Origin of the sequence: Cupriavidus nantongensis (assembly GCF_001598055.1) — a bacterium.
In the GTDB taxonomy this organism is placed as follows: Bacteria; Pseudomonadota; Gammaproteobacteria; order Burkholderiales; family Burkholderiaceae; genus Cupriavidus; species Cupriavidus nantongensis.
In genome coordinates this window covers 911,823-969,493 of sequence record NZ_CP014845.1, presented here as the reverse complement: position 1 = coordinate 969,493, position 57,671 = coordinate 911,823, and the positions used below count along the sequence as shown (strand labels likewise).

Genomic DNA, 57,671 nt, shown 5'->3' with positions numbered 1-57,671 from the left:
CAAGCTGGGTTTCAGCCAGTCGTACACGTACTTCACCTGGCGCAACACCAAGTGGGAGCTGACCGAGTACCTGACCGAACTGACCCAGAGCCCGCTGCGCGAATTCTTCCGGCCGCACTTCTTCGTCAACACGCCCGACATCAACCCCTACTTCCTGCATCACGGCGGGCGCCCCGCGTTCCTGATCCGCGCGGCGCTGGCGACGCTGCTGTCCGGGCTGTGGGGCATGTACAGCGGCTTCGAGCTGTGCGAGAGCGCGCCCTTCGTGCTCGACGGCAAGGTGCGCGAGGAATACCTGGACTCCGAGAAATACCAGCTGCGCGTGCGCGACTGGCAGCAGCCCGGCAATATCGTCGCCGAGATCTCGCGCCTCAACGAGATCCGTGCCGGCCACCCGGCGCTGCAGAACCACCTCGGGCTGCGCTTCTACCATGCCGGCAGCGACGCGGTGCTGTGGTTCGCGCGCTTCGTGCCGGGCACCGACTACCTGTTCGGTGACGACGTGCTGCTGGTGGCGATCAACCTCGACCCGCGCACCGCGCACGATGCCGATATCGAAATCCCGCTGTGGGAATGGGGCCTGCCCGACCAGGCCGGCCTGGCGGTGCAGGAGCTGATGCGCGGCCAGCGCTTCGAGCTGCGCGGCAAGCACCAGCGCATCCGGCTCGACCCGGCGCAGCTGCCGTTCGCGGTCTGGCACGTGCAGCCGCTGGAGCGTCCCGCGCCCCGCCCACCTGCTGCGCCGGTCTCCAGCGACCCGCACGGCGCCTGACAGGCATACGTGGAGACACGGATGAAACGCCTTACCGAAACCGCCAGCGCCGCGCTGCTCAACGCCGATCCGCTCTGGTACAAGGACGCGGTCATCTACCAGCTGCACATCAAGTCCTTTTTCGACGCCAATGGCGATGGCGTGGGCGACTTCGCCGGGCTGCTCGGCAAGCTCGACTATCTGGTCAACCTGGGCGTCGACACGGTATGGCTGCTGCCGTTCTATCCGTCGCCGCGCCGCGATGACGGCTACGACATCGCCGACTACCGCAACGTCCACCCCGACTACGGCACGCTCGCCGACGCGCGGCGCTTTATCGCCGCCGCGCACGCGCGCGGTCTGCGCGTGATCACCGAGCTGGTGATCAACCATACCTCCGACCAGCACCCGTGGTTCCAGCGCGCGCGCAAGGCCAAGCCCGGCTCGGCGGCGCGCCGCTACTACGTGTGGTCGGACCATGACCAGGCCTACGCCGGCACGCGCATCATCTTCTGCGATACCGAAAAGTCCAACTGGAGCTGGGATCCGGTGGCGGGCGCGTATTTCTGGCACCGCTTCTACTCGCACCAGCCGGACCTGAACTTCGACAATCCGCAGGTGCTCAACGAAGTGCTGTCGGTGATGCGCTTCTGGCTCGACATGGGCGTCGACGGCCTGCGCCTGGATGCGGTCCCCTACCTGGTCGAGCGAGAAGGCACCAGCAACGAGAACCTGCCCGAGACCCACGCCGTGATCCGCAGCATCCGCTCGCACCTGGACCAGCACTTCCCCGGCCGCATGCTGCTGGCCGAAGCCAATATGTGGCCGGAAGACGCGCAGCAGTACTTCGGCCTGACCGGGCCCGAGCCGGAGGGCGACGAATGCCACATGGCGTTCCACTTCCCGCTGATGCCGCGCATGTACATGGCCATCGCGCGCGAGGACCGCTTCCCGATCACCGACATCATGCGCCAGACGCCGGAGGTGCCGCCCAACTGCCAGTGGGCGATCTTCCTGCGCAACCATGACGAGCTGACGCTGGAGATGGTGACCAGCAGCGAACGCGACTACCTGTGGGAGGTCTACGCCACCGACCGGCGCGCGCGCATCAACCTGGGCATCCGCCGCCGCCTGGCGCCGCTGATGGAACGCGACCGCCGCCGCATCGAGCTGATGAACAGCCTGCTGTTCTCGATGCCGGGCACGCCGGTGATCTACTACGGCGACGAGATCGGCATGGGCGACAACATCCATCTGGGCGACCGTGACGGCGTGCGCACGCCGATGCAGTGGTCGCCCGACCGCAACGGCGGCTTCTCGCATGCCGATCCCGAGCGCCTGGTGCTGCCGCCGCTGCAGGGCCCGCTGTACGGCTACGAGGCGGTCAATGTCGAGGCCCAGGCGCGCGACCCGCATTCGCTGCTGAACTGGATGCGGCGCATGCTGGCGCTGCGGCGCAAGCACCGCGCCTTCGGCCGCGGCACGCTGCGCTTCCTGTTTCCCGGCAACCGCAAGATCCTGGCGTACCTGCGCGAGTTCGAAGGCGAGCACATCCTGTGCGTCGCCAACCTGTCGCGCGCGCCGCAGGCGGTGGAGCTCGACCTGTCGGCGTTCAACGGCCGCGTGCCGGTGGAGATGATGGGCGCGACGCCGTTCCCGGCGATCGGCACGCTGACCTACCTGCTGACGCTGCCGCCCTATGGCTTCTACTGGTTCGTACTCAGCGACGAGGCGCAGCCGCCGTCGTGGCACGTGGAGGCGCCCGAACAAATGCCCGACCAGATCACCCTTGTGATGCAGAACACGGGCCGGCCCGAGCTGACCGAAGCCTCGCGCCGGCTGATGGCCAGCGAGGTGCTGCCGCACTACATCGGCCGGCGCCGCTGGTTCGGCGCCAAGCACGAGCGCATCGAGCGCGTCGCGCTGGCCTACCTGTTGCCGTTTGCGCGCGGCAGCGGCGGCGAGGACATCTACCTGGGCGAGGTCGAGGTGGGCCTGCCCGGGCGCACCGAGCGCTACCAGCTGCCGGTGGGCATCCTGTGGGACCGCGAAAGCGCCGACGGCGTCTCGCAGCTGGCGCACGGGCTGTCGATGGCGCGCGTGCGCCAGGGCAGCCGCGTCGGGCTCGCCACCGACGGCTTCGTGGTCGAGCCGTTCGCGCGCGAGGTGGTGCGCGCGCTGCGCAACGGCCTGCAGATGCACGCCGGGCACGACCTGATCCAGTTCCGCGCCGAGCCCGGGCTGGCCGCGCTGGAACTGGAGCGCGACCCGATCGAGTACATGTCGGCCGAGCAGTCCAACAGCTCGCTGTCGTACAACAACACCGCCGTGCTCAAGCTGGTGCGCCGGCTGTCGGGCGGCATCCACCCCGAAGCCGAGATGACGCGCTACCTGACCGCGCAGGGCTATGCCCACGCCGCGGCGTTGCTGGGCGAGGTGGTGCGCACCGGCCCGGACGGCGTGCCGCATACCATGATGCTGCTGCAGGGCTATATCCTGAACCAGGGCAACGGCTGGGACTGGACGCTGGATTACCTGGGCCGCGCCATCGACGATGCGCTGCCGTCGCAGGACAGCGAGGACGAGTTCGCCGAGGCCTTGAACGGCTACGCCGCGCTGGCCGGCACGCTGGGGCGCCGGCTGGCCGAGCTGCACGCGGTGCTGGCGCGCCCCACCGACGACGACGCGTTCACGCCGCTGCCGGCCAGCGACGACGATGCGCGCGCCTGGGCCGAGCAAGCGATGGAGGCGCTGCAGCGCGCGCTGAGCCGCCTGCAGGCGCGGCCCGCGGCAGAGGCCGCAACCCCGGCCTTCGAGGACGATGTGCAAACCCTGATGGCGGCGCGCGATGCGCTGCCCGGGCTGGTCGACAAGCTCGCCGCCGCGGCGCCCGGCAGCCTGCAGACCCGCATCCACGGCGACTTCCACCTGGGCCAGGTGCTGATCGCGCAGAACGACACCTACCTGGTCGACTTCGAAGGCGAGCCCGGCCTGCCGCTGGACTGGCGCCGGCGCAAGACCTCGCCGCTGCGCGACGTGGCGGGGCTGCTGCGCTCGCTCGACTATGCCGCGGCCACGGTCGGCACCGACCGCCGCGAACGCACCCACAGCGAGCTGCCGCCGCAGCTGGCCGAACGCCGCGCGGTGCTGCTGGAGCGCTTCCGCACCACCGCCAACGAGGCCTTCCTGAACTGCTACCGCCAGCACATGGAGGCCGCGCCCGTGCCGTGGGTGGCGCCCGACCAGCTGCAGCCGCTGCTCGACCTGTTCCTGCTGGAGCGCGCGGCGTATGAAGTCGAATACGAAGCCGCCAACCGGGTCGCGTGGATCGACCTGCCGGCCAGCGGGCTGGCGCGCCTGCTGCGCAAGCTGGCGCCGCAGGGAGAGCAGCCATGAGCCCCCCCGCCAGCACCGGCAGCACCGGTGCCACCCCGCGCGCTGGCAAGCAGGCGGCACTGCTGCCCGGCCATGAACTCGACGCCCTGCTGGGCGGCCGCCATCCCGATCCGTTCGGCGTGCTCGGACCGCATCCGGATGGCGACGCCACGCTGGTGCGCGCCTGCCTGCCCGGGGCCGCGTCGGTGCAGCTGGCCGATGCCGGCGGCGCGCCGCTGGCGGAGATGGAGCGGCTGCATGGCGGCGGCGTGTTCGCCGCGCGCTTGCCACGCGGGACCGGCAACGGCGCGGCGGCCTACCGGCTGCGCGTGCAATGGTCCGACGGCACCGAACAGTGCAGCGCCGACCCCTACGCCTTCGGCCTGCTGCTGGGCGAGCTGGACCTGCACCTTATCGCCGAGGGCCGGCACTTCGAGCTGGGCGCGTGCCTGGGCGCGCAATGCCAGCGCGTGGACGGCATCGACGGCGTGCGCTTCGCGGTGTGGGCGCCGAACGCGCGGCGGGTCTCGGTGATCGGCGACTTCAACGGCTGGCACCCGGCGCGGCATCCGATGCGGCTGCGCCATCCCAGCGGGATCTGGGAGCTGTTCGTCCCTGCCGCGCTGGGCGCGCAGCCAGGCAGCCGCTACAAGTACGACCTGCTCGACCCGCACGGCACCGAGCTGCCCGACAAGGCCGACCCGCTGGCGCTGGCCGCGGAGCCGCCGCCCGCCACCGCCTCGGTCGTGACCGGTCCCGGCCAGGGCGCGCCGCCGTTCACCTGGCACGATGACGACTGGATGGCCCGCCGCCAGCAGCGCGACCCGTACCGCACGCCGATGTCGGTGTATGAAGTCCACGTGCTGTCGTGGCTGCGCGCGACCAACGACACGCAGCACGGCTGGAATATTCTGGCCGAGCGGCTGGTGCCCTACGTGCAGGAACTCGGCTTCACCCATATCGAGCTGCTGCCCATCACCGAGCACCCGTTCGGCGGCTCGTGGGGCTACCAGCCGCTGTCGCTGTACGCGCCCACCGCGCGGCTGGGACCGCCGCAGGCCTTTGCCGCCTTTATCGACCGCTGCCACCAGGCCGGTATCGGCGTGATCCTGGACTGGGTGCCGGCGCACTTCCCCACCGATCCGCACGGGCTGGCGCAGTTCGACGGCACCGCGCTGTACGAGCACCAGGACCCGCGCGAAGGCTTCCACCAGGACTGGAACACGCTGATCTACAACCTTGGCCGCAACGAAGTGCGCGGCTTCCTGCTGGCCGGCGCGCTGCACTGGCTCGAACACTTCCACGCCGACGGCCTGCGCGTCGACGCGGTCGCTTCGATGCTCTACCGCGACTACAGCCGCGAGCCCGGCCAGTGGGTGCCGAACCGTTTCGGCGGCCGCGAGAACCTCGAAGCGGTGGACTTCCTGCGCGAACTCAACGCGGTGGTCCATCAACGCTGCCCGGGCGCGCTGACCATCGCCGAAGAGTCGACCGCGTGGCCCGGCGTGACCGCCAGCGTGGCCAGCGGCGGGCTCGGCTTCGACTTCAAGTGGAACATGGGCTGGATGCACGACACCCTGAAGTATCTTGGCCACGAGCCGGTCCACCGCGCCTGGCACCACCAGAACATGACCTTCGGCCTGGTCTACGCGTGGTCGGAGGCCTTCGTGCTGCCGCTGTCGCACGACGAGGTGGTGCACGGCAAGGGCTCGATGATCGGCAAGGTGCCGGGCGACGACTGGCAGCGCTTTGCCGGCCTGCGCGCCTATTACGGCTTTATGTGGGCGCATCCCGGCAAGAAGCTGCTGTTCATGGGCGGTGAGCTGGCGCAGTGGCACGAATGGAACCACGACGCCGAGCTCGACTGGCCGCTGCTGGACCAGCCCATGCACCGCGGCATGCACACGCTGGTGCGCGACCTGAACCGGCTCTACCGCGAGCTGCCCGCGCTGCATGCGCTCGACCACAGTCCCGAAGGCTTCCAGTGGGTAGTCGGCGACGACAACCACAACAGCGTGTTCGCGTGGCTGCGCCGCGCGGGGGCCGACAGCCGCGAGGTGGTGCTGGCGGTGGCCAACATGACGCCGGTGCCGCGCCACGGCTACCGTGTCGGCGTCCCGTTTGCCGGCACGTGGCGGGAATGCCTGAATACCGATGCCGCGGTCTATGGCGGCAGCAATGTCGGCAACGGCGGCGCCGTGACGGCCATCGACGTGCCTTCGCACGGGCAGCCGGCTTCGCTGGCACTGACGCTGCCGCCGCTGGCCACGCTGGTGCTGCGCTTCGACCAGGCTGACGGCAGCGAAGGCGCCGCGACATGACGCGCCAGTTCGCTGACCGGCTGCTGCCCGGCAAGCCGTTTCCGCTAGGCGCCCACTGGGACGGGCTGGGGGTCAATTTCGCGGTGTTCTCGGCGCACGCGTCGCGCATCGACCTGTGCCTGTTCTCCGACAACGGCCGCAAGGAACTGGCGCGGCTGCCGCTGCCGGAATGCACCGACGAGATCTGGCACGGCTACCTGCCCAACGCGGCGCTGGGCACGCTGTACGGCTATCGCGCCCACGGCCCTTACGATCCCGGCCACGGACACCGTTTCAACCCGCACAAGCTGCTGCTGGACCCGTATGCGCGCCAGCTGAGCGGCCCGGTGCGCTGGTCCGACGCGCTGTTCGGCTACCGTCTGCAAAGCGCGCGCGCCGACCTGACGCCGGACCGCCGCGACAGCGCGCCGACCATGCCCAAGGCGGTGGTGGTGGACGAAAGCTTCCACTGGGGCGACGATCGGCCGCCGGCCGTGCCCTGGCCCGCCACCGTGATCTACGAGGCCCACCTGCGCGGCCTGTCGATGTTGCGCGACGACCTGCTGCCCAACCTGCGCGGCAGCTTCGCCGCGCTGTGCGACCCGCGCTTTATCGACCACCTGGTGCAGCTGGGCGTGACCACCATCGAGCTGCTGCCGGTGCATGCCATCCTGCAGGACCGCTTCCTGCTGGAGCGCGGACTGCGCAATTACTGGGGCTACAACACGCTGTCGTACTTCGCCCCCGAGCCGGCCTACCTCGGCACCGGGCAGTTGCAGGAATGCAAGGTGGCCATGCGGCGCCTGCATGCCGCCGGCATCGAAGTGATCCTGGACGTGGTCTACAACCACACCTGCGAAGGCAACGAGCTGGGGCCGACGGTGTCCTGGCGCGGACTCGACAACGCCAGCTACTACCGGCTGATGCCCGGCGACGAGCGCCACTACATCAACGACACCGGCTGCGGCAACACGCTCAACCTGTCGCACCCGCGCGTGCTGCAGATGGTGCTGGATTCGCTGCGCTACTGGGTGCATTGCTACCACGTCGACGGCTTCCGCTTCGACCTGGGCAGCACGCTGGGACGCGAAGGCAACGGCTTCGATGCGGGCTCGGGCTTCTTCGACGCGCTGATGCAGGACCCGGTGCTGAGCCGCGTCAAGCTGATCTCCGAGCCCTGGGACCTGGGCCCGGGCGGCTACCAGCTGGGCAACCATCCGCCCGGCTTTGCCGAGTGGAACGACAAGTTCCGCGACGTCAGCCGCCGCTTCTGGCGCGGCGACGCCGGGCACCGCGGCGAGATGGCGGCACGGCTGGCGGCCTCGGCCGACCTGTTCGACCGCCGCCACCGGCGCCCGTGGGCCAGCATCAACTTCATCACCGCGCACGACGGCTTCACCCTGGCCGACCTGGTCAGCTACAGCGCCAAGCACAACGAGGCCAACGGCGAAGACAACCGCGACGGCACCGACGACAACGCCAGCACCAACTGGAGCCCGGACGGCAGCGTCGAAGGTCCCACCGACGACCCCGACATCCTGCAGCGCCGCGGCCGCGTGGCGCAGGCGCTGATGGCCACGCTGCTGCTGGCGCAAGGCACGCCGATGCTGACCGCCGGCGACGAATGGGGCCGCAGCCAGGCCGGCAACAACAACGCCTACTGCCAGGACAACGAGCTGTCGTGGCTGGACTGGTCGCAGGCCAAGGCGCCCGGCGCGCAGCCGATGCAGCAGATGGTGCGCCGGCTGCTGGCGCTGCGGCGCAGGCTCCATGCGCTCAGCGGCGACCGCTTTGCCCACGGGCGCGAAGAACCCGCGCCGGGCATTGCCGACATCGCCTGGTTCGATACCGATGGCAAGCCCCCGACGCCGGAGGAATGGGCCGATCCGGAGATCCGCACGCTGGCGCTGCGGCGCGCGGCCGCGCCGCCGCAGCCGGAACGCCCGACGCTGGGCTCGCTGGCGCGGGACGCGCCGGGGGATGCGCCGGGGGTTGCGCACGCCGTGCAGGTGACCCTGCTGCTGCTCAACGCCGGCGACAGCGATGCCACCTTCCAGCTGCCCGAGCCGGCGCTGCCGTGGACCCTGCTGTTCGACAGCAGCCGGCCCGAGGCCGGCGACGCCGAGCTGGCCGGGACACAGGTAGGCGAATCCCAGCCGGTTGCCGCCCATTCGCTGGTGCTGCTGGCCGCGCAGGCGCCCACGCCGCAGGAGGACCACGCATGAGCCGCGCGGGCACGCCCTCGCCGCTGCAGGCGCTGGCGCTGCGCGCCGGCCTGCAGCCGCACTGGACCGATGCCTGGGACCAGCCGCGCGAGGTCGGCGACGCGGCCCTGCGGCGCGTGCTGGAAGGACTGGGCCTGCCGTGCGGCAGCCCCGGCCAGTGCGCCGCCTCGCACGCATGGCTGGCCGCCGACGATGCGGCGCATGCGCTGCCGCCGCTGCTGACCGCGGAGCGCGGCCAGCCGGTCGCGGTGCCGTGGCCGCATACCGTGCCGCGGCGGGCCTACCGGGTGACGCTTGAGGACGGCGCGATCATCGCGGGCACCGCGGTGCGCGGCGCAGGTGCCGACGCCGCGCTGATGCAATTGCCCGCGATCGACGTCTGCGGCTACCACCGGCTAGACCTCGGCAATGCCCAGGCCACGCTGGCGGTGGCGCCGCGGCGCTGCTACGGCGTCGCCGACGCGCTGCGCCATGCCGGCCGCGACCAGAATGGCGAAGGCGCGCGCACGCCGCCGTGGGGCCTGGCGGTGCAGCTCTACAGCCTGCGCCGCGGCGCACCCTGCGGCATGGGCGACCTGACCGCGCTGGCCGAAGCCTGCACCAGCGCCGCGCGCGCCGGCGCCGACGCCATCGCCATTAACCCGCTGCACGCGCCCTTCGCCGCGCTGCCCGAGCGCTACAGCCCGTATGCGCCGTCCAGCCGGCTGTTCCTGAACCCGCTCTATGCCGACCCTGCCGCGGTGTTCGGCCAGGCCGCGGTCGACGCCGCCATCGCGGGCCTGGGCGCGGCCGACACGCTGCAGGCGCTCGACGCCCGCGGCGAGATCGACTGGACCGCGCTGGCGCCGCTGCGCTACGCCATCCTGCGCTGGCTGTGGCAGCGCCGCGAGACGCTGCTGCCACGCGCGGCGCTGGACGACTTTGCCGCCTTTCGCGCGCGCGGCGGCACGGCGCTGCATGCACATGCCTGCTATGAGGCAATCCAGGCCCAACGGCTCGGCGACAGCGCCAACGGCAACAACCAGCAGGCCGCGCCGGACTGGCGCTGCTGGCCGGTCACGCTGCGCTCCCCGGCCGATGCCGCGGTGGCCGCCTTCGCGCAGGCTCACGCCGACGACGTGGCCTTCCACGCCTTCCTGCAATGGCTGGCCGACCACGGCCTGGCGCGCGCGCAGCGCGCCGCTCGGGACGCCGGCATGGCCATCGGCATCATCCGCGACCTTGCGGTCGGCGCCGACCCGGGCGGCAGCCAGGCCTGGACGCGCCAGCCCGAAACCCTGGCCGGCTTCCATGCCGGCGCGCCGCCCGACCTGTACAACCCGCTCGGGCAGGACTGGGGGGTGGCGGTGTTCTCGCCGCGGGGGCTGCGCCGGCACGGCTATGCGGCGTTCCTGGAGATGGTGCGCGCCAACCTGTCGCACGCCGGCGGACTGCGCATCGACCACGTGCTGGGCCTGGCGCGCATGTGGCTGGTGCCGGCCGGCGCGCCCGCCAGCGACGGCGCTTACCTGCGCTATCCGCTGCAGGATTTGCTGCGGCTGGTGGCGCTGGAGTCGTGGCGGCATCGCGCCATCATCATCGGCGAGAACCTCGGCACGGTGCCGCCGGAGCTGAATGCGGCGTTGTCGGCGCGCGGCGTGCTGGGCATCGACGTGCTTTGGTTCCAGCGCGCACAGGACAAGGCATCCGAAGATGCCGGCGCCCCGGGCGGCCATCAGGCCGAGGCAGCCGCTTTCCTGCCTCCGCAAGACTGGCCCGCGGATGCCGTCGCCACCACCACCACGCACGACCTGCCCACCGTCGCCGGCTGGTGGGCGGGCCAGGACCTGGCGTGGCGCGACCGGCTGCAGTTGCTGGCGCCCGGCGAAACCCTGGCGCAGGCCCAGGCCGGCCGCGCGCGCGAGCGCGTGGCGCTGTGGCAGGCGCTGTGCGAGGCCGGGCTGTGCAGTGGCGCCGTGCCCGGCCCGCAACATGCGCCGCTGGACGCGGTGCTGGCCTGGCTGGGCACCGCACGCACCGCGCTGCGGCTGCTGCCGGTGGAAGACCTGCTGGGCCTGGCCGAGCAGCCCAACCTGCCGGGTACCACCAGCGGCCATCCTAACTGGCAGCGCCGGCTCGAACCCGAGGTGCGTGCGTGGTTCGGCACCCCGGCGCTGCGCGCGCGCGCCGGCGCCTGGCGTGGCATCCGCCCCGGCGCACGCCATCCGCCGGCGCAGCGATGAGGGCTACAAGCCCCACCGCATCCACCAATGTGCTGTGCCCGAAACCGCCGTCCGCATCGATCGTGCAACCGCCTTTCGATCCGCTAAGCTTGACCCACCCCCATGCGCAGGAGCCCCGCCATGAACGAAGCCATCCGGCCCGAGCATGCCGATGACACCCGCACCGCCCTGTCCGGCGCCAGCCTGCGCCAGGCCTTTCTCGACCACCTGTTCCATACCCAGGGCAAGCTGCCCGGCCACGCCAGCCAGAACGACCTCTACCAGGCCGCCGCGCATACCGTGCGCGACCGCCTGGTGCAGCGCTGGATCAGCACGGCGGAGGCCTACCTGGGCCAGCCGTCGCGCACGGTGGCGTACCTGTCCGCCGAGTTCCTGATGGGCCCTCACCTGGGCAACAACCTGATCAACCTGGGCATCTTCGAGGAGGTCTGCGAGGCCATGGAGGCGGCCGGACTCGACCTCGCACGGATCCTCGACCAGGAAGTCGAGCCGGGCCTCGGCAACGGCGGCCTGGGCCGGCTGGCGGCGTGCTTCATGGATTCGCTGGCGACGCTGGAGATTCCCGCGCTGGGCTATGGCATCCGCTACGAGTACGGCATCTTCCAGCAGACCATCATGGACGGCATGCAGGTCGAGAAGACCGATACCTGGCTGCGCAACGGCAACCCGTGGGAAATCCAGCGTTCCGAATGGGCGGTGCAGGTGCGCCTGGGCGGGCACACCGAGCACTACACCGACGACCGCGGCCACTACCGCGTGCGCTGGGTGCCGGCCAAGACCGTGGTGGGCGTGCCGTTCGATTCGCCGATCCTGGGCTACCGCGTCAACACCGTGAACACGCTGCGGCTGTGGCGCGCCGACGCGACCGAGGCGTTCGACTTCCACACCTTCAACCGCGGCGACTACCTTGGCGCCGTCAGCAAGAAGGTGACCTCCGAGAACCTGACCAAGGTGCTCTACCCCAACGACGAAACCACGCAGGGCAAGGAGTTGCGGCTCGAGCAGCAGTATTTCTTCGTCGCCTGCTCGCTGCAGGACATGCTGCGGCTGCTCGCGGTCGACGGCATCCCGGTGACGCGCTTCCACGAGAAGTTCGCGGTGCAGCTCAATGACACCCACCCCGCCGTCGGCATTGCCGAACTGATGCGGCTGCTGGTCGACGAGCATGACCTGCCCTGGAACGAGGCCTGGCACATCACGCAGAACGCTTTTGCCTATACCAACCACACGCTGCTGCCGGAGGCGCTGGAGCAATGGCCGCTGCCGCTGTTCGGGCGGGTGCTGCCGCGCCACCTCGAGATCATCCTGGAGATCAACGCGCGCTTCCTGGACGAGGTGCGGATCCGCTTCTACGGCGACGAATCGCGGCTGGCGCGGCTGTCGCTGATCGACGAGCATGGCCAGCGCCATGTGCGCATGGCCAACCTGGCATGCGTGGGCAGCCATGCCATCAACGGCGTGGCCGAGCTGCACTCGCGCCTGATGCGCGAGGACGTGCTGAAGGACTTCTACGAGATGTGGCCCGAGAAATTCACCAGCATCACGAACGGCGTGACGCCGCGGCGCTGGCTGGCGCTGTCCAACCCGCGCCTGACCCGGCTGGTATCGGACGCGATCGGCGATGGCTGGATCTCGGACCTCGAGCAGCTGCGCGCGCTGGAGCCGCATGCCGACGACGCCGGCTTTCGCGACGCCTGGCAGCAGGCGCGGCGGGCCAACAAGACCGACCTGGCGCAGCTGGTGCGCGACACCACCGGGGTGGTGGTCGACCCGTCATCCATGTTCGACGTGATGGTCAAGCGCATCCACGAATACAAGCGCCAGCACCTGGCGGTGCTGCATGTGATTGCGCTGTACCACCGCATCAAGTCCGACCCCGGCGCGCAGGTCCAGCCGCGCACCTTCCTGTTTGGCGGCAAGGCCGCGCCCGGGTACGCCTATGCCAAGCTGATGATCCGCTTCATCACCTCGGTGGCCGACGTGGTCAACCGCGACCCGCAGGTGCGCGACCGGCTCAAGGTGGTGTTCCTGCCCAACTTCAACGTCACCTACGGCCAGCGCATCTACCCGGCTGCGGACCTGGCCGAGCAGATCTCGCTGGCGGGCAAGGAAGCCTCGGGCACCGGCAATATGAAGTTCGCGATGAACGGCGCGCTGAATATCGGCACCATGGACGGCGCCAATATCGAACTGCGCGAAGCGGTGGGCCATGACAACTTCTTCCCGTTCGGCCTGACCGCGCCCGAGGTCTATGCGCTGCGCGACAGCGGCTATGACCCGGCCGCGTATTACCACAGCAACCCGCAGCTGCGCGCCGTGATCGACCTGGTGCAGCAGGGCTTCTTCTCGCGCGGCGAGCCAGGCCTGTTCCGCCCGCTGTTCGAGCCGCAGCAGGGGCACGACCCCTACCTGCTGATGGCGGACTTCGCCTCCTATATCGATTGCCAGCAGAAGGTCTCGGCCGCGTATGCCGACCAGGCGCGCTGGCAGCGCATGTCGGTGCTGTCGTGCGCGCGCTCGGGGCGCTTTTCGTCGGACCGGGCCATCCGCGAATACTGCGAGCGCATCTGGCATGTCGCGCCGGTGCCGGTGCGGCTGCTGCACCGCGCCAGCGGCGAGCCGTGGCAGGTGGAGGCCGGCGCCAACGGATCGCGCGCCGCCTGAGGCGCGCAACTGTTGCCTGCGCCGGGGCATGGGCGCAAGGCGCAGGGTAGTTTCTACAATGCCACAGGTAACAAAGCCCGCTCCGCGCGGCGCTGCGGGCTTGCCGGCGGCGCCGCGAATGCGCCGTTCTGCTGGCATGGAGTTCGCATTGCGCAAGGATCCGATTTCCCCCGATTTCCACAGAAGGCAGGAGCCGAATTTGAACGCCGACCCCTTTCTCCTCGCCCCCGGCACCCGCTCCGCCGTGCCACCGCTGGCGCCGTTCGACTGCTTCGCCGCGCCTTCGGCATCCGCCTTCAGCTCCCCCGACGAACCCGCGCAGGACTACCTGTTCGGGCCGGCCTGGCTGCCTGACGGACGGGTCCGCTTCCGGCTGTGGGCACCCGACGCCGCCGAGCAGGGCCAGGCAGTGCGCGTCGAGATCGCCGGGCTGGGCCCGGTGCCGATGGCGTGCGGCCCCAATGGCTGGTTCGAGGCGATCGTGGCGGGCTGCGCGGGCGCGCGCTACTGGTTCCGGCTCGACGACGGCAGCACGGTGCCGGACCCCGCCTCGCGCTGGCAGGCCGACGATGTCCACAGCCCCAGCATCGTGCCGGCGCGGGATGCCGCCAGCGCGTTTGCGTGGACCTGCCCGGACTGGCGCGGCCGCCCCTGGCACGAAGCCATCGTCTATGAAATGCACGTCGGCCTGTGCGGCGGCTACGCGGGCGCCGCGCAGCAACTGCCGCGCCTCGCTGCGCTGGGCTTTACCGCGGTCGAGCTGATGCCGGTCGCCGAGTTCCCCGGCACGCGCAACTGGGGCTATGACGGCGTGCTGCCGTTTGCGCCGGAGTCCGGCTACGGCACGCCCGACGACCTGCGCGCACTGGTCGACCGCGCCCACCAGCTCGGCATGATGGTGCTGCTGGACGTGGTCTACAACCACTTCGGTCCGGAGGGCAACTACCTGCACCGCTATGCCAGCGCGTTCTTCCGTGCGGACCGACAGACTCCATGGGGGCCGGCGATCGATTTCCGCCGGCCGCAGGTGCGGCGCTTCTTTACCGAGAACGCGCGCTACTGGCTCGAGCAGTTCCGCTTCGACGGCCTGCGCCTGGACGCGGTGCATGCGATCGAGGACGAAGGCTGGCTCGCAGCGCTGCCGGGCGAACTGCGCACCGCGCTGGCCGGTGGCGAGGGCCCGCGTCGCCATCTGCACCTGGTGCTGGAGAACGACAACAACGACGCCGCGCTGCTGGCCGCGGGCTATGACGCGCAGTGGAACGACGACGCCCACCACGCGCTGCACGTGCTGCTGACCGGCGAGGACGATGGCTACTACCGCGACTACAGCGCGGCGCCGGACACGGGCGATGGCGGCAATGGCGACGGCATGCCGGCCGCCCGCGGCGCGCCTGCGCTGCGCCACCTCGCGCGCGTGCTGGGCGAAGGCTTTGCCTACCAGGGCGAGCGCTCGACGTTCCGCTCGGCCGCGCTGCCCGCCGCGGCGGACGGCGTGCGGCGCGGCCAGCCCAGCGCGCACCTGCCGCCCACGGCCTTTGTCTGCTTCCTGCAGAACCACGACCAGACCGGCAACCGCGCGCTCGGCGAACGGCTGGCGCAACTGGCCGACCGCGACGCGCTGCGCGCGGCCATCGCCCTGCAGCTGCTGTGCCCGCAAGTGCCGCTGGTGTTCATGGGCGAGGAAACCGGCAGCGCGCAGCCGTTCCTGTATTTCACCAGCCATCCGCCCGAGCTGGCCCGCGCCGTGCGCGACGGGCGCCGGCGCGAGTTCGCCGCGACCGCTGCGTTCAGCGACGACGCCCGCGCGGCGGCCATCCCCGATCCCAACGACCCGGCCACCTTCGAAGCCTCGCGCCCGCGTTTCGACGATGACGGCGACTGGACGCCGTACTACCGCGAACTGCTCGCCGTGCGGCGGCGCGAGCTGCTGCACCGGCTGGCCGGCTGCCAGAGCGCCGGCGTCGACGTGCTGGGGCCGGCGGCGCTGTGCGCGCGCTGGCGGCTGATGGACGGCGTCGAGCTGAGCCTGTGGCTCAACCTGGGCGACGAAGCCGTGCCGTGCACGCGGCCGTGCAACGACCGCAGCACCGCGCTGCATGAGAGCAGCGCGGGCGCGGCCGCGGCCCTGTCGGCCGGGCTGCTGCCGCAGCGCGCGTGCGTGGCCACCGTGTGCGAGCCCGCCGCGGCGCGCGCGCGATGATGCCTGACGGCGCGCCGCAAGCGCTGCCGCGCGCAACCGCCCGGCTGCAGCTGCACCCCGGCTTCACCTTTGCCGATGCCGCCGCCGTGGTCGGCTACTACGCCGCGCTGGGTGTCAGCCACCTTTACCTTTCGCCCATCTGCGGCGCGCGGCCCGGCTCCACCCATGGCTATGACGTCACCGACTTCACCGCGGTGCGCGACGAGCTGGGCGGCGAACCCGGCCTGAAAGCGCTGGCCGCAAGCGCCCGCGATGCCGGCCTCGGCCTGATCGTCGACATCGTACCCAACCATATGGCCGCCGACCCCACCCACAACGCCTGGTGGCGCGACGTGCTGGCGCATGGCCGCGGCAGCCCTTACGCCGCCACTTTCGACATCGACTGGACCCCGCGCGACACGGCGCTGCACGGCAAGGTGCTGCTGCCGATGCTGGGGCAGTCGTACTGGGACACCGTGGTCGCCGGCGAACTGCACTGGGTCCCGGCCAGCGGCGATGCTCCCGCGCACCTGCGCTATTTCGACCATACGCTGCCGCTGGCCCCGGGCAGCGTCGACGCCGAAGCCGAGCGCGACGGCCCGGCCTGGTACGACGCCACGCGTGCCGAGGGCCGCAGCCGGCTCCATGCCCTGCTGGAACGCCAGCACTACCGGCTGGCCTGGTGGCGCACCGCCGCCGCCGCGCAGAACTGGCGCCGCTTCTTCGAGATCAGCGATCTGGTCGGCGTGCGCGAGGAAGACGAGCGGGTGTTCGATGCGGTCCATGCGCTGGTGCTGCGGCTGCTGCGCGAAGGCTGGATCGACGGCGTGCGCGTCGACCATGTCGACGGGCTGGCCGATCCCGCCGGCTATTGCCGCCGGCTGCGCGCCGAACTGGACCGCCATGCCGCGGCGCGCCCGGCCACGCTGCGGCTGCAGCGTCCGTGGCTGGTGGTCGAGAAGATCCTGGGCCCGCGCGAGCGCCTGGCGCCGGACTGGCAGGTGCATGGCACCACCGGCTATGACTTTATGGACGAAATCGCCGCGGTGCTGCATGACGGCGACGGCGAGGCGCGGCTGGACGCGCTGTGGGCCTCGGTCAGCGGCGATGCGCGCGGCTTTCCCGCGCAGGTCGAGGCCGCGCGGCGCCTGGTGCTGGAGCGGCACCTGGTGACGGAATTCGAAGGCGCCGCCGCCTGCCTGCGCGACTGCGCCGAGCAGGAGCCCGGCACGCGCGACCTGACCCGCGCCGCGCTGCGGCGCGCGCTGGCCGCGCTGATGGCCGCGGTGCCGGTGTATCGCAGTTATTTCGACGCGCGCCCCGCCGAGCGCGATGCGGCCGCGGCGCATGCCGATGACGCCATGCTCGAACAGGCGATGCGCACCGCGCGCGCCGGCCTGGCGCCCGACGAAGCGGTGGCGCTGGCCTTTATCGGCGGCTGCCTGCGCACCGCCGCACCGGCCGACAGCGAGACCGGCGCGCTGCGCCGCCGGCTGCAGCAGCTTATGCCCGCCCTGGCGGCCAAGGCCGGCGAGGACACCGCGTTCTACCGCTACGGCCGGCTGCTGTCGCGCAATGAAGTCGGCAGCGACCCGGGCCGGCTGGCGATGCCGCCCGCGCAATTCCACGCCCGCATGGCGGCGCGGCGGCTGGCCTGCCCTTACGCGATGCTGGCGACCGCCACCCACGACCACAAGCGCGGCGAAGACGCGCGCATGCGCCTGGCAGTGCTGAGCGAGGTGCCGGGCGCGTGGGCCGATGCCGTGGCCGCGTGGGAGGCGGCGTCGGCACCGCTGCTGGCGACCTTGCCGCAGCCACCCGACCCCGGCGACCGGCTGATGCTGTACCAGACCCTGGTCGGCGCCTGGCCGATGGAAGACCTGGACCTTGCCGACGACGCCGGCGCTGCGCAGCCCTTGCTGGAGCGCGTGGGCGCGTGGCAGCGCAAGGCCATCCGCGAAGCCAAGCGCCATGGCAACTGGACCTGCCCCGACACCGATTACGAAGCCGCCTGCGAGGCCTTCCTGCACGGCCTCGCCACGCACGGCGCCGCGGACGGAGCCGGCAGCGTGCTGGCGCAGATCGGCCGCTTCGTGCAGCGCATTGCCGCGGCCGGGGCGCTCAACAGCCTGGCCCAGGTGCTGGTGCAGCTGACCGCGCCCGGCATTCCCGACCGCTACCAGGGCTGCGAAGGCTGGGACCTGAGCCTGGTCGATCCCGACAACCGGCGCCCGCCCGACTACGCGCGGCTGCAGGCGCGGCTCGGCTGCAGCGCGGGCTGGGCCCACTGGCTGGCGCACTGGCGCGACGGCCGCATCAAGCAGCAGCTGGTGCGCCAGGTGCTGGCGGTGCGCCGCGCGCATGCGGCGCTGTTCGCCGACGGGCAATACAGCATGCTGGCCGCGCAGGGGGCGCTGGTGCCGCAGGTGCTGGCGTTCGCGCGCAGCGCCGGCGGGCGCCAGGCCATCACCGTGGTGACCCGGCTTGCCGCCGCGCGCGTCGACCCCGCCCTGCCGCGCATTCCGCAAGCGGCCTGGGGCGATACCACGCTCAACGTCGGCGCGCCGCAACCGAGCCGCTGGACCGATGCGCTGACCGGCCATGTCATCGACGCACCCCTGGGCCGCCTGCGGCTGCGCGAAGTGCTGGGCGGCCTGCCGGTCGCGCTGCTGCTGCGCGAGCCCTGATGCGCCAGGCTCAGGAGTGCGGCGCCGCCGGCTGCCATGCGACCGGCGCGTACGGCCCGCGCGAGGCCTGGGTCGGCGAGGCGCTGCGTTCCTGCGGCAGGTAGGGCCGGATCACCACGGCCACGTAGTCGTCTTCCTTGGGCGTTACCACGATGTACGCGAGCCCCGACATCACCAGGCCGACCTCGCCGAGTTCGGTGGCGATGCGCGCGACGATAAAGCGCTGCAGCAGCATCGGGTTGACGCTGTCGTCGATCGCAAGCGCGGCGGTGCAGATGGTCAGGAAGCAGCGTTCGACCTCGCGGCACACCACCACCACTTCATCGATGGCGTAGCCGGCGCGGCTGGCGCGCACCAGCACCGACACGCCCGCACTGGGCGCGGCGCGGTGCCATCCCGGCTTGACCTTGAAGCTGGGCAGCGCCAGACCGGAACCGGTGTCCTGCGCGACAGTGTTGAAACGCTGGGCGAAGTCCGAAGGCGTGATCGCAAGCAGCTGGCGCTCGACCGGTGCCGACGACACCGATACCGACGAGGCCAGGACCACGGTGGACAGAATGCTGGCTAGGTTCATAGCTTCCTCGCAACGGCTATACGCTCCCCCGCGCTGTCGGGCCCGGCAGCACACGGCGGCAAGCTGCGCCGCGGCGGGAAGGCCGGCGTTGCGGGTGCTCGCCGGCACCTGCCGCACGCCAGTTTTTGCCAGCATTTCCTTCACTATAGACAGGACCGCACGCCAGCACAGGACGGAACGCAAGCGGCACGCCAGGCCCCGCGCGCAGAGCAATGGCAGCGCTGCGCCGGCTCGACCACGCGCGCCATGCAGTTTCTGCAGCGCCTGTAAAAACTACGGCGCATGCGGCACCGCGCGGCGCCGGCGGCGGCGCCGCATGACGCACAGGCGGCGCCGTGGCGCAGCAGCGGCTGGGTGGTGGCAGTGCCTGCGCCCGGGGCCATGCGGGAACGGAGCTTGCAGGCAAAGTGCAGGTGCGGGCTGAACCGCAGGCCCGCCAGCATGTACAGGAGGGCCCTATGACCGCACGCTACCGCATTCGCATCGCCGCGCTGGCGTTGCCGCTGGTGCTGGCCATGGCGGCCTCCGCGCCGGGCATCGCGGCACCGACCGATGCGCCCGCGGCGCCGTCATCCACCGGCCGCACCGCGGCGCCGCGCGACACCGCTGCCGCGAGCGACCGCGCCATCACGGCCGAGGTGCAGGCACGCCTGGCCAATGCGCGCACGCTCGACCCGAGCAGGATCCGGGTCTCGACCACCGACGGCGTGGTCAAGCTCGAAGGCACCGTGCGCGACGACAAACAGCGTACGATGGCCATGGAACTGGCGCGTTCCGTGCGCGGCGTCAGCGCGGTTTCGGATGAACTGCGCGCCGGCACCGATTGACGACCTGTCGCCTGACCAGGCAGCGCCATGCCAACCTTGATGGAGACGTGATGAGCACCCATCGCCAGCCCGACCACGACACCACCCGCCGCCGCAGCGAGCCGCGCGACCCGCACAAGGGCGGCCCGGACACCGAGCACGAGCGCGGCAAGCCGGGACGCGACCGGCGCCACGATGTCGAGCGCGAGCACGACATTCCCGACGAGAACGGCGAGCCGCCCTCGGTGAAGCGCCCCGGCAGCAAGCCCGAGGAAAGCGAGCCGCCGGTCGAGAACTACTGAACCGGCGGCCACCCCTTGCACCCGCCCGAACAGGAGGCATGATGAGCAAGACCGTACGTACCGGCCCCACGCGGCATGCCGGCACCCGCACCGACCGCGTGGGCAGCCCGCCAGCGAGTGCCCGGCGCGAAGGCGCGCAAGCCGCCTCGGGCCGCGGCCGCTCGCGCCAGAACACGGCCACTGGCGCGGCGCGCGCCGAAGCCGGCAATATCCCCAGCACGCTGGACCCGGACCTCGAACAGGAAACCGACGATATCGAAAACGAGCTCGCGCAGCGCGATGAAGACGCGCACAGCCCCGAGGAAGAGGAAACCCCCGAGGAAGAGATCGCCGATGAAGTGGTGCGCGCGGCCGAAGCACTGCCTGGCGACGTGCCGGTCGACAAGGCCGACCGCACCGACGATCGCGAAGAGAACCCGCCGCGGCCGCCGCGGGTGGAATAAGAACGCGGCTCCGCGTGCTGCGGAGCCGCCCTGGTCATTCGGACGCCAGGATGCCGTAGGGCCGCACGCGGATGTGGTTGATCACGTCCTGCACGCCGAACACGCGTTCGGCAATCTCTTCGATGTCGTACTTGCTGCGGCGGTCGCCGACGTGGCCCTCCAGCGTCACCAGGCCGTCCTGCACCCGCACCGTGACTTCACTGACATCCAGCTCCTGCGCATGCGCGAGCCGGTCGCAGACTTCATCATGGATGCGGTCGTCGCCGCGGCGATAGTTCTTCGGCCCGCCGCGGCGGTAGCCGCGGTACGCGGGCACGTCCCAGTCATCCGTGCCATAGCCGCTACCGTAAGGCGCGCCGGCTGGCCCGCCATACCAGTCGCGCCGGCCTTCCCAGCGCTCCGCGCCATACGGTACGCGACGGCGCGACCATTCGTCTTCATAGCGAGCCTCGTCCCAGGGTTCGTTCGAGAGTTCGCTCAAGGGTTCGGTGGGGCGCCCCCAGCGCCATGATTCAACCTCCCGGCCGTACCAGCCTTGCTCTTCGGCCTCGAACGGACGGGTGTCATCGCGCGGCAGGCGCTCGGCGGTATTGCCATAGCGGCCCGCGGTCAGGTTGCGCTGCCTGCGGTTGCGCGCCTGCGCGGGAATGCCGCTGTAACCCTGGTCGTTGCTGCCGTACTGGTGATCGGGGCGCCTGCGCAGGTACTCTTCGTCACGGTGTTTCATTGAAATCCTCCTTCGCGTGCGCAGTGGTACGCCGTTTATCCCACCCGCCTTCCGGCACCTCGAAACAGGCCACCAGCGGCAAGTGGTCCGAGGCCACGCGCGCCAGCGGCGAACGGTGGCTGGCCACCGACACCAGGTGCGCGCGCGGCGATACCCAGATGCGGTCCAGCGCAAACAGCGGCAGCCGCGACGGAAAGGTCGCCGTGTGCGGCGTGTGTTCGAAATACGCGTGCAGCCAGCGCAGCGGCCGGCCCCACAAGAACCACTCGTTGACGTCGCCGAGCAGGATGGTCGGCAACGGCGGCGCGGCCGCGACGTAGTTCAGCAACTGCTGCACCTGGTGGCGGCGCTCGCCAGGGCGCAGGCCCAGGTGCGTGGCGATCACGCGCAGCGGATTGGCGCAACCGGAAGCGGTGCAGGCCACGGTGGCATCGATGGCGCCGCGGGGTTCGCAGCCCTTGACGGTCAGGTCGATCTGGTTCACGGCCTCGGGCGCGAAGCGCGTCAGCAGCGCATTGCCGTAGTCGGCGCTGCCGCGCACCCGCGTAAAGCCCGACACCACATGCATGCCGGTATGCCCGGCCAGGTATTCCAGCGTATGGTCGTTGCTGCTGCCCGATTCCACTTCCTGCAGCGCCACGATGTCGGCGTCGAGTTCCGCCAGCACGGCGGCGATGCGGTCCGGGCGATAGCGGCGGTCGGTGCCGACCGCGCGGTGGATGTTGTAGCTGACCACGGTCATCTGGGCCAGTCCCGCCGCGCGTGTCGGCGGGCAATGCAACGCCGCCGGGGCCACGGCCACGGCCGGGGTAGCGCCGGGTTCACGCGCGTGGGCAGGATTTACAAGGGACGGTAAGTCCGGTTGCATTCGCATGGCCGGTCTCGATCGGCAATTGGAAAGTGAGATCCTCAGGCTCCGTCGAGGAACTGGTTGGGCTTGCCGATGCGGCGGCCCAGGTCAGGGCTTTCCCAGCGCGCGCCTTGCGTATACGGGTCCGGCGTGCGCTGCATGGTGGTGCCAGGCATGCCAGGCTGCGCCGGCATGGTCGACGGCTGCGCCTCCGGCGCGGTGCCCGCTGGTGCTGTCGGGGCCAGGTCAGTACGCGTTGGCGCGTTGGCGCCCTGCGTGTAGGGGTCGAACTTGTCGGTACTGCGCGCGCCCTGTGAATACGGGTCGTAGGAGCCGCGCGGGGTACCCGGCGTCTGTGCCATGGCCGGGATGGCGACCGCCGCCACGGCGATGGCAGCAAGGCTGGTGCGGATATGCTTCATGGTTACCTCCGTTGGGGCGCGAAGTGCGCGCCAGTAACCATGGGCAAGCGAAAGGCGTGCCCGTACGCCTTTCGCGTCGCCAATGCGCCGTGCCGATCCAGGCCTCAGGCGATACTCACCTTGCCCGCCTTGCCCGCCTCGGCATTGCCCCGCGCCAGCACCGGCACCAGTGCCGCACCCGTATGGCTGGCGCGGTTGCGCGACAGCGCTTCGGGATCGGCCGCGCCGACGATGGTGCCGCCGCCCGCGCCGCCTTCGGGACCGAGATCGATGATCCAGTCGGCCTCGGCAATCACGTCGAGGTCATGCTCGATCACCACCACGCTGTGGCCGCCGTCGGTGAGCCGGTGCAGCACGCGGATCAGTCGCGCCACGTCGGCCATGTGCAGGCCCACGGTCGGTTCGTCGAGCACGTACAGCGTGTGCGGCGCCTTCTGGCCGCGCCGCGTGATGTCGTCGCGCACCTTGCTCAGTTCCGTGACGAGCTTGATGCGCTGGGCCTCGCCACCGGACAGCGTCGGCGACGGCTGGCCCAGCGTCAGGTAGCCCAGGCCCACGTCCTTCATCAGCTGCAGCGGATGGGCGATGTTCGACATGGCCGAGAAGAACTCCACCGCCTCGTCGATCTCCATGGTCAGCACTTCGCCGATATTCTTGCCGCGCCAGGTCACGGCCAGGGTCTCGGGGTTGAAGCGCTGCCCGTGGCAGACATCGCACGGCACCTTCACGTCCGGCAGGAAACTCATGCCGATGGTGCGCACGCCCTGCCCTTCGCACGCCGGGCAGCGCCCGTCGCCGGTGTTGAACGAGAAGCGCGACGCGGTGTAGCCGCGTGCGCGCGCTTCCAGCGTATCGGCGAACAGCCGGCGGATGGTGTCCCACACGCCGATATAAGTTGCCGGGCAGGAGCGCGGGGTCTTGCCGATCGGGGTCTGGTCCACTTCCAGCACGCGGTCGATCGATTCCCAGCCGGTAACGGCGTCGCAGCCATGCCAGTTGTGCTGGACGTCGAGCGGCTTCCTGACAGTGCCCTTGCCTGCGCCGTTGCCATTCTTCGCCGCATTGCGCGCGCGCCGGGTCGCCGGCGACGACAGCACCGAGCGGCCCACCGCATCGAGCAGGTTGGTCATCAGCACATCGCGCGCCAGCGTCGACTTGCCCGAGCCGGACACCCCGGTGATCGCCACCAGCCGCGACAGCGGCAGGCGCGCGGTCACGTGGCGCAGGTTGTGCAGCGACGCGCCGTGCACCGTCAGCCATTCGGGCGGATCCGCCGGCTTGCCTGCGGCGCCGGGCCTGACCTTGCGCCGTGGTTGCAGCGGGTGGACGATCGGGTTGGCCAGGAACTGGCCGGTGGTAGAGGCCGCCGCCGCGGCCAGCTCGGCCACGCCGCCCTGCGCCACCAGCGTGCCGCCGCGCTTGCCCGCGCCCGGGCCGATGTCGATGATATGGTCGGCGCGGCGGATGGTGTCTTCGTCATGCTCGACCACCACCAGCGTGTTGCCCTTGTCGCCCAGCTTGCGCAGCGCGTCCAGCAGGATCTGGTTGTCGCGCGGATGCAGGCCGATGGTGGGCTCGTCCAGCACGTAGCAGACACCCTGCAGGTTGCTGCCGAGCTGCGCCGCCAGGCGGATGCGCTGCGCCTCGCCGCCGGACAGGCTGGGCGCGGCACGGTCCAGGCTCAGGTAGCCCAGCCCCACTTCTTCCAGGAACTGCAGCCGGCTGCCGATCTCGCTGACCACGTCGCGCGCGATCTCGGCTTCGCGCCCGGACAGGCGCAGGCCCTCGACCCAGCGGCGCGTTTCCGATACGGTCCACTGCGCCACGTCGACGATCGCGTTGTCATCGAAGGTCACCGCGCGCGCCACCGGGTTCAGGCGCGTGCCGTGGCAGTCCGGGCACGGCGTGTCGACCACGCCTTCGGGCTCCTGCTCTTCCGACGGCAGGCTCTGCTCGCGGCCGCGGTTGTCGTCGGCGAGCACGGTGTCGTCGAAGGCCGCGCGCTGCTCGCGCGTCAGCGCCAGCCCGGTGCCGACGCAGGTGCCGCACCAGCCATGCTTGCTGTTGTACGAGAACATGCGCGGGTCCAGCTCCGGATAGCTGGTGCCGCATTGCGGGCAGGCACGCTTGGTCGAGAACACCTTGACCTCGCCCACGTGCGCGGTGCCGCCGTTGTGCATGGCATGGTCGAGTCCGTCCAGCGGCGCCAGCAGGTGCATCACGCCCTTGCCGGCTTCCAGCGTCTGCGCCAGCAGCGCGCGCAGCTCGGCCTCGTTCTCGGCCGACACCACCAGGTCGCCGACCGGCAGCTCGATGGTGTGCTCGCGGAAGCGGTCCAGCCGCGGCCACGGGTCCACCGGCAGGAACTCGCCGTCGACGCGCAGGTGCGTATTGCCGCGCGCCTTGGCCCATTTGGCCAGGTCCGTGTAGACCCCCTTGCGGTTGACCACCAGCGGCGCCAGCAGCCCCACGTGCTGGCCGCGATGGTCGCGCAGCAACTGCGCGGCGATCGATTCGGGACTCTGCGACGTCACCGGTGCGCCGTCATGCACGCAGTGCTGGATGCCCAGCTTGACGTACAGCAGGCGCAGGAAGTGCCAGACCTCTGAGGTGGTCGCCACCGTGCTCTTGCGGCCGCCGCGCGACAGGCGCTGCTCGATCGCCACCGTCGGCGGGATGCCGTAGACCGCATCGACTTCGGGCCGGCCCGCGGGCTGCACGATCGAACGCGCATAGGCATTGAGCGATTCCAGGTAGCGGCGCTGGCCTTCGTGGAACAGGATGTCGAAGGCCAGCGTCGACTTGCCGGAGCCCGACACGCCGGTGACCACGTTGAACTTGCCGTGCGGGATGTCGACGTTCAGCGCCTTCAGGTTGTGCTCGTGCGCATTGACGATGCGCACCACGTCCTCGCCCTCCACCTCGCGGCGCGCGCGCCGCGCCTGCAGCGCGGCCTGCAGCGGCACGCCTTCGGCCGCGGTGCTTTCGGTGCTTTCCGCACGTTCAGCGGCCAGCGTGCCGGCCTCGCCGAGCGCCGCGTCATAGTGGATCAGCGCCTGGCCGGTATGCGACCCGGCGCAGCGCTTGACGTCCTCGGGCGTGCCGGTGCAGACCACGCGCCCGCCTGCATCGCCGCCTTCGGGGCCGAGGTCGATCAGCCAGTCCGCGGCGCGGATCACGTCGAGGTTGTGCTCGATCACGATCAGCGAATGGCCACCGTCGAGCAGCTTGCCGAAGGCCTGCATCAGCTTGGCGATGTCGTCGAAATGCAGGCCCGTGGTGGGCTCGTCGAACATGAACAGCCGGCGCGGCATGGTGCTGGGCCGGGTGCGCGACGGTGTTACCTGCGCGGCTTCGGCAAGGAATCCGGCCAGCTTGAGGCGCTGCGCCTCGCCGCCCGACAGTGTCGGCACCGGCTGGCCCAGCTTCATGTATTCGAGGCCGACATCGACAATCGGCTGCAGCACGCGCAGCACCGCCGCATCGCCGGCAAAGCAGGCCGCGGCCTCGCTGACGGTAAGTTCCAGCACGTCGGCAATGCTGAGCAGGCGTGGCGGCTGGCCGGGCGCGGCGCGCTCTATCTTTACCTCGAGCACTTCGGGACGGTAGCGGGTGCCGTCGCAGTCCGGGCAGCGCAGGTAGACGTCGCTGAGGAACTGCATCTCGACATGCTCGAAGCCGGAGCCGCCGCAGGTCGGGCAGCGACCGTCGCCGGAGTTGAAGCTGAAAGTGCCCGCGGTATAGCTGCGTTGCAGCGCCAGCGGGGCCTTTGCGAAGAGCTTGCGGATCTCGTCGAAGGCGCCGACATAGCTGGCCGGGTTGGAGCGCGCGGTCTTGCCGATCGGCGACTGGTCGACGAAGACCACATCGTCGACCAGCTCCGCGCCGCTCAGCTGGCGGAATGCGCCCGGCGACTCGGTGGCCTTGCCGAAGTGCCGCGCCATGGCGGGATACAGCACGTCCTGCAGCAGCGTGGACTTGCCCGAGCCGGACACGCCGGTCACGCACACCAGCCGCTGCAGCGGAATCTCCACCGTGACGTCCTGCAGGTTGTGCTCGGTCGCGCCTTCCAGCACGATGCGCGGCTGCTTCGCGTCAACGGGGCGGCGCTGCCAGTGCGAGGCATCGGCCACGCGGCGGCGCCCTGCCAGGTATTCGCCGGTCAGCGTGCCGGCCTGGCGGATCACCGCCGGCGTGCCGTCGAAAATGATGTTGCCGCCGCGCTCGCCGGGGCCGGGGCCCATGTCGATCAGGCGGTCGGCGGCCAGCATCACCGACGGATCATGCTCGACCACCACCAGCGTATTGCCCGCGTCGCGCAGCCGGTGCATGGCCTCGACGATGCGGTTCAGGTCACGCGGGTGCAGGCCGATGCTGGGCTCGTCCAGCACAAAGAGCGTGTTGACCAGCGACGTGCCCAGCGCCGTGGTCAGGTTGATGCGCTGCACCTCGCCGCCGGACAGCGTGCGGCTCTGGCGGTCCAGCGTCAGGTAACCCAGGCCCACGTCGCACAGGTACTTCAGCCGCGTGCGCACCTCGGCCAGCAGCAGCTTGAGCGCATCGTCCAGCATCGCGCTGGGCAGCGACAGGTCGTCGAAGAAGCGGCGGATCCGCTCGATCGGCAGCAGCATCAGGTCATGCACGGTCAGGCCCGGCAGCGCCTCCAGCTGCGTGCGGTCCCAGTCGACGCCGCGCGGCAAAAAGCGGCGCTGCGGCGCCAGCACGGCGTCGGCATTGTGCTTCGAGCCCAGGCGCCACAGCAGCGATTCGGTCTTCAGGCGCGCGCCGCCGCAGGTTTCGCACGGCGTGTAGCTGCGGTACTTCGACAGCAGCACGCGGATGTGCATCTTGTAGGCCTTCGACTCGAGGTAGTTGAAGAACCGCATCACGCCGTACCACTGCTTGTTCCACTGCCCGTTCCAGTCCGGCGAGCCATGGATGACCCAGTCGCGCTCGGCCTCGGTCAGCTCCGCCCACGGCGTATCGCGCGGAATGCCGGCTTTGCCGGCATAGCGCATCAGGTCGTCCTGGCATTCCTTCCAGGCCGGCGTCTGCATCGGCTTGATCGCGCCGCCACGCAGGGTCTTGCGCGCATCGGGAATCACCAGGCCCAGGTCGACGCCGATCACGCGGCCGAAGCCGCGGCAGGTTTCGCAGGCACCGTAGGCCGAGTTGAACGAAAACAGCGCGGGCTGCGGGTCGGCATAGCGCAGGTCGCTGTCGGGGCTGTGCAGGCCGGTGGAATAGCGCCACACCGGGCCGTCGTCGCCATCGCTCAGCACGTAGATGTTGACGCGGCCGCCGCCGCGCTTGAGCGAGGCTTCGATGGCCTCGACCACGCGCACTTTCTCGGCATTGCCGATGCGGAAGCGGTCCGCGACCACGTCGAGCAGCTTGCGCGCGCCGGTGGGCGACTGCACCACGCGCTGCGCCTGCACGCGCGTATAGCCGCTGACCGAGAGCCACTGCTGGACTTCCTCGTCGGTGGCCGATTCCGGCAGCTCCACCGGAAAGGTCACCACCAGCCGTGCGTCGTGATGAGGCTGGCCCGCGGCCGTGCGCGCGACCAGGTCGGCGTAGATGGTTTCGGGCGAGTCATGCCGCACCGGCTGCGCGGTCTGCTTGTCGAACAGCTCCGCCGCGCGCGCATACAGCAGCTTCAGGTGGTCGTTCAGCTCGGTCATGGTGCCGACCGTCGAACGCGAGCTGCGCACCGGGTTGGTCTGGTCGATCGCAATCGCCGGCGGCACGCCGTCGACGCGCTCGACCTGGGGCCGGTCCATCCGGTCCAGGAACTGGCGGGCGTAGGCGCTGAAGGTCTCGACGTAGCGCCGCTGGCCCTCGGCATAGAGCGTGTCGAACACCAGGCTGGACTTGCCGGAGCCGGACGGCCCCGTGACCACGGTCATCTCGCCGGGACGCAGGTCGAGATCGACATCCTTGAGGTTGTGCTGGCGGGCGCCGCGAATGCGGATTGGCTGCTTGCTCGACACGGTTTCTCTTTCGGATCAGGACGTTAAGGGAATGCCGGGAGAGCCCCGGACCACTGTACATCCATACAGTCTATCAGGTTGGAAAGGAATTCGTATCGATCGCCTCGCGGTGAATGAGACAACTGACGGTGCGGGCGGATGCCCAAGCGGATTTGATTGGAGGCTCCGGCGAGTGAAACCCGCCGGCCTTGTCCTGTTTTTTCGCTGTATTGCTATTTATCGACTACCGGTATACGATATGATCCAATCATTCCGATGCTCCGACACGTTTGAATTGTTCAAGGGCCGCTGGGTGCCTCGCTTTGCCAACATCCATGCGGTCGCCGTGCGCAAGCTGTTGATGCTGCACGAAGCGACCACGGTGGAAATGTTGCGCGCGCCGCCGGGCAACCGGCTGGAACGGCTAAGCGGCGAGCGCAAGGGCTGCTACAGCATCCGCATCAACAACCAGTGGCGGATCTGCTTTGTCTGGACCCACGACGGCCCCGCCGCCGTCGAGATCATCGACTATCACTGAGAACGGAGAACGACCATGGCGTATTTCAAGGATGGCATGCGGCCCGTCCACCCCGGCGAGATCCTGCGCGAGGAATACCTTGTGCCGCTGGACATGAGCGCCAACGCGCTCGCCATAGCCCTGCGCGTGACCGCGGCCCGCGTCAACGAGATCGTGCGCGAAGAGCGCGGCATCACGCCAGACACGGCGCTGCGACTGGCCCGCTATTTTGGCGGCGATGCGCGGTCGTGGCTGAACCTGCAGATCAACTATGACCTGAAGGTCGCCGAGCGCGACCATGGCGAGCGCATCCAGGCGGAAATCACGCCGCGCGACCCGGCTGCAGCGCAGGCTGTGCAAAGCCAGGGGGGCAAGTAGAAGCGCGGTCCCGGGCGGCGCAGTCGCGCCGCCCCCTGCGCGGCACTACCGCGACAACGCCTCCGCCACTGCCCTGAAGGCCCGGAACGTGATCGCGTTGTTGGCCGCATTGCCGGCCACCGGGTGCGAGGCGTAGCGCACGATGGTCAGTTCGGCCTGCGGGTCGATGTAGATGCGCTGGCCGTGGATGCCGGCCGCCTGGAACATGCCATGGCTGTCGTGCGAGACCCACCACATATCGCGATAGCTCCAGCCCGGCAACGCCGCCGCGCTGCCCGATCTGGCGAACAGCTCGCGGCTGCCGCCGCGGCGGATATCGGCCACCACTGACGCCGGGATGATCTGCTTGCCGTTGAAGCGGCCGTTGCCGCGGATGGTCTCGCCAAAGCGCGCGAGATCGCGCAGCGTGGTGTTCAGCCCGCCGCCGCCGGACTCGGTGCCGATGCTGTCGACAGTGAAATACGCGTCCTGCTCGGCGCCCATCGGCTGCCAGATGCGCTCGGACAGCAGCTTCGCCAGCGACTGGCCCGAGGCGCGGCGCACGATCCACGCCAGCACCTCGGCATTGACGGTCTTGTAGGCAAACGCGGCATCGTGGCTGCCGTCCTTCTGCAGCGTCTTCAGGAAGTCATAGAACGTGCCGGGACCGTTGTAGTTGGCCGGGCGCGCCAGCATGCCGCCGGCGCGCGCGTAGTCCCAGACCTCGGCCCTGGGATCGGCATAGTCCTCGGAATAGCGCACGCCGATGGTCATGTCCATCACCTGCCGCACCGTGGCATCGCCATACGCGGTGCCGGCCATCTCCGGCAGGTAGCGCGTCACCGGCGCGGCCGGGTCGAGCTTGCCTTCTGCCGCCAGCATCGCGGCCAGCGTGCCGACGAACGACTTGGTTACCGACATCGCGATATGCGGCGTATGGCTGTCGAGCGCGCCGAAATAGCGCTCATAGACGACCTTGCCCTGGTGCATCACCAGGATGCCGTCGGTATAGGTCAGCGCCAGCATCTCGTCGAAAGTGCGGCGGGTACCATCGGCATCGGTGAACGGGATCGCGCCGATGGCCTGCTCCGCGCGCGGCAGCGCGCTGGCTGGGCCGGGGCCGCGCCATACCGGTGCAGTCGGCACCAGCTCGCGCACATGCGAGAACAACCAGCGGTTGCGCGGAAACCGGTTGCCCCCCGGCACATGGGTGATCAGCTTGTCGGGCGGCGGCGGAAAGCCCTGCATCCAGCCCATGAGGTTAGGGTCGGTGGCCAGCGCCGCCTCGACCGTCGTCGCCGGTGCGGCGGTCCGGGGCGCAGCACTGGCTGCGCTGGCGGCGGGCTGGCTCCACGCCGGCAGGCTCGCCACGAACAGGGCCACGCCAGCCAGGCGGCGCCATGACCGCGGGGATTTCCGATAGGGCTTCAACGACATGCTGTCTCCTTGCATTATTTTTTGATCAGGGATCGCCGCCCTCGCCTCAGTCCGCCGCTGCCTGCGCGCCCTGCTGATGTGCGATCAGGGCGCTGGTGAGCTTGTCGATGCAGCGATCCAGCGTCTTGACCTCGGCCTCGGTCAGCACCGACAGGAACATCTTCTCCAGCACGTCGCCGCGCTGGTAGGTCTGCGCTACCAGCGCTTCGCCGGCCGGCGTCAGGTAGAGGTTCAGCTGCCGGGCATCGGCTTCGCCCACTTCGCGACGCAGCAGGCCGCGCCTGGACAGCGCGGTCACCAGCTTCGACGTCACCGTTTTTTCCAGCAGCACCAGTTCCATCAAGCGCGTCAGCGTCAAGCCCGGTTCCAGCCCGGCGAAACGCAGCACACGCAGTTCGCGCAGGCCGATGCCGAATTCACGCTCGTAGAAGCCCGAGGCCGAGTCCTTGGTCATTTCGCAGAGCCGGTTCAGGCGGAACGACATGAATTCGAGGATCGAATGGGTGGAGGGGGCTGCGTTAGACATAGGGGCGGGAGGTGGGGCGGCCAATGGATTCTATTGGCAATAGTTTCCATTGGCAACTATTAGCAAAAACAACACTTTCACGCGACCGCTGCGGGTCGGATCAGGCATGGGTGCCGGATAGGTCCTGCATACGAGAATCGGTCGGGTGTTGTGCCAGCGCAGCGCGAGGCACGGGGACCGTGCGCTGATACCAGTCCTCCACCCATCCCTCGGTCAGGCTGAAATCACGGACCTGCGCCGGGCGGTGCAAGAACACGCCCAGCACACGAAGCTGCAGGAAGTCCGGCGAAGGCCGGCTCCGCCAAGCTGCAGGGCCGTAGAGCGTCAGGTCGAGCTGGAAGATGCCGTCGTCCGGGCAGACTACCGTCATCACGCGAGACGTTTTCTCTCTGGTCTCGCTCCAGCCGCTATGCACGCTGAGAAGCGTCGGGGATCGCACGAACTGGGTCAACTCCAGCTCTCCATGCGTAAAGGAGATGCCCTGGCCGTCCTCCATCGGCACGCCGAACGTCGCGTGGCGCCACGCATATTCGAACGCGAGCACATCGCCCCGGCTCAATTGCAGGTAGTAGCGGAATACGTGGCGTCGCTCGGCCTCCCAATCCGTGGTCGGGTCGGCAATGCCCGCTTCGTCCCAGGCCAGCTGCCGAGGGTCGAACAGCACTACGGCGCTGCGCGGCACCGACGCTTGCTGCTGGGGTGGTATCGCGGCGCGGTCCAGCGCGGTGGATTCGTGGGCAATCTCGACGTGCCATTGGCCCGCTGTATCGCAGCGCCATGTGACACCACTTTGCTGCAGTGGCACGTTGCTTTGCCCCAATCGGTCGGGTGAGTCCGATTCCAGCCACGCCTCGATCTCGCCGTGTTCCGCTCCGGTCGGGTCGCCCTGGCCCACGCCAATCTCATAGACGCCGTCATGCGGTATCGGTATGCAGGCGAAGCCCGCGGCGCTCACGCGGACCTCCTGACGCGGCAGGCTGCCGTCGCGCCAGCGCCCAGAAACGTCGCAAGTCCAGAACTGCCCTGCCGGCGTGGCGCAGGGTGGCGCGTAGCGCAGCAGCAGGCGGTCGCCGCCGCGCAGGAAGTACTCGCGGGTAGTGCAGATGTCCCGGCGTGGCCAACGCTCGTTGAAGAAAATGCCGATGACTTCGAGCGGCAGGTACCAGCTATTGTCGTCCTGCTCCGGATGCGGCGTCGCGGCCGGCTCGAAGGAATGCGAAGCCGGTACCGGGGTCGGGGAAGATTCGGGTGCCACAACCAGGGGAGCCGGCGCGGCAGGCACCGGGCCGGTCACGCCCGGCGTGGCCGCAAGCGCGTGCCTCTCGCGGTCGCCCGGCAGGCGGCCGGCCAGCATGATCAGCAGCACTCCGCCCGCCCAGATCGCAAGCGCCAGCACGGGCACCCACCAGCCCGACACCAGTTGGCTGGCCACCAGCACGGCCATCGCGGCGAGAATCCACTTCATGGGGCGGTTCGCGAGAGATTGGCGTCCCGAGTGCCGGGGCAACACGCGCCCAAGCGCGTTCAGTCGAGCAAATGTCCCATGCGCGTACGCTTGGTCGCCAGGTATTTCTCGTTTTCGGCGTTGGAGGGCACGATGTGGCGCAGTTGCTCCGAGACGGTGATGCCTGCCTTCTCGAGCGCGGCGGCCTTTAGCGGGTTGTTGCTCATCAGGCGCACGGACTTGACGCCCCACTGGTGCAGCAGGTCGGCGGCAAAGGCGTAGTTGCGGGCGTCGATGGCCTGGCCCAGGGCCAGGTTGGCGTCGACGGTGTCGAGGCCGCCGTCTTGCAGGCGGTAGGCGCGGATTTTTTCGGCCAGCCCGATGCCGCGCCCCTCGTGGCCGCGCAGGTACAGCAGGATGCCGCGGCCTTCGGCGGCGATCTTTTCCATGGCGAGCTCGAGCTGCGGCCCGCAATCGCAGCGGCAAGAGCCGAACACGTCACCGGTCAGGCATTCGGAATGCATGCGGATCAGCACGTTGTCGCCCGCCACATCGCCGACGCTGAGGGCCAGGTGCTCGATGCCTGAATCGGCGCCCTTGAAGGCGTGCGCCGTGAAGTCGCCGAATCGCGTCGGCAGGCGCGCCGAGTCGATCAGCTCAATTTCTGTGTCGTTCATACCGGAATTCTTGGTCAAAAGGCGGGGGCGCAGCCCGGCACCGCCGACATTATGAGCGGAATCGGGCGTTCGCGCTGGAATTCCCCGTCGGGACTGGCTCTACAGGTGGTCGGCCAAATCCTACAAGCGCACGCGCCGTCGACTTATGCAGCCGCTTCAAACGGCTCTCTAGACTCTGTTTACAGGACATGAGTCGTCCCCTGGCGGGGTCTGGAACAGTGTGCAGCGCCCGCCCCGGGGCACGGCCGCAGCAGGAGTTCGCCATGACCACCAACCCATTGAATGCCGAGGCCGCGGGCACCAAGCTCGCGGCGTTGTTCGACACCAAGCTCGCGGCCAGCAGCGCCGCCGAGCGCGTCTGCTACGAGGCGCACCTGAAGCGCGGCCAGGTGCGGCTGGTGCATCCGTACGAGGCCCATTTCGGCCGCAAGCTCGAGCCCGAGAATGACGGCATCGTGCAGACCGCGGTGCGCTCGCACCTGATCATGGCGGCGCTGGGCGCCATTATCGGCCTTGCCGTAGTCGGCATCCTGCACCGGCAGGAAGTCGACGCGGTGATGCAGAGCCCGGGCCTGGCGGCCGGCGCGGCGATCTTCCTCGGGTTGATGTCCGGCATGCTGCTGGCTGGCCTGATGACCGCGCGGCCGGACCACCAGCTGGTGATCACGCCGGTGCGCGAGGCCGTGCAGCATGGCCGCTGGGCGGTGCTGGTGCATCCCACCACGCCGCAGCAATGCAACGAGGCCTTGCGCGCCCTGCGCAACACCACCGGCGAAGTGCTCAGGACCGCCTGATCACGGCTCGACCGACGTCTCGCGCTTGAGCGTGCGCAGCACGAAGGTCGAGCGGCTATGGCGCAGCCCGGGCAGCTTGTAGAGCTTGTGCCGCAGGAATTCTTCATAGCCCTGCGTGCCGGCCACCGCGACCTTGATCAGGTAGTCGTATTCGCCGGTCAGCAGATAGGCCTCCATTACCTCGGGCAACTCCGCCAGCGCCTTGCCGAAGCGGTACAGCATGTCGTCGTCGTGCCGCTCCAGCGTAACTTCGATCAGCACGGTGTCGGGCAAGCCCAGCGCCTTCTGGTTCAGCAGCGCGGCGTAGCCTTCGATCACCCCGCTCTCTTCCAGCGCGCGCACGCGGTTCCAGCATGGCGTGGCCGACAGCCCTACCTGCTCCGCCAGCTTCGCATTTGACAGGCGGCCGTCGCGCCGCAGTTCGCGCAGGATACGGCGGTCGGTGTCGTCGATTTTGGGTGACTGTGCCATCAAACACCATGGAAAAAGAATATTCTTCTTTCCATTCTATCAAGATGGGTTAATTGTCCTTATATTTTTGGGAATATAGAGAAAATCAGGAAGCCAATTCTGCGGCGCGGCTGTTAAATTTACCTGCATAGACCGACTGCCGGAAACAACACATGCCAGCCACCCGCCCTCTCCCTACCCTGCGCCTGTCGCTGCGTCTCGCCCCTGCCGACCTGTTCGGCGCGATGGAATGGGTGCTGGCCAATGCGCGCCGTACCGGACTGGCGCCGCAGCAGCTGAGCTTCGACACGGCCCCGCAGGCGGTGCTGCATGCCACGCTGACGGCGGACGATGCCGGCCTGCTGTGGCTGTTCCTGCGCCGCCTCGATAACGGCTTCGATGTGGAACTGCTGGTGGCCGACGTGGAAGATCCGGACGATGACACGGTGGCGGAACCCGCGCCGCGCGCCGCCACTCGCCGCGAGCGTCCCGCCGAACTGATGTTGACCGCTTGAATCGATCCAGGCGTCGCTACGCCGCCGGCGCCAGCAGTTCAATGCCGTCGAGCTGCGCCGCGCAGGTATCGCGCACGATCGCGACAAAATCCGCCACGTAGGGCCGCCGCGCCATCGCCGCGGGCACGGTCGCGTACAGTTCGCTCCACAGCCCTTTGGCACCGATGCGCTTGGCCAGCACGTAATCGTGGTCGACGTAGTTCTTGACGCCCCAGTTAGGCAGCGCCGCGACGCCGCGGCGGCTGGCCACCAGTTGCAGCACCGCCACCGTCAGTTCGGCGGTGCGCCGCTCCAGGTGGATGCCGGCGGGTTCCAGCACCTCGCGGATCAGGTCGATGCGTGACTCGGGCACCGGGTAGGTGATCAGGGTTTCGCCGGCAAGGTCGGCGGCCTCGATGCGTCGCTTGTTGCGCAGCCGGTGTTCGTTGGCGATCACCGCGAGGATCTCGAAGCGGAACAGCGGCGCCACCTCCAGCCCGCACCGCGGAGCCGGCTGCGAGCCGATCACCATGTCGGCGCGGCCATTGCGCAGCAGCGCGATCGGATCGGCATGGAAGCCCGCGACCAGGTCCACCTCTACTTCGGGCCAGCGCCGGCGGAATTCGTCCATCACCGGCATCAGCCAGTCGAAGCACGTATGGCATTCCAGCACCACGCGCAACTCGCCGCGGGTGTCGCCCTTGAGCCGTTGAATATCGCGGTCGGCCGCGCTGACCGCGGCCAGCACCTCGCGCGCCAGCGCCAGCAGGCGCTCGCCCGCCGGCGTAAAGCGCAGGCCCTGGCGGGTGCGGTCGAACAGCGGCAAGCCGTAGTGCGATTCGATCGCCTTGATCTGGTGCGACAGCGCCGACTGGCTGACATGCACGCGCTCGGCCGCGGTCGCCAGCTTGCCGGACTCGGCAATGGCGACCAGCGAACGCAAATGGCGGACTTCGATCATGCATGACTCCCACGGTACCGCTTCTTCGTCTTGATATGAAATCGATTCATATATTGTTTAAAACTTGTCGCTTGATTCATTTTATGGGCAAACCGACACTGTGCGCCAGACCTCTACCGGAGCAACACCATGGCACGCACCCATATCCTCGGCTTTCCCCGCATCGGCGAACGCCGTGAACTGAAATTCGCGCAGGAAGCGTTCTGGCGCGGCGAACGCACCGAGGCCGAACTGCGCACGGTGGCCGCCGAACTGCGCCGCCGCCACTGGCAGCTGCAGGCCGGGCGCGGCCTGGACACCGTCGCCACCGGCGACTTTGCCTGGTACGACCAGATGCTGAGCCTGACCGCGCTGCTGGGCGCGCTGCCGCGCCGCTTCGGCTTCGAACCGGCGCAACTGACGCTGGCGCAGTATTTCGAACTGGCGCGCGGCAACCGCGAGCAGCCGGCGATGGAAATGACCAAGTGGTTCGACACCAACTACCACTACCTGGTCCCGGAACTGGACGCCGACACTACCTTCGACGGCGGCCCGCAATGGTTCTTCGAGGAAACCGATGAAGCGCTGGCGCTGGGGCTGCGCGCCCGTCCGGCGCTGATCGGTCCCGTCACCTACCTGTGGCTGTCGAAGAGCCATGTGCCGGGATTCGACCGGCTGTCGCTGCTGCCGCGGCTGCTGCAGGCGTATCGCCGCATCCTGGGCCAGCTCAAGTCCCATGGCATCGAATGGGTGCAGATCGACGAGCCGGCGCTGTGCCTGGACCTGGAACCGGCGTGGCTCGATGCCTTCGACACCGCCTATGCCGCGCTGCAGGAGGGCGGCCCGGCGGCGCGCCCGAAGCTGCTGCTGGCGACGTACTTCGACAGCGCCGCCGACCATGCCCGGCGCGCTTGCGCGCTGCCGGTCGATGGCTTCCATATCGACCTGGTGCGCGCCCCTGCGCAACTAGCGGCATGGCAGGCTGCGCTGCCCGGACACGCGGTGCTGTCGCTCGGCGTGATCGACGGTCGCAATATCTGGCGCACCGACCTGCGCCGCGTGCTGGACCTGCTGCGCCCGCTGCACGGCGCGCTGGGCGAGCGCCTGTGGCTGGCACCGTCGTGCTCGCTGCTGCATGTGCCGGTATCGCTGGCGCAGGAAGCGCGGCTCGATGCCGAGCTGAAGTCGTGGCTTGCGTTCGCCACCGAAAAGCTCGATGAACTGTCAGTGCTGGCCCGCGCGCTGAACCAGGGCGACGGCGCCGTCGCCGATGCCCTGGCGGCATCGGATGCCGCGCAGGCATCGCGCCGGGCCTCGCGGCGCGTGGTCAATCCGCGCGTGCAGCAGCGCCTGGCTGGCGTGGACGATGCGATGGCGCACCGCGCCAGCCCCTTCGCCGAGCGCATCGAACGCCAGCGCAAGGCGCTTGCGCTGCCGCTGCTGCCGACCACCACCATCGGCTCGTTCCCGCAGACCACGGCGATCCGCCAGACCCGCGCCGCGTTCAGGCGCGGCGAGATCGGCGCGCTGGAATACCTGGAGCGCATCCGCGCCGAGATCGCGCTGGCGGTGCGCAAGCAGGAAGCACTGGGGCTCGACGTGCTGGTGCACGGCGAGGCCGAACGCAACGACATGGTCGAATACTTCGGCGAGCAGTTGTGCGGCTATGGCTTTACCGAGAACGGCTGGGTCCAGAGCTACGGCTCGCGCTGCGTCAAGCCGCCGGTGATCTACGGCGACGTGTACCGTCCGGAACCGATGACGGTCGACACCGCCCGCTACGCGCAGTCGCTGACCGAACGGCCGATGAAGGGCATGCTGACCGGGCCCATCACCATGCTGCAGTGGTCCTTCGTGCGCGACGACCAGCCGCGCGCCACCACCGCGCGCCAGCTGGCGCTGGCGATCCGCGACGAGGTCTGCGACCTCGAGCAGGCCGGCATCCGCGTGATCCAGATCGATGAGCCGGCGCTGCGCGAAGGACTGCCGCTGCGCCGCGCCGACTGGGACGCGTACCTGGACTGGGCCGTGACCGCGTTCCGCCTGTCGGCCAGCGGCGTGCAGGACCAGACCCAGATCCACACGCATATGTGCTATGCCGAATTCAACGACATCCTGCCCGCGATCGCGGCGATGGACGCCGACGTGATCACCATCGAGACCTCGCGCTCGGCGATGGAACTGCTGGAAGGCTTTGGCGACTTCGACTACCCCAACGAGATCGGGCCGGGCGTCTATGACATCCACTCGCCGCGCGTGCCGTCGGTGCAGGCGATGGAGCGGCTGCTCGACCGCGCCTGCGAGGTGGTGCCGCCGCAGCGGCTGTGGGTCAATCCGGACTGCGGGCTGAAGACGCGCGGCTGGGAAGAAACCGAAGCGGCGCTGGCCAATATGGTCAGCGCGGCCCGCGCGCTGCGCCAACGCCTGTCGGCGCCGGAAATCGCGACATGGAAGCGCGTCGAGCGCACCCCGGCTGCCGGCGCGGCAGCGGTGCCGCACGCGGCCGGCGCCTGCACCGCCTGCGCCACGCAGGCGCACTGACGAGCCCGCTCACGCAGAACACCTTCGCGTAAAAAAACAGGCCGCATGCCCGTCGGGGCATGCGGCCTGTTTGCCTGCCGGCGTCCGGCCGATCAGTTCACGCGCATCACCGGCGGCGGCATCCAGCTGCCGTCCAGCAGCGCCTGTTCCGGCCAGTACGCGCGTAGCATCATGTTCATGCCATCGGCCGGCGCCGGCAGCCAGTTCGCGGCCTTCGCGCCGGCCGGGCGCTCATGCTGGATGTAGATGTCGAGCGAGCCGTCGCGGTTGTAGCGCAGCCGGTCGCGGCTGCCGATGGCGTAGCGGTGGATTGGGTTCGGGACAAAGGCCTGGCGCTCGTTGTACAGCGTCAGCGACCAGAACGCGCGCGCCGGCGGCAGCTGGTTCTTGTCGAAATGCAGCACGTAGCGCGCCCCGCCCTGCAGCGGCTTGCCGTTGGCATCGGTGCGGGTGGAGGCGTAGATCGCGTCCTCCGGCAGGTTGGCGCCCAGGCCCACCCAGGCGGTGACCGCGCGGCGGCCATAGCTGGTGCCGTAGGTGCCCAGATCGCGATGCATGACCCAGCCGTTGCCGGCGTCGGCGCTGCCCTTGCGCGCCGCCTGCTCGATCGCCGCCAGCGCGGCCGTGGCCCCTTCCTGCACGGCGCGCGCGGTGGACGGCTCCATCACCGTGGTCTTGAACGGCACGCCGGGGCGGATGCCCATGCGGCGCATTTTCTCGACCATGGCGCTGTCTGCCGGCGCCGGCGGGTTGGCCGGCAGCAGTGCGGCAAACCGCGTGAAGAATGCCTGCGCGTCCATGGCCGCCACCTGTTCGACCGGGGCGCTGTTGGGGTCCAGCGCGGGCCGCGCCGCGGGCTTGTCCGGTACGCGGCGGCCGCCGCCCCAGGCCGACAGCGGCGTCAGCCGGTACTGGTCCTGCAGCCGGTGCACCGCCGCGAAATCCTGCTTGCCGCTGGCCTGGGTGCGGCCGATCAGCCAGACCATCGAGGTGGGCGAGCGAATCTCCTGCACGCCCTTGGGCAGCGTGCCGCGCCAGTCGGGACCGGTGATGGCGAAATTGCCGCGGCGGGTGCCGGTGGTGCGCTTGCCCGGTGCGGCAAACACATTGGTCCACGCGTCCATCAGCGGCATCAGGTAGTAGCGCCCGTGCGTATCGGGCACCGACAGGATCACCGGCTCGCGCGACAGGTCCAGCCATGCCGACGAGTACAGCGTATCGGCGTTGGGGCTGACCACATCGGTGAAGGTGGCGTCCGGGAAGGTGCGCTTGTGGCTGAAGGTGTTGACGGGCGTGCGCAGCGTCATCAGCTCGCGCGTCACGTCCATCAGCACCATCGGATAGGCAAAGGTGAAGACCTCGGCGGACAAGGCCTTCATGGCCTGGTCGGAGGGCGGCTGCTCGACGGCGGCCGGGTTGCCGGCATAGTCAGGCGCGGTGGCGCAGCCGGACAGCATGACGGCGAGCGTGACCGCGCCCGCCAGTTGGCGAAAGATAGGCTTCATGACCCCGATTCCCAAAGTTCTTGCGTGTTCTTCGGGCATTTCGGCTATGACTGCCGGCATGTCGTCCCGAAGGCGCATCTGTCCGTGGCATCTTGTCCGCGTGCTACGACCCTGTCAATGACTCGAATGCGGGGATCCGAGACCGGGCGCACCAACGGCACGACGCTACGGCGAAGGGGTGCATGATAAGCCACGCGACCGGGCTGCGAAAAGCTCGGCACGGCCTCGGGTCAGCGGGTCAGCGGGTCAGGAAATCGAGCACGACCTTGCTGAAGGCCTGTGCCTGCTCCAGGTTCGAGATATGCGCCGCTTCCAGCTCGACGTAGTGCGCGCCGGGAATCGTCTGCGCCAGGTACACGCCATCGCGCGGCGGCGTGGGCAGGTCGCCGGAGCCGGCGATCACCAGCGTGGGGGTGACAATGCCCGCGATCTCGGCGCGCAGGTCGGCGTCGCGCACCGCCAGGCAGTTGGCGGCATAGCCTGCGGCCGGGCTGGCGCCGAGCATGGCGCGCAGCGACGCCACCAGTTCCGGATGCGCGGCCGCATAGGCGGGCGTCAGCCATTTGTCGACCACTGCCGCGGCGATCGACGCCACGCCGTCGCGTTCGACCGCCGCGGCGCGGTTGGTCCAGTTCTCGGGCGGGCCGATATACGCCGCGGTATTGCACAGCACCAGCTTGCGCAGCCGCGGCGCATGGTTCAGCGCCAGCCACATGCCGGTGATGCCGCCCATCGACAGGCCGCAGAAGCAGGCCTGCCCGATGCCAAGCTGGTCGAGCAGCCCGATCACATCGCCGCCCAGTTGCGCGATGCTGTAGGGCCCCGGCGGCACCGACGACTGGCCATGCCCGCGCGTGTCATAGCGCAGCACGCGGAAATGCTGGCTGAAGGCATCGACCTGCGGTGCCCACATATCCAGGCTGGTGCCGAGCGAATTGGACAGCACCAGCACCGGCAGGTGCTCGGCGCCATCGAGGCGGTAGTGCAAACGGACGTCGGGAAGATCGGCGAAGGGCATGGTGTCGGTCAGTCAGGGATCGCGGGCGGTGTTGCGGCGCAGGCCAGGCTCAGTTCTGCGCGATCGCGGAACCGTGCTGGGCCAGCGGCGTGACCCGGATCTCCATGTACGGGTACAGCGGCAGCGCGGTCAGCAAGGTGTGCAGTTCATCGTTGTCGCTGACGTCGAAGATGCTGACGTTGGCGTACTGGCCCACCACGCGCCACAGGTGGCGCCACTTGCCTTCGCGCTGCAGGCGCTGCGACATGGCCTTTTCATCGGCCTTGAGCTGCTCGACCAATTGCGGGTCGAGCGATGCGGGAATCCTGACGGTCATTTCGGCCATGAACAGCATGGGGTCTCCTGGTATCGGGGTTGGGATGGGCGGCCTGCGCGGGCCGCTCAGAGGCGGCAGGTGCCATCGAGATAGGCCTTGCGCCAGCGCACGATGCGCACCTCGGCAAACAGGCCCGCCGCGGCGAACGGGTCGGCGTCGATAAAACGCTGCGCGGCCTCGCGGCTGTCGACATCGACGATATAGACGCCGCCGCCGGCGTCGGAGCCGTCATCGTTGAGCTTCGCGCCGCAGGCCAGCAGCAGCGCCTTGTTGGCGTCGAGATAGTCCAGGTGGCTGGCGCGGGTGGCCTGGCGCACGTGCTGGTGGCCGGGCTTGTCGACGGTTTCGATCAGGTACGGCATGCGGTTCTCCTGTCAGCCTTGCGGCCGGGCATCCAAGTCAGGCAATCTGCGCGCCCCACAGCAGCATCGCAGCGATATAGATCAGGCCCACCCAGAACATCATGATCACGGTGTAGCCCATCACGTCCTTCAGGTTCAGCTTCGACAGCGCCAGCGCGGGCAGGATCCAGAACGGCTGCACCAGATCGTTCCAGGCGTTGCCGAGCATCACCGACATCGAGGTCTGGCTGACCGAGCTGTTGATGGCCTTGGCCGCGTCGACCATGAACGGACCCTGGATCACCCAGTGGCCGCCGCCGGACGGCGCGAAGAAGTTGATCACGAAGGAACTGACCAGGCCCCAGAACGGCAGCGTCTGCGGCGTGGCGATATCGACGAACACGCGCGAGATGGTATCCACCAGCCCCGAGCCGGCCATGATCGCCATGATGCCCGCATAGAACGGGTACTGCAGGATGATGCCGGAGATGGTCTTGATGCCTTCGTTGAGCTTGGCCACGTAGTTGACCGGCGTGCCCAGCAGCAGCACCCCTGCGAACAGGATCAGGAAGTTGATCAGGTTCAGGTCGAGCGAGCCGCCCTGGGTGAAGTAGATCACGGCATAGGCCATGCCGCACAACCCGATCGCCAGGCTCAGGATGCGGCTGTTGTTCAGGCGCCCGGCCAGCGTGTTCTCGCCGCCGATGCTGTGGGCCGGGCCGGCGTCGGCGGGGGCCGGTTCGTGGTCGCGGCGGATCTCGACCACTTCGGCCGCATGGCGCGGGTGCAGCCAGGCGTTGAGCAGCGGCAGCGTGACGATCACCGCCAGGCTGGTCAGCAGCATCGGCGTCGAGAAGATGGTCTCCGACAGCGGGATCACGCCCATCGCCTTTTCCATCGGGTGCCCCGGGGTCGAGATCAGCACCGGGATGCTGGCCGACAGGCCCAGCCCGTACAGCGTAAAGCCGCTGTAGGCCGAGGCGATGATCAGCGGGTAATGCACGCCGCGTACCTTCAGCGCCAGCTTCTTCGCGATGATGCCGCCGATCACCAGGCCGAAGCCCCAGTTCAGGTAGCTGCCGATGCCGCCCACCAGCGTGGCGACGATGATCGCCGCGCGCGGCGTATGCACCGCGCCGACGATGCGGTCCAGCATGCGGTCGGTCAGCGGCGCGGTGGCCAGCACATAGCCCATCGCCAGGATCACGGCCATCTGCGTGGTGAAGGCCAGCAGGTTCCAGAAGCCCTTGCCCCAGCTGGCGATCACCGCCGGGGCCGCCTGCCCCTGCACCAGTACCGCCAGCGCCATGGTCAGCAGCGTCAGGCCGATGGCAAACACAAAGGGGTCCGGCAGGTACCGGCGCATGAGTTCGGTAAAGAACCCGGCGATCTTGTTCATGACTTCCTTGTCTCCAACGTCGGAAAAACTTACGCCATTAGAACTACAGTTCTATACGCGAACTTCGCAAAGGCGCGTGGCTATGCTAATGGCCGTTCGACCGGTGGGTCAAGGAAATGGGAAGCCGCGATTACCGCTATTTATCGCAATAGTTATGCGCTTGCTCAGCCCGTATTTTCGGCGGAGCGATGGAGCGGCTCAGTACCGCATCTGGACATCGTCGACCTTGCCGGTGCGCGCGTTGTACAGGCAGGCGTAGTGGAAACCGATCGCGGCCGAGCTGTCGTCCGGCTCGAACACGCCTTCGCCGTTGACCGAGGTCTGTGCGTTGGGGCGCTGGTAGTACTGCTCGCGGTCGGCCATCAGCATCACGCTGCCGGGCTGCGGATAGCGGCGCTGGAGCGCTTCGGCCACCGCCGGCTCGCAGGCCGCGGAGGCTGCCCGCGACATGGCCTGGGGATCGACGGTGATGCGGGTGGTGGGCGGCGGCACCGGGCGCGGCGCCAGCTGCGGCGGCGTCGCGCAGGCCGCCAGCAGGCATGCAACCGTCAGGCACAGGTAAGAAGCTCGGATCACGCGGACCTCCTCCGATGGGAGCGCCGGCGGGGCGCTCCGGAAAGTGAAGCGGAGCTATCAGGTTACTGCCTGTAGCCGGAAAAGCCAAAGCCGGCCCGCTCGCGCGCTCCGGTCCCGTGGACCGTGCAGCGGCCGCGGCGCCGGGATTCCCCGGACTTGCGAATCCGCGAACGCGGCTAAACTAGCGCACGCGGCCGCGCCCTGCCCTGCCTTGCCCTGCCCCCGGCGCGCCGCGCGTACAACCACGATGCCGACACAATGACAACCACAGAGACAAGCGGCAACCGCCCCGCCACTCCCACCCCGCTGCTGCGTACGGCCGCCAGCCTGCTGGTGGTGCGCGACGCGCCCGCCGGCATGGAAGTGCTGCTGGTGCGCCGCGTCGAACGCGCCAACGACCGCAGCAGCGGCGCCTACGTTTTCCCCGGCGGCACCCTCGATGCGCAAGACCGGCACCTGCACGCGCACGCGCACGGCCTCGATGACGCGATTGCCAGCGAGCGCCTGGGCCTGCCGGCCAGCGGTCTGGACTTCTACCTCGCCGCGGTGCGCGAATGTTTCGAAGAGGCCGGCCTGCTGTTCGCCTGCGATCATCAGGGACGCCTGCGCTCGCCGCACGAACTGGATGCCGCGCAGCAGGCGCTGCTGCGCGAGGCCGTGCAGCGCGGCGGCCCCGGACTGGCCCACGCCTGCGAGCAGCTGGGCCTGCGCCTGGCGGCGGACCGGCTGGCCTATCACAGCTACTGGCTGACGCCGCCCGGCCTGCCCAAGCGCTTCGACACCCGCTTCTTCGTCGCCATCGCTCCGGAGGGCCAGCTGCCCGTGCCCGACGGCACCGAGATCGTCGAGCACCGCTGGGTGCGCCCGGCCGAGGCCGCCGACCCGGCCAGCGGCCTGCCGATGATGCATGTCACGCGCCGCACGCTGGGCTCGATCGCGCAGTTCGAGAGCGCCGCGGCCTGCTTTGCGTATTTCTCGCAGTTGCGCGGCATCGCCTGCATCATGCCGCGCCTCGCCACCGGCGCCGCGGGCGTGCGCCCGGTGATGCCGAACGAGCCTTGCTACGCCGAGATCGGCCGCATCGATCCCGACGGCAAGGTGCACGGCCGCTACGAGCTGGCGCCCGGCGTGCCGGTGCAGTTGTCGCAGCGCGTGTGGCGCGTCACGGCCAACAATGGCAGCGTGATGACCGGCCCGGGCACCAACACCTACCTGGTCGGCGGCGGCGCGCGCAACGAATGGGCCGTGATCGATCCGGGCCCCGACGATGGCGAACATGTGCGCGCCATCCTCGAAGCGGCGCCCGGCCCGATCCGCTGGATCCTCGCCACGCATACACACCTGGACCATTCGCCCGCAGCGGCGGCATTGCAGGCCGCCACCGGCGCCACCGTGCTGGGACGCGCCGCACCCGCCGGCCCCTGGCAGGACCCCAGCTTCGCGCCGCAGCGCGAACTGCGGCACGGCGAACGCCTGGCGCTGGCCGACGATTGCACGCTGCGGGTCTGCCACACGCCCGGCCATGCGTCCAACCATCTCTGCTACCTGCTCGAGGAAGAAAAGACGCTGTTCACCGGCGACCACGTGATGCAGGGATCGACAGTGGTGATCGGCCCGCCCGATGGCGACATGCGCGCCTACCTCGACTCGCTCGCGGCGCTGCAGGAAGAAGACCTGGAGTGGCTGGCGCCGGGACACGGGTTCCTGATCGCGCGCCCGCAGGATGCGATCCGCATCCTGGTGCGGCACCGCCTGCAGCGCGAGGCCAAGGTCGCCGGCGCGTTGCGCGAACTCGGCCCGGCCGCGCTCGGCGAACTGGTGCTGCGCGTCTATGACGATGTGCCACCGCGCATGCACCCGGTGGCGCAGCGTTCGCTGCTGGCGCACCTGATCAAGCTGCGCGACGAAGGCAAGGCGCGCGAGGCGGATGGCGTCTGGTCGGAAGCCGCGGGTTGAGGCTCGGGTTGGAGCTATAAGCGGCCGTTGAAGATTTTTCGGCAGGGGGCTTGCGCAATTCAATAATTGCGATACAATTGCGCCTCTCGTGTGCGGCTGTAGCTCAGTTGGATAGAGTACTTGGCTACGAACCAAGGGGTCGTGGGTTCGAATCCTGCCAGCCGCGCCACCTATGCAGAAAGAAAAAGGGCTTCCGGAAACGGAAGCCCTTTTTTGTTGCCGCGCGCCTTGCGCGCGACTGCCCCCACCAGCCCTACCACCGATAGCGCGCGCCGACGGTGCCGCTCGGGTTGCGCCCCGCCCTGACCTTGAACCACAGCTTGACGCCGGTCTTGGTATTGCCATGCGCGCCGATATTGAACGAGAACAGTCCGCGCAGCAGGTCGGCATCGATCTTGGTGCCGTTGATATTGATGACCTGCTTGCGGCTCTCCTGCCACCAGTCGGCTTCGACGAACGGATAGATGCCGGCCAGCCGCGTCGGCTGCGCGCCGTACAGGCGCACGCCGATGCCGGTGGCGCTGGCATCGCCGGGCATGGCCTGCGCCAGCTTGTTCGGGTCCGCGCTGGTGCCGGGCTGGTAGGCCAGCTGCAGCCGCGGCTGGATGGTCAGCCCGCCGGCACGCGGCACTACCGCATCGACCGCCAGCGCCATGGTGCGCACGCGGTTGTCGGCAAAGCCGCTGGCGGTGGTGATGTCATCGAGATGCAGCGATAACCGGCGCGCCCGTTCGGGCAGGGCTGCGGTCTCGCGGTCTGCGGCGGCGAGGCCCGGGGCATCGTCATCGGGCCCGGCGCCGAGCGCGCGCGGCAATGCGGAAGAAGATGGGGATGGCGCGGACACCGCCGCGTATTCGACTACCACCGGCTCCACGGGCTGGACCATCCAGCCGCTCGCCTCGGTGCCGTCGGCCAGCAGGCCGGAAACCTGCGCGGGCTCCGCCGGATCGGCCGGTTGCGCTCCTGCCAGGCTTGCCTGCAGCGGCGGATCAGCGCCGGGAGCGCCGTGGAAATCCGGCAAGGCTTCGTCTGCGTGGGCCAGCGCACACATCAGCATGGCCAGCAGCGCGCAGTAATGCAGGTGATGGTGGACGATGCCGGGATGCGCGGCACAGCCGTGCCATCCGCGGTTCGTGCCCGCCTCCCTCTCTCTCGATGATGACAAGACCACAGTCATGGCAACCACCTTCGGGACGTTATCAATGCCTGCCCGATGAGCTTGAGCATAGGTCAATTGCCCCGCCAGCGTTAGCCGCGTATGTTCGGCTGCGCGCGCCCGCGCATGCCTGCAGGCAGGCTCGAGGCCGTCGACACGCTGCCACCCGCAAGCGCCGGCAATCGCTCGCGATCGCCCACGATCGCCCGACAGGGGCACGAGCTGCGTCTGCGATGACGGCCTGGCCGCGGCCATGCGGATAAGGTCGCGACAGACGGGATGCCGGCACGTTGAACCGCCGGTCCGGGCAATGCCCGCAATGTCCGAAAGCTACGGACAAAAAAAGCCCGCTTGCGCGGACGTGGTTGCCATGGAGCATGGCCTGAAACGAAGAAAGGCTCGCTTGCGCGAGCCTTTCCGAATTTTGGTGCCCAGAAGAGGACTCGAACCTCCACAGTGTTGCCACCGCTAGGACCTGAACCTAGTGCGTCTACCAATTCCGCCATCTGGGCTTCGTTTCGCTGCGTTATTGCTGCTGCGATGCGAAGAACGAAATTATGCCGAGTGCAGCGGGTACTGTCAACACCCGCCTGCAAAAAACTTTGTGCCGGCTATGCCGCACCGCCGCCGCGCCGGAAATCCACCTGCGCCGGCCGTCCCGGCAGCGCCAGCGCCGCGGTTGCCGCCGGCATGGTGGCAATGGTCTTGCCGGCGCGCAGCACGCGCAGGCGCGTGGCGCGCAGCCGGATCGCCTCGACCGGATCGCGCGCCTGCAGCAGCACCAGGTCGGCGCGGCAGCCCGGCGCCAGGCCATAGCCGTCCAGCCCGAGGATGCGCGCCGGCGTGGCTGTGACCGCGTCGAAGCAGGCGCGCATCGCCTCCTGCCCGGTCATCTGCGCTACATGCAGGCCCATGTGCGCCACTTCCAGCATGTCGCCGGAGCCCAGGCCGTACCACGGGTCCATCACGCAATCGTGGCCGAACGCCACTGGCACGCCCGCCGCCATCAGCTCGGGCACGCGCGTCATGCCGCGGCGCCGGGGGTAGGTATCGTGCCGCCCCTGCAGCGTGATGTTGATCAGCGGATTGGCGATCGCCGCGACGCCGGCCTCGCGCATCAGCGGGATCAGCTTGGACACGTAGTAGTTGTCCATCGAATGCATCGACGTCAGGTGCGATCCCGCCACCCTGCCCTGCAGGCCCAGCCGTACGGTTTCGCTGGCCAGGGTCTCGATATGGCGCGACAGCGGATCGTCGCTTTCGTCGCAATGCATGTCGACGCGCAGGCCCCGTTCCGCCGCCAGCTCGCACAGCAGCCGCACCGACTCCGCCCCCTGCGCCATGGTGCGCTCGAAATGCGGAATGCCGCCGACCACGTCGACGCCCAGCTCCAGCGCGCGCTTCAGGTTGGTGAGCGCGCCGGGCGCGCGCAGCACGCCGTCCTGCGGGAACGCCACCAGCTGCAGGTCCAGGTAGGGCCGCACGCGTTCGCGCACGTGCAGCAGCGCCTCGATCGCCAGCAGGCGCGGATCGCACACATCCACATGCGAGCGGATCGCCAGCAGGCCGCGCGCCACGGCCCAGTCGCAATAGGCAAGCGCGCGCTCGACGATGGCCTCCTGCGTCAGCAGCGGCTTCAGTTCGCCCCACAGCGCAATGCCCTCCAGCAGCGTGCCCGACTGGTTCACGCGCGGCAGCCCGTACGACAGCGTCGAGTCCATATGGAAGTGCGCATCGACGAACGGCGGCGTTACCAGCTGGCCGGCGGCATCGATCTCTTCGCCCGCACGCGCGGCCAGGGCCGGCTCGACCGCGGCGATGCGGCCGTCGGCAATGCCGATGTCGATGCCGGTGCGCCCGTCGGGCAGGTTGCAATGCCGCAGGATCAGGTCGAGCATGGGTCGTGTCGCGATATCCGGTATGCGTGAGTTCAGGCCAGCGGCACCGGCGCCAGGCCGCAGCCGCGCAGCAGCATCACCACCACATGCTCGGTGGCGTGCGCATAGTCCTGCGGCTGCAGCCGACTGATCCCCAGCACCGCGCAGACCTGCGATTCAAAGTCCGCGTAGGTCTGCGTGGCGGCCCAGATGGTGAAGAACAGGTGCTGCGGATCGACCGGCGCCATCTGGCCGCGGTCGATCCACTGCTGCACCACCGCGGCCTTGCGCGACACCAGTTCGCGCAGGGCGTGGCGCAGCACCTCGCCGATCTCGGGCGCGCCGTGCAGCAGCTCGTTGGCGAATACCCGCGACGCATCCGGATGGCTGGCCGACAGCCGCATCTTGGCGCGGATGTACTGCTCCAGCGCGACCTGCGGCGGCAACTCGGCGCGGATCACGTCGGCTTCCGACAGCCACAGCTGCAGCGTGTGCGCCAGCACCGCGCGGTACAGCGCCTGCTTGGTGCGGAAGTAGTAATGCAGGTTCGACTTGGGCACGCCCGCGCGCATGGCGATCTCCGCCATGGTGGCGCCGGCAAACCCGGCGCGCGCGAACACGTGCTCGGCCGCGCGCAGGATCATGGCCTGGTTCTCCTGCCGGATGCGGCCGCCCGCGGCCGCGCGCGCGGGCGGTGCGCGCAGTGTCGGCGCAAGGCCGGCGCGCGAGTCCATCAGCGCGTGCCGTACAGGCGGTCGCCGGCGTCGCCCAGGCCGGGCACGATATAGCCGTGCTCGTTGAGGGTGTCGTCGATGGCCGCGGTGACGATGCCGACGTCAGGATGCGCGGTGCGCAGCGCGCGCAGGCCCGGGCGCGAGGCGATCAGGCACACATACTTCATGGTGGTGACGCCGGCCTCCTTGAGCCGGTTCAGCGCCGCGATGGCCGAATTGCCGGTGGCCAGCATCGGGTCGACCACGATCACCATGCGCTCCTGGATGTCCTCGGGCATCTTGAAGTAATACTCGATCGGCTCCAGCGTCTCGGGATCGCGGTACAGGCCGATATGGCCGACGCGCGCCGCCGGCAGCAGATCGAGCATGCCGTCGATAAAGCCGTTGCCCGCGCGCAGGATCGATACCAGGCACAGCTTCTTGCCGGACAGCACCCGCGACTGCGTGGCCGCGATCGGCGTGCGGATGGCGATGGTCTCCATCGCCAGGTCGCGCGTGGCCTCGTAGGTCAGCAGCTGGCTGATCTCGCGCACCAGGCGGCGGAAGTTGTCGGTGGTGGTCTCCTCGCTGCGCACCAGCGTGACCTTGTGCTGCACCAGCGGATGGTCGACCACCATCACGCCGGACAGGCTGGCAGGGTCGGCGGGGTCCGGCGTGCGCGCCTCGACTGCGGGAACAGCGGTCATGTCGTTCATGGTGACGCTCCTGAAACCACGTTGCACAAGCCTTCCCTGCCTGAAGGCGGCGCCTTCAGAACACCGTGCCGTCGCTGGTGATGGCAAACGGCGGCGCGCCGCCGGGCCGGCGCTTGGCGGCGATGCGCCGTCCCGCAGCCCAGGTGCCGCCTTCCAGCACGCGCGCCAGCGGGAACTGCGCTTCGTCCAGCCCCAGCGCCTGGCGCACGCAATCGGCCACCAGGTCCAGGCCGCTGACGGTCAGCGCGCGCCATTCGACGATGACGGGCTCGTCGACCGCATGCGGTTCGGCGGCAAAGCCGGGATCGCGCGGCACCATCAGCTCGAAGTCGTACAGCAGGCCGCCGTTGCGGTACTCGGGCAGGCCGGTCAGCGCATCCAGGCCGCTCACGGTCAGGCCGGCGTCCTCGAGCGGCTCCAGCAGCGAATAGGTCAGCCACTGGGTCAGCTTGTGGAACGGCACCAGCCCGCCCGGCGCCGCCGGATGGCGCCAGCAGTCGCCCAGCGACACGCCCTCGAGCACGATGCGCCCCGGCCACACCGGCCCCAGGCCCACCAGCAAGGTGCGCAGCAGGAAGCCGGCATCGAGCTGGCCGCCGACGGCGTGCTCCTTCAGGTAGTCGTAGAGGTTGCCCAGCCGCGCCGGCCGGCCGAACAGCGCCGGGGTCGCGTCCATCACCTCGCCCAGCCGGCGCAGCAGCCCGGCGCGGCCTTCCAGCCCCACCAGCGGGTTGTGCTGCGCCACCTGGAAGGCATGGGCAATGCTGTCGGCATCGATGCGCTGCAGGCGCTCGGCATCGGCGCGCAGCGGGTCGCCCGGCGCCGCGGAAAAGCCGCCGCGCGCAAACAGGTCGAAGCTGGCCGCGCCCAGTCCTTCCGAACGCGTCAGCACCGCGTCGCTGGTCGGATCGCGGTAGCGCCACTCCGGCCCGGCGCCCGCATCCAGCAGCACGCTGGGGATCACCAGGTCGATGCCGATGCGGGCGCGCTCCTCGCGGTGTTCGGGACCGCTCAGCGCGGCGCGCTCGCACAGCACCTGCCAGCGGTCGGTGCGCTGGTCGGCCCCGCCGCTTTCGAAATGGCGCCAGCGGCTGTGGTACGGCACCTGCAGGTCCGGATAGCGCTGCCGGATGGTGCTGGCGACGTAATCGGCAATCGCATGCACACGGTCCGGGTGCCAGGTGAAGAGTTCGGACGCGCCGCTGGCCACGTGTTCGGTGACCGCCGCGCAATGGGTGCGCACCGCCTCGGCACACAGCAGCGCCGCCGCGGGATGCCCTTCGGGCACCGGGCTGAGCCAGCCGTTGTCATGGCGTCCGTTGCCGGCACTGTCCTCGGGATACCTCGTCATTCGTTCAACCCCCTGCCCTTTGCCAGGGCCAGTTCGTTCGCATCCGGCGGCGTGTAGTGCGTGAAGTAGCCGGCGGCCACCTTGGCGTCGATCTCGACACGGGCGTCGGCGGGGATCAGCGCCTCGGGGATCGCCACCTGCTCGACCACCTCGATGCCCTGCGCCACCAGCGCGCCATGCTTCATGTTGCTCATCGACGCCCAGCGGTCGATGCGGCGGATGCCCAGCCAATGGAACACATCCGGCATCAGCTCCTGGAAACGCATGTCCTGCACGCCCGCCACGCATTCGGTACGGGCAAAATAAGTCTCGGCGCGGTCGCCGCCCGCCTGGCGCTTGCGCGCGTTGTAGACCAGGAACTTGGTCACCTCGCCCAGCGCGCGGCCCTCCTTGCGGTTGTAGACCACCAGCCCGACACCACCCTGCTGCGCCATCTCGATGCACACCTCGATGCCGTGTGCCAGGTACGGCCGGCAGGTACAGATGTCTGACCCGAACACATCCGATCCGTTGCATTCATCGTGCACGCGGCAGGCCACGCGGGTCTCGGGCTTGCCCAGCTGGCTGACATCGCCGAAGAAATACAGCGTCATGCCGCCGATCGGCGGCAAGAAAACCTTCAGGTCCGGCCGCGTGACCAGTTCCGGGAACATGCCGCCGGTCTGTTCGAACAGGCTGCGGCGCAGCACGCTTTCCTTGATGCCGAAGCGGGCCGCCATGCCGGGCAGGTACCACACCGGGTCGACCGCAGCCTTGGTCACGCGCACGTCGCCATTGGCATGCAACAGGTTGCCGTCGGGCTTGAGCCGGCCCGCGGCGATGGCCGAGACCAGCTCCGGCATGTTGATGTGCGCACGCGTCACCGCGATGGTCGGGCGGATATCGACGCCGGCGGCGATGCGTTCGGCAAAGACGCTGGAAACCAGGTGCCCCCACGGGTCGAGCGAGACGATCTTGTCCGGGTCGCCCCACTGCGGATGCGGGCCGATGGCCTCGGCGGGCGCAGTATCGGTCAGGTCGGGACGGTGGTCGCGCTGCAGCGTGCCGGAGGCGACCGCGAGGGCACGGTAGATGGCGTAGGCGCCGGCGTGGGTGCCGATCACATTGCGCTGCGCCGGATTGGCCAGGCTGGCGATCACCGGTCCACGCTCCGCCGCCGTGGGGGCGCCCCAGTGGATCGGCTCGGCCGGCTTGTCGCGGCGCGCGTGCGAAGTCAGGACGATATGGTCGGACATGACACCCTCGGTTCCCGATGGAATCCTGACCAATCGGTCAGGTTTACGATTCCATACTAGGCAACCTTTATGCCATCCCCCAATGCCCGTTTACGCCAGTGTTGCGCCTGTGTGTGTGGCGTCCAACGCAAGTCCGTGGCAGTGCCTTGCACGCCCGGCGTGCCGAAGGCACCACGCCGGCGGCTTGCATGCACCACCCGGATGCCGCGCGCGTCCGCGTAACGCAAGCGCGCTCCGCGTACGGCGTGCGGCGATGGTTGCAAGGGTTACATGGTCGGGCGGCTGGCCGAGCCCGGGCCGGAGCCGCCTGCCGCGTCCTGGCGGCCGCCCAGCGACGCCCGCAGTGCCGCGAACGGCTGCGCGCTTTCGACGAAGCGGTAGAACACGGCACCCGCCACATTGCTCAGCATCCAGGCCGCGGCCATGCCGAGCGCGTTCAGCACCGGCTGCCCCGGCGCCAGCTGCGACATCAGCGCGTTGACCACCAGGCACACCGGGAAATGAACCAGGAACACGGAATAGGAGATGCGCCCGAAGTACCCCACCACGCGCGCCCGCGGCCAGCGTTCCAGCCATTCGCCGCGGCGCGCCAGCGCCAGCAGCAGCGCGGTGGCCAGCGCCACGGCAATGCGCAAACGGAAGTCCAGCACCAGCGCGCCCAGCGCGACCGCGCCGAGCAGCGCCAGCGGCAGCAGCGGGCGGCCGGGGGCGGACGCCCAGTAGGCCAGCGTGCCCATGCCATAGGCTCCGAAGAAGTACACCGCCCAGATATCCCACGCGGCATCGCGGTTGAACCAGAACAGCGACGCCCCGGCCGCCAGCGCCACCAGGCCGATGCTGACCGCCACCCCCGCGGGCGCCCTGCCGCGCGACACCGCGCGTGCGGCCCACAGCGTGCCCAGCAGCAGCGCGAACAACTGCAGGTCGATGGCCACGTACCAGGCCCCGGCCGACAACGCGTCGACATCGACGATGTCATGGAGCAGCGTCAGGTGCGCGAGCAGCTGGCCCAGCGTAGGCGACGCCGGGATCGAGTCATGCGTCATCCAGTGCCGCGCCACGGCGGCGCCGGCAATGCTGAGCAGGATCGCCGCGGCAAACGGCACCACCAGTTTCTGGTAGCGGCGCCACAGCAGCGACAGCGGGTGCTGGCGGATCTCCAGCCGTCCGTCGGGCGCCAGGCTGCGCGCCGCCAGGAAGCCGCTGACCACCAGGAACACCTGCACCGCGATGCGGGCGTAGTCATAGAGCCAGTCCACCAGCCCTGGCGCCAGTTGGTAGGCGGCGTCGGACATCGGTCCATAAAAGGCGAGGTGGTGCAGGACGATCAGTTGCGAACTGACGGCTTTGAGGGCGTCGATGCACGGCAGGCGCGACGGGCGGGGGCTCATTGTTATAGGGAGGATGCAAAGGGCACGGAAGGCGCGATTCTACCCGCTGCGTGGCCATCTAATGTGGCGCAATGCCTACATTCTGCGGATTGGTTACACAGTGGCCGCGCTTGTTGCCGGCCCGACAGCCGCTGCGCTGCCCCAGCGCCAGCAGGTTGGCGCTATTGGCACAGCGCCATCAGCGCTATCCATGCCTGGGCATAGGAAGGGTCCAGCCACCCTGCCAGGGCCAACGCGCACGACGCGGCGAGGCCGAGTCCCGACAGCCACGGCCCCAGCGCGCGCATACCTGACCTGGCGGGCTTCATGGCCGCGCCGCCGTCAGTCCGCTGCGGACGATCTGGCGATCGTCGATCGGCGAATGCAGCGCCGCGGCGACGATGCCCAGCGCCATGGCGCCGTACCAGACCGCGTCGTACGAGCGCGTCAGCTCGAACACCAGCCCGCCCAGCCACACCCCCAGGAAGGAGCCGAGCTGATGGCCCAGGAACACGAAGCCGAACAGCGTGGCGAGATAGCGCACGCCGAACACCTGGGCCAGGATGCCGTTGGTCAGCGGCACCGTGCCCAGCCACAGCAACCCCATCGCCGCACTGAAGGCGTACAGCGTCGCCGGGCTCAGCGGCAGCAGCAGAAACAGCGCCATCGCCGCGGTGCGCGCGAGGTAAATGCCGGCGAGCAGGTACTTCTTGCTGTGACGCCCGCCCAGCAGCCCGCACAGATAGACGCCGGCCACGTTGGCCAGCGCGATGATGGCGAGGGCCGCCATGCCGTCGGCCGCACGCATGCCGCGGTCCAGCAGGTAGGCCGGCAAATGGCTGGCGATAAAGGCCAGCTGGAAGCCGCACGCAAGAAAGCCCAGGTTGAGCAGCCAGAAGCCCGAATGGCCGAAGGCCTCGCGCACGGCGGCGCGCAACGGCTGGCCCGCGGCCGCATCCGGCGCGCGGTGATCCGGCGCTGCCGCCGCGCCGCGGTCCTGGAACGGCAGCGCCAGCGGCACCAGCACGGCCATCGCCACGGCAAGCAACAGCAGCGCGGCCACCCACCCGGTACTGACCAGCAGCGCCTGGACGCCCGGCACCAGCGCAAACTGGGCGATGCCGCCAACGGCGCCGGCCAGCCCCAGCGCGCGGCTGCGCTGCGCGGCCCCGGTCATCCGGCTGAGCGCGCCGTAGACCACGCCGAAGGTGGTGCCGGACAAGGCCACGCCGAGGCACAGTCCCGCCGACCACACCAGTGCCGTCGACGTATGCGCCTGCGTCATCCCATACAGCCCCGCGGCATACAGCGCCAGCCCGCCCGCCATCACCTTCCACGAGCCGTAGCGGTCGGCCAGCATGCCGGTGAACGGCTGCGCCAGCCCCCACGCCAGGTTCTGCACCGCCATGGCGAAGGCGAAGGTCTCGCGGGTCCAGCCGCGCTCGGCAATGATGGGCAGCATGAACAGCCCCTGCACATGGCGCGCGCCCAGCGCCATGCCCATCAACACGCCCCCGGCCAGCACCAGCACCCACAGTTGCCGCCACCAGGGCGTGGCGCCGGAAGTGCACGAGCGTGGCAGGTGGATGGTCATGGCAGCCCCTTGTCGATCGATGTCGCCCGCAGGCGCGATGGCTCTATTGCAAGCGACGGCAGGCCTGGCTTCAACCGATCTTTCGGTCGCTCTGCCATGCGTGACGCGCATGGCAAAAGCCTGCCGGATCGTGCTGTAATGAAGCTCGCGCGTCTGCCCGGAGCTCACCGCATGTCCACCCCGCTGGTTCGCCTGTTCTCGCTCGATCTGCTCAAGGGCTTCGTCGCCGTCGGCCGGCGCATGAGCATTACGCAGGCGGCGGACGACCTGTGCCTGACCCAGTCGGCGGTAAGCCGCCAGATCCATGCGCTGGAGGCGCAGCTGAAGGTGCAGCTGTTCGTGCGCAAGCATCGCGGCGTCGCCTTCACCGCCGAGGGCGAGCGCCTGTTCCGCAGCGCCGACAGCGCGCTGCAGCAGCTCCAGGACGTGGTGGCCGAGGTGCGCCGCGGCGAGGGCCGGCAGCCGGTCACCGTCACCGCCAGCATCGGCGTGACCGGCCTGTGGCTGCTGCCGCGGCTGGGCAGCCTGCAGAAGGCCCACCCGCACCTGGATGTGCGGCTGTCGGCCAGCAACCGCATCAGCGACCTGCGTGAAGAAGGGATCGACCTCGCGGTGCGCTATTGCCGCGACGCCGCGGCGCCGCCCGATGCCGTGCGCCTGTTCGGCGAGCATATCGCCCCGATCGCGCATCCGTCGCTGCTGGCCGCGCTCGCGCCGCACAGCGATGCGCTGCTGCAGCTGCCGCTGCTGGAGTTCGACGATCCGCGCCCGTGGCTGCAGTGGCGCAGCTGGCTGGCCGCGCGCGACCTGCGCCAGGCCAGCCAGCGCGGCATGCTGCGCTTCAACCAGTATGACCAAGTCATCCAGGCGGCGCTGGCAGGGCAAGGGATCGCGCTGGGGCGGCTGGAACTGGTGCGGCCGCTGGTCGACGGCGGCCAGCTGGCGCTGGTCCCGACCGCGCGGCAGGCCCCGCCAAGCCCGAACGCCTACTGGCTGATCCAGGCCGCCGCGCAGCCGCGGGCCGACGTCAAACGCGTGGCGCAGTGGATCTGCCAGGAAGCCGCGCAGACGGTCAAGATGCCCGCGCGCCCCGCAGCCAGCTGAACCGCCGCTGCCCGGCCCGGCGCGGCGGCGCGTCGATCCGGCACAGCGCCGGGCCCGCGCCGTGCAGGGCCGCGACGAACACCTCCGCGTCTGCCTGCAGCCGATGGCACTCGCCCGGCGCCAGCAACACATCGGGCGATGGCCGGCCCGGCACCTCGAAGGTCAGCCACAGGTTGCCGCCGCGACAGACCACTTCCGTGCCCGCGCGCAGCCGCAGGCCGAGGCATTCCGCTTCCAGGGAAAAAGTGCGTGACATGAAAGGCTCCGGTTAGGGCCTTTTCATTGTGTTGGGCGGCGCCGGGCCTCGCCATGAGCAATGCGTCGGCCAGCCATGCCGGCGCCGCATGCGCGCGCGGCATCGGCGGTCCCAGTTCTGGCGTCGCGGCGCGGCCGCGGAATTTGCTTATGACCAGAATGTCCTTCACCGCGCCCCGACCGGGGGTATACCCTAGCGCCTTTGCCGCATTACCGGCTGTTATCCCGGTTTCCCCCGCATGTCTGCCTTTGCCCTTACCACCCGCCTTTCCCGCGCCCGCCGCCCGCTCGCGGCAATCCTGCTTGCCGCCGGCGCCGCCGCCATGCTGGCCCCGGCCGCGGCAAGCGCCCAGAGTCCGGTGCTCGACAAGATCCGCGACGCCGGCACCATCGTGCTGGGCTACCGTGAATCGGCGCTGCCGTTCTCGTTTGCCGACGACAAGGGCCAGCCGGCCGGCTATGCCGTCGACCTGTGCCTGCGCGCGGCCGAGGCGGCGCGCCAGAAGCTGG

The 57,671-nt window shown here is 69.5% G+C and carries 45 protein-coding genes and 2 tRNA genes (2 of these 47 cut by a window edge); 20 read left to right on the top strand and 27 right to left on the bottom strand.

What is annotated here, in order from left to right; genetic code table 11:
- The 8 genes from A2G96_RS25580 to treY all read left to right on the top strand — a co-directional run.
- A protein-coding gene (locus A2G96_RS25580; protein WP_062802994.1) for an alpha-1,4-glucan--maltose-1-phosphate maltosyltransferase crosses the window boundary here: on the top strand, positions 1-772 show its final stretch. The gene continues 2,672 nt to the left of window position 1, outside the view; 772 of the gene's 3,444 nt are visible here — the last part of the coding sequence; the start codon falls outside the window, past its left edge; its stop codon occupies positions 770-772.
- A 21-nt stretch (positions 773-793) separates the two neighbouring features.
- Positions 794-4,147, top strand: coding sequence for a maltose alpha-D-glucosyltransferase (treS, locus tag A2G96_RS25575; RefSeq protein ID WP_062802993.1), 3,354 nt, complete (start codon positions 794-796; stop codon positions 4,145-4,147).
- Positions 4,144-6,447 carry a 1,4-alpha-glucan branching protein GlgB gene (glgB, locus tag A2G96_RS25570; RefSeq protein WP_062802992.1) on the top strand — a complete coding sequence of 768 codons (2,304 nt, stop codon included), beginning with the start codon at positions 4,144-4,146 and terminating at the stop codon, positions 6,445-6,447. The genes treS and glgB overlap by 4 nt, the downstream gene beginning before the upstream one ends.
- Complete coding sequence (gene glgX, locus A2G96_RS25565) at positions 6,444-8,651, top strand: glycogen debranching protein GlgX (RefSeq protein ID WP_062802991.1); 2,208 nt, start codon at positions 6,444-6,446, stop codon at positions 8,649-8,651. The genes glgB and glgX overlap by 4 nt, the downstream gene beginning before the upstream one ends.
- Positions 8,648-10,873: a 4-alpha-glucanotransferase gene (gene malQ, locus A2G96_RS25560; RefSeq protein ID WP_062802990.1), complete on the top strand. Its 2,226-nt coding sequence runs from the start codon at positions 8,648-8,650 to the stop codon at positions 10,871-10,873. Before glgX ends, malQ begins: the two co-directional genes overlap by 4 nt.
- 120 nt (positions 10,874-10,993) lie before the next feature.
- Positions 10,994-13,537 (top strand): glycogen/starch/alpha-glucan phosphorylase, encoded by a 2,544-nt coding sequence (locus A2G96_RS25555; protein ID WP_062802989.1) that lies wholly within the window; start codon positions 10,994-10,996, stop codon positions 13,535-13,537.
- A gap of 199 nt (positions 13,538-13,736) precedes the next feature.
- Entirely contained in the window at positions 13,737-15,740 is a 2,004-nt protein-coding gene (locus A2G96_RS25550) for an alpha-amylase family glycosyl hydrolase (protein WP_062802988.1), read from the top strand.
- Positions 15,737-18,406 (top strand): malto-oligosyltrehalose synthase, encoded by a 2,670-nt coding sequence (treY, locus tag A2G96_RS25545; protein ID WP_062804135.1) that lies wholly within the window; start codon positions 15,737-15,739, stop codon positions 18,404-18,406. The genes A2G96_RS25550 and treY overlap by 4 nt, the downstream gene beginning before the upstream one ends.
- Positions 18,407-18,416: 10 nt before the next feature.
- Here treY and A2G96_RS25540 read toward each other — a convergent pair whose 3' ends face one another.
- Complete coding sequence (locus A2G96_RS25540) at positions 18,417-18,980, bottom strand: hypothetical protein (protein ID WP_062802987.1); 564 nt, start codon at positions 18,978-18,980, stop codon at positions 18,417-18,419.
- A gap of 458 nt (positions 18,981-19,438) precedes the next feature.
- Here A2G96_RS25540 and A2G96_RS25535 point away from each other — a divergent pair, with 458 nt between their 5' ends.
- The 3 genes from A2G96_RS25535 to A2G96_RS25525 are packed head-to-tail and all read left to right on the top strand — an operon-like array spanning position 19,439 to position 20,531.
- Positions 19,439-19,807: a BON domain-containing protein gene (locus A2G96_RS25535; protein ID WP_062802986.1), complete on the top strand. Its 369-nt coding sequence runs from the start codon at positions 19,439-19,441 to the stop codon at positions 19,805-19,807.
- Positions 19,808-19,857: 50 nt separating this feature from the next.
- Entirely contained in the window at positions 19,858-20,088 is a 231-nt protein-coding gene (locus A2G96_RS25530) for a hypothetical protein (protein ID WP_062802985.1), read from the top strand.
- Between the two features lie 41 nt (positions 20,089-20,129).
- Positions 20,130-20,531 (top strand): hypothetical protein, encoded by a 402-nt coding sequence (locus tag A2G96_RS25525; protein WP_062802984.1) that lies wholly within the window; start codon positions 20,130-20,132, stop codon positions 20,529-20,531.
- A 34-nt stretch (positions 20,532-20,565) separates the two neighbouring features.
- Here A2G96_RS25525 and A2G96_RS25520 read toward each other — a convergent pair whose 3' ends face one another.
- The 4 genes from A2G96_RS25520 to uvrA all read right to left on the bottom strand — a co-directional run bounded on the left by A2G96_RS25520 (position 20,566) and on the right by uvrA (position 28,523).
- On the bottom strand, positions 20,566-21,258 hold the full coding sequence (locus tag A2G96_RS25520; RefSeq protein WP_062802983.1) for a BON domain-containing protein: 693 nt from the start codon (positions 21,256-21,258) through the stop codon (positions 20,566-20,568).
- Positions 21,245-22,132 (bottom strand): endonuclease/exonuclease/phosphatase family protein, encoded by an 888-nt coding sequence (locus A2G96_RS25515; RefSeq protein WP_062802982.1) that lies wholly within the window; start codon positions 22,130-22,132, stop codon positions 21,245-21,247. Before A2G96_RS25515 ends, A2G96_RS25520 begins: the two co-directional genes overlap by 14 nt.
- A 35-nt stretch (positions 22,133-22,167) precedes the next feature.
- Positions 22,168-22,530, bottom strand: a complete 363-nt coding sequence (locus A2G96_RS25510) for a hypothetical protein (RefSeq protein WP_062802981.1) — start codon at positions 22,528-22,530, stop codon at positions 22,168-22,170.
- A gap of 104 nt (positions 22,531-22,634) precedes the next feature.
- Complete coding sequence (uvrA, locus tag A2G96_RS25505; protein ID WP_062802980.1) at positions 22,635-28,523, bottom strand: excinuclease ABC subunit UvrA; 5,889 nt, start codon at positions 28,521-28,523, stop codon at positions 22,635-22,637.
- A 238-nt stretch (positions 28,524-28,761) separates the two neighbouring features.
- Here uvrA and A2G96_RS25500 point away from each other — a divergent pair, with 238 nt between their 5' ends.
- Both A2G96_RS25500 and A2G96_RS25495 read left to right on the top strand, forming a co-directional pair.
- On the top strand, positions 28,762-29,040 hold the full coding sequence (locus A2G96_RS25500) for a type II toxin-antitoxin system RelE/ParE family toxin (RefSeq protein WP_062802979.1): 279 nt from the start codon (positions 28,762-28,764) through the stop codon (positions 29,038-29,040).
- A 15-nt stretch (positions 29,041-29,055) separates the two neighbouring features.
- The gene (locus A2G96_RS25495) at positions 29,056-29,397 is read left to right on the top strand and encodes a HigA family addiction module antitoxin (protein WP_062802978.1); all 342 of its coding nucleotides are present in this window, start codon (positions 29,056-29,058) and stop codon (positions 29,395-29,397) included.
- Positions 29,398-29,442: 45 nt separating this feature from the next.
- On the opposite strand, the gene A2G96_RS25490 is transcribed toward A2G96_RS25495, so the two are convergent.
- The 4 genes from A2G96_RS25490 to ribA all read right to left on the bottom strand — a co-directional run bounded on the left by A2G96_RS25490 (position 29,443) and on the right by ribA (position 33,460).
- Positions 29,443-30,813: a serine hydrolase domain-containing protein gene (locus A2G96_RS25490; RefSeq protein ID WP_062802977.1), complete on the bottom strand. Its 1,371-nt coding sequence runs from the start codon at positions 30,811-30,813 to the stop codon at positions 29,443-29,445.
- Positions 30,814-30,859: 46 nt separating this feature from the next.
- On the bottom strand, positions 30,860-31,339 hold the full coding sequence (locus A2G96_RS25485) for a MarR family winged helix-turn-helix transcriptional regulator (protein ID WP_062802976.1): 480 nt from the start codon (positions 31,337-31,339) through the stop codon (positions 30,860-30,862).
- A 100-nt stretch (positions 31,340-31,439) separates the two neighbouring features.
- Complete coding sequence (locus A2G96_RS25480) at positions 31,440-32,804, bottom strand: hypothetical protein (RefSeq protein WP_062802975.1); 1,365 nt, start codon at positions 32,802-32,804, stop codon at positions 31,440-31,442.
- Between the two features lie 59 nt (positions 32,805-32,863).
- On the bottom strand, positions 32,864-33,460 hold the full coding sequence (gene ribA / locus A2G96_RS25475; RefSeq protein WP_062802974.1) for a GTP cyclohydrolase II: 597 nt from the start codon (positions 33,458-33,460) through the stop codon (positions 32,864-32,866).
- A gap of 263 nt (positions 33,461-33,723) precedes the next feature.
- Between ribA and A2G96_RS25470 the strand changes: the two genes are divergently transcribed.
- Positions 33,724-34,254 carry a hypothetical protein gene (locus A2G96_RS25470; protein WP_062802973.1) on the top strand — a complete coding sequence of 177 codons (531 nt, stop codon included), beginning with the start codon at positions 33,724-33,726 and terminating at the stop codon, positions 34,252-34,254.
- Here the strand turns inward: A2G96_RS25470 and A2G96_RS25465 are convergent, their stop codons facing one another.
- Entirely contained in the window at positions 34,255-34,725 is a 471-nt protein-coding gene (locus tag A2G96_RS25465) for an Lrp/AsnC family transcriptional regulator (RefSeq protein WP_062802972.1), read from the bottom strand.
- Between the two features lie 152 nt (positions 34,726-34,877).
- Here A2G96_RS25465 and A2G96_RS25460 point away from each other — a divergent pair, with 152 nt between their 5' ends.
- On the top strand, positions 34,878-35,219 hold the full coding sequence (locus A2G96_RS25460) for a hypothetical protein (RefSeq protein WP_062802971.1): 342 nt from the start codon (positions 34,878-34,880) through the stop codon (positions 35,217-35,219).
- 16 nt (positions 35,220-35,235) lie between these two features.
- On the opposite strand, the gene A2G96_RS25455 is transcribed toward A2G96_RS25460, so the two are convergent.
- The gene (locus A2G96_RS25455; RefSeq protein ID WP_062802970.1) at positions 35,236-36,159 is read right to left on the bottom strand and encodes a LysR family transcriptional regulator; all 924 of its coding nucleotides are present in this window, start codon (positions 36,157-36,159) and stop codon (positions 35,236-35,238) included.
- Between the two features lie 129 nt (positions 36,160-36,288).
- On the opposite strand from A2G96_RS25455, the gene metE reads away from it, so the two are divergent.
- Positions 36,289-38,679 (top strand): 5-methyltetrahydropteroyltriglutamate--homocysteine S-methyltransferase, encoded by a 2,391-nt coding sequence (metE, locus tag A2G96_RS25450; protein ID WP_062802969.1) that lies wholly within the window; start codon positions 36,289-36,291, stop codon positions 38,677-38,679.
- A gap of 92 nt (positions 38,680-38,771) precedes the next feature.
- On the opposite strand, the gene A2G96_RS25445 is transcribed toward metE, so the two are convergent.
- The 6 genes from A2G96_RS25445 to A2G96_RS25420 all read right to left on the bottom strand — a co-directional run bounded on the left by A2G96_RS25445 (position 38,772) and on the right by A2G96_RS25420 (position 43,834).
- Positions 38,772-40,184 (bottom strand): DUF1254 domain-containing protein, encoded by a 1,413-nt coding sequence (locus tag A2G96_RS25445; RefSeq protein WP_062802968.1) that lies wholly within the window; start codon positions 40,182-40,184, stop codon positions 38,772-38,774.
- Positions 40,185-40,422: 238 nt separating this feature from the next.
- Entirely contained in the window at positions 40,423-41,202 is a 780-nt protein-coding gene (gene pcaD / locus A2G96_RS25440; RefSeq protein ID WP_062802967.1) for a 3-oxoadipate enol-lactonase, read from the bottom strand.
- Positions 41,203-41,251: 49 nt separating this feature from the next.
- The gene (gene catC / locus A2G96_RS25435) at positions 41,252-41,536 is read right to left on the bottom strand and encodes a muconolactone Delta-isomerase (RefSeq protein WP_062802966.1); all 285 of its coding nucleotides are present in this window, start codon (positions 41,534-41,536) and stop codon (positions 41,252-41,254) included.
- Between the two features lie 47 nt (positions 41,537-41,583).
- Positions 41,584-41,880, bottom strand: a complete 297-nt coding sequence (locus A2G96_RS25430; protein WP_062802965.1) for a YciI family protein — start codon at positions 41,878-41,880, stop codon at positions 41,584-41,586.
- A 37-nt stretch (positions 41,881-41,917) separates the two neighbouring features.
- Complete coding sequence (locus A2G96_RS25425; RefSeq protein WP_062802964.1) at positions 41,918-43,258, bottom strand: short-chain fatty acid transporter; 1,341 nt, start codon at positions 43,256-43,258, stop codon at positions 41,918-41,920.
- 198 nt (positions 43,259-43,456) lie between these two features.
- A complete protein-coding gene (locus A2G96_RS25420) occupies positions 43,457-43,834 on the bottom strand; it encodes a hypothetical protein (RefSeq protein WP_062802963.1) in 378 nt (125 codons plus the stop codon).
- 258 nt (positions 43,835-44,092) lie between these two features.
- Here A2G96_RS25420 and A2G96_RS25415 point away from each other — a divergent pair, with 258 nt between their 5' ends.
- Complete coding sequence (locus tag A2G96_RS25415; protein ID WP_062802962.1) at positions 44,093-45,790, top strand: MBL fold metallo-hydrolase; 1,698 nt, start codon at positions 44,093-44,095, stop codon at positions 45,788-45,790.
- Positions 45,791-45,882: 92 nt separating this feature from the next.
- Positions 45,883-45,959: transfer RNA gene (locus A2G96_RS25410), tRNA-Arg, on the top strand.
- An 84-nt stretch (positions 45,960-46,043) separates the two neighbouring features.
- Here A2G96_RS25410 and A2G96_RS25405 read toward each other — a convergent pair.
- The 9 genes from A2G96_RS25405 to A2G96_RS25365 form a co-directional block, all read right to left on the bottom strand.
- Entirely contained in the window at positions 46,044-46,967 is a 924-nt protein-coding gene (locus A2G96_RS25405) for a hypothetical protein (protein WP_062802961.1), read from the bottom strand.
- Between the two features lie 404 nt (positions 46,968-47,371).
- A tRNA-Leu gene (locus A2G96_RS25400) sits at positions 47,372-47,458 on the bottom strand.
- Between the two features lie 99 nt (positions 47,459-47,557).
- Positions 47,558-48,844, bottom strand: a complete 1,287-nt coding sequence (locus A2G96_RS25395; RefSeq protein WP_062802960.1) for an amidohydrolase family protein — start codon at positions 48,842-48,844, stop codon at positions 47,558-47,560.
- A gap of 32 nt (positions 48,845-48,876) precedes the next feature.
- Positions 48,877-49,557: a TetR/AcrR family transcriptional regulator gene (locus A2G96_RS25390; protein ID WP_062802959.1), complete on the bottom strand. Its 681-nt coding sequence runs from the start codon at positions 49,555-49,557 to the stop codon at positions 48,877-48,879.
- On the bottom strand, positions 49,557-50,252 hold the full coding sequence (upp, locus tag A2G96_RS25385; RefSeq protein WP_082819099.1) for a uracil phosphoribosyltransferase: 696 nt from the start codon (positions 50,250-50,252) through the stop codon (positions 49,557-49,559). The genes A2G96_RS25390 and upp overlap by 1 nt, the downstream gene beginning before the upstream one ends.
- Positions 50,253-50,307: 55 nt before the next feature.
- Entirely contained in the window at positions 50,308-51,603 is a 1,296-nt protein-coding gene (locus A2G96_RS25380; RefSeq protein ID WP_062802958.1) for a URC4/urg3 family protein, read from the bottom strand.
- Positions 51,600-52,838: a GTP cyclohydrolase II gene (locus A2G96_RS25375; RefSeq protein WP_062802957.1), complete on the bottom strand. Its 1,239-nt coding sequence runs from the start codon at positions 52,836-52,838 to the stop codon at positions 51,600-51,602. The genes A2G96_RS25380 and A2G96_RS25375 overlap by 4 nt, the downstream gene beginning before the upstream one ends.
- A gap of 266 nt (positions 52,839-53,104) precedes the next feature.
- Positions 53,105-54,229, bottom strand: coding sequence for an acyltransferase family protein (locus A2G96_RS25370; RefSeq protein ID WP_062802956.1), 1,125 nt, complete (start codon positions 54,227-54,229; stop codon positions 53,105-53,107).
- A 304-nt stretch (positions 54,230-54,533) separates the two neighbouring features.
- Positions 54,534-55,802: an MFS transporter gene (locus tag A2G96_RS25365; protein ID WP_062802955.1), complete on the bottom strand. Its 1,269-nt coding sequence runs from the start codon at positions 55,800-55,802 to the stop codon at positions 54,534-54,536.
- A 171-nt stretch (positions 55,803-55,973) separates the two neighbouring features.
- Here A2G96_RS25365 and A2G96_RS25360 point away from each other — a divergent pair, with 171 nt between their 5' ends.
- Positions 55,974-56,906, top strand: a complete 933-nt coding sequence (locus A2G96_RS25360) for a LysR substrate-binding domain-containing protein (RefSeq protein ID WP_062802954.1) — start codon at positions 55,974-55,976, stop codon at positions 56,904-56,906.
- On the opposite strand, the gene A2G96_RS25355 is transcribed toward A2G96_RS25360, so the two are convergent.
- A complete protein-coding gene (locus tag A2G96_RS25355) occupies positions 56,875-57,162 on the bottom strand; it encodes a DUF2917 domain-containing protein (protein WP_062802953.1) in 288 nt (95 codons plus the stop codon). The genes A2G96_RS25360 and A2G96_RS25355 overlap by 32 nt on opposite strands.
- A 238-nt stretch (positions 57,163-57,400) precedes the next feature.
- On the opposite strand from A2G96_RS25355, the gene A2G96_RS25350 reads away from it, so the two are divergent.
- Positions 57,401-57,671 carry the start of an amino acid ABC transporter substrate-binding protein gene (locus A2G96_RS25350; RefSeq protein WP_062802952.1) on the top strand. 659 nt of this gene lie beyond the right edge of the window, so 271 of the gene's 930 nt are visible here — the first part of the coding sequence; the start codon lies at positions 57,401-57,403; its stop codon lies beyond the right edge, outside the window.

What these genes read in the sequence shown, in the direction of transcription:
- A2G96_RS25430 (WP_062802965.1), bottom strand. Translation starts at nt 41,880, where the DNA reads ATGCCGTACCTGATCGAAACCGTCGACAAGCCCGGCCACCAGCACGTG.
- A2G96_RS25500 (WP_062802979.1), top strand. Translation starts at nt 28,762, where the DNA reads ATGATCCAATCATTCCGATGCTCCGACACGTTTGAATTGTTCAAGGGC.
- A2G96_RS25360 (WP_062802954.1), top strand. Translation starts at nt 55,974, where the DNA reads ATGTCCACCCCGCTGGTTCGCCTGTTCTCGCTCGATCTGCTCAAGGGC.
- A2G96_RS25530 (WP_062802985.1), top strand. Translation starts at nt 19,858, where the DNA reads ATGAGCACCCATCGCCAGCCCGACCACGACACCACCCGCCGCCGCAGC.
- A2G96_RS25395 (WP_062802960.1), bottom strand. Translation starts at nt 48,844, where the DNA reads ATGCTCGACCTGATCCTGCGGCATTGCAACCTGCCCGACGGGCGCACC.
- A2G96_RS25555 (WP_062802989.1), top strand. Translation starts at nt 10,994, where the DNA reads ATGAACGAAGCCATCCGGCCCGAGCATGCCGATGACACCCGCACCGCC.
- A2G96_RS25405 (WP_062802961.1), bottom strand. Translation starts at nt 46,967, where the DNA reads ATGACTGTGGTCTTGTCATCATCGAGAGAGAGGGAGGCGGGCACGAAC.
- A2G96_RS25380 (WP_062802958.1), bottom strand. Translation starts at nt 51,603, where the DNA reads ATGACGAGGTATCCCGAGGACAGTGCCGGCAACGGACGCCATGACAAC.
- A2G96_RS25485 (WP_062802976.1), bottom strand. Translation starts at nt 31,339, where the DNA reads ATGTCTAACGCAGCCCCCTCCACCCATTCGATCCTCGAATTCATGTCG.
- A2G96_RS25425 (WP_062802964.1), bottom strand. Translation starts at nt 43,258, where the DNA reads ATGAACAAGATCGCCGGGTTCTTTACCGAACTCATGCGCCGGTACCTG.
- A2G96_RS25375 (WP_062802957.1), bottom strand. Translation starts at nt 52,838, where the DNA reads ATGTCCGACCATATCGTCCTGACTTCGCACGCGCGCCGCGACAAGCCG.
- A2G96_RS25415 (WP_062802962.1), top strand. Translation starts at nt 44,093, where the DNA reads ATGACAACCACAGAGACAAGCGGCAACCGCCCCGCCACTCCCACCCCG.
- ribA (WP_062802974.1), bottom strand. Translation starts at nt 33,460, where the DNA reads ATGAACGACACAGAAATTGAGCTGATCGACTCGGCGCGCCTGCCGACG.
- A2G96_RS25465 (WP_062802972.1), bottom strand. Translation starts at nt 34,725, where the DNA reads ATGGCACAGTCACCCAAAATCGACGACACCGACCGCCGTATCCTGCGC.
- treS (WP_062802993.1), top strand. Translation starts at nt 794, where the DNA reads ATGAAACGCCTTACCGAAACCGCCAGCGCCGCGCTGCTCAACGCCGAT.
- A2G96_RS25495 (WP_062802978.1), top strand. Translation starts at nt 29,056, where the DNA reads ATGGCGTATTTCAAGGATGGCATGCGGCCCGTCCACCCCGGCGAGATC.
- A2G96_RS25390 (WP_062802959.1), bottom strand. Translation starts at nt 49,557, where the DNA reads ATGGACTCGCGCGCCGGCCTTGCGCCGACACTGCGCGCACCGCCCGCG.
- A2G96_RS25515 (WP_062802982.1), bottom strand. Translation starts at nt 22,132, where the DNA reads ATGCGAATGCAACCGGACTTACCGTCCCTTGTAAATCCTGCCCACGCG.
- A2G96_RS25525 (WP_062802984.1), top strand. Translation starts at nt 20,130, where the DNA reads ATGAGCAAGACCGTACGTACCGGCCCCACGCGGCATGCCGGCACCCGC.
- treY (WP_062804135.1), top strand. Translation starts at nt 15,737, where the DNA reads ATGATGCCTGACGGCGCGCCGCAAGCGCTGCCGCGCGCAACCGCCCGG.
- upp (WP_082819099.1), bottom strand. Translation starts at nt 50,252, where the DNA reads ATGAACGACATGACCGCTGTTCCCGCAGTCGAGGCGCGCACGCCGGAC.
- A2G96_RS25455 (WP_062802970.1), bottom strand. Translation starts at nt 36,159, where the DNA reads ATGATCGAAGTCCGCCATTTGCGTTCGCTGGTCGCCATTGCCGAGTCC.
- A2G96_RS25480 (WP_062802975.1), bottom strand. Translation starts at nt 32,804, where the DNA reads ATGAAGTGGATTCTCGCCGCGATGGCCGTGCTGGTGGCCAGCCAACTG.
- A2G96_RS25535 (WP_062802986.1), top strand. Translation starts at nt 19,439, where the DNA reads ATGACCGCACGCTACCGCATTCGCATCGCCGCGCTGGCGTTGCCGCTG.
- malQ (WP_062802990.1), top strand. Translation starts at nt 8,648, where the DNA reads ATGAGCCGCGCGGGCACGCCCTCGCCGCTGCAGGCGCTGGCGCTGCGC.
- A2G96_RS25490 (WP_062802977.1), bottom strand. Translation starts at nt 30,813, where the DNA reads ATGTCGTTGAAGCCCTATCGGAAATCCCCGCGGTCATGGCGCCGCCTG.
- A2G96_RS25370 (WP_062802956.1), bottom strand. Translation starts at nt 54,229, where the DNA reads ATGAGCCCCCGCCCGTCGCGCCTGCCGTGCATCGACGCCCTCAAAGCC.
- A2G96_RS25460 (WP_062802971.1), top strand. Translation starts at nt 34,878, where the DNA reads ATGCCAGCCACCCGCCCTCTCCCTACCCTGCGCCTGTCGCTGCGTCTC.
- A2G96_RS25365 (WP_062802955.1), bottom strand. Translation starts at nt 55,802, where the DNA reads ATGACCATCCACCTGCCACGCTCGTGCACTTCCGGCGCCACGCCCTGG.
- glgB (WP_062802992.1), top strand. Translation starts at nt 4,144, where the DNA reads ATGAGCCCCCCCGCCAGCACCGGCAGCACCGGTGCCACCCCGCGCGCT.
- pcaD (WP_062802967.1), bottom strand. Translation starts at nt 41,202, where the DNA reads ATGCCCTTCGCCGATCTTCCCGACGTCCGTTTGCACTACCGCCTCGAT.
- A2G96_RS25540 (WP_062802987.1), bottom strand. Translation starts at nt 18,980, where the DNA reads ATGAACCTAGCCAGCATTCTGTCCACCGTGGTCCTGGCCTCGTCGGTA.
- A2G96_RS25445 (WP_062802968.1), bottom strand. Translation starts at nt 40,184, where the DNA reads ATGAAGCCTATCTTTCGCCAACTGGCGGGCGCGGTCACGCTCGCCGTC.
- catC (WP_062802966.1), bottom strand. Translation starts at nt 41,536, where the DNA reads ATGCTGTTCATGGCCGAAATGACCGTCAGGATTCCCGCATCGCTCGAC.
- A2G96_RS25355 (WP_062802953.1), bottom strand. Translation starts at nt 57,162, where the DNA reads ATGTCACGCACTTTTTCCCTGGAAGCGGAATGCCTCGGCCTGCGGCTG.
- A2G96_RS25520 (WP_062802983.1), bottom strand. Translation starts at nt 21,258, where the DNA reads ATGAAACACCGTGACGAAGAGTACCTGCGCAGGCGCCCCGATCACCAG.
- A2G96_RS25470 (WP_062802973.1), top strand. Translation starts at nt 33,724, where the DNA reads ATGACCACCAACCCATTGAATGCCGAGGCCGCGGGCACCAAGCTCGCG.
- glgX (WP_062802991.1), top strand. Translation starts at nt 6,444, where the DNA reads ATGACGCGCCAGTTCGCTGACCGGCTGCTGCCCGGCAAGCCGTTTCCG.
- metE (WP_062802969.1), top strand. Translation starts at nt 36,289, where the DNA reads ATGGCACGCACCCATATCCTCGGCTTTCCCCGCATCGGCGAACGCCGT.
- A2G96_RS25510 (WP_062802981.1), bottom strand. Translation starts at nt 22,530, where the DNA reads ATGAAGCATATCCGCACCAGCCTTGCTGCCATCGCCGTGGCGGCGGTC.